The organism is Aporhodopirellula aestuarii (genome assembly GCF_023701485.1).
GTDB classification, from domain to species: Bacteria; Planctomycetota; Planctomycetia; order Pirellulales; family Pirellulaceae; genus Rhodopirellula; species Rhodopirellula aestuarii.
Map to the genome: position 1 here is coordinate 115,344 of NZ_JAMQBK010000016.1, position 57,246 is coordinate 172,589.

General features: G+C 57.3%; 41 protein-coding genes (1 of these 41 cut by a window edge). 16 read left to right on the forward strand and 25 right to left on the reverse strand.

Annotated elements, in window-relative coordinates:
• The 4 genes from holA to pilM form a co-directional block, all read right to left on the reverse strand.
• Positions 1–328, reverse strand: the 5' portion of a protein-coding gene (gene holA, locus NB063_RS05495) for a DNA polymerase III subunit delta (RefSeq protein ID WP_250927750.1). Its footprint begins 722 nt before the window's first position; 328 of the gene's 1,050 nt are visible here — the first part of the coding sequence; its start codon is at positions 326–328; its stop codon lies off the left edge, out of view.
• 5 nt (positions 329–333) lie between these two features.
• Positions 334–2,385, reverse strand: coding sequence for a hypothetical protein (locus NB063_RS05500; protein ID WP_250927751.1), 2,052 nt, complete (start codon positions 2,383–2,385; stop codon positions 334–336).
• Between the two features lie 96 nt (positions 2,386–2,481).
• Positions 2,482–4,194, reverse strand: coding sequence for a hypothetical protein (locus NB063_RS05505; RefSeq protein ID WP_250927752.1), 1,713 nt, complete (start codon positions 4,192–4,194; stop codon positions 2,482–2,484).
• 54 nt (positions 4,195–4,248) lie between these two features.
• Positions 4,249–6,390, reverse strand: a complete 2,142-nt coding sequence (gene pilM / locus NB063_RS05510; RefSeq protein ID WP_250927753.1) for a type IV pilus assembly protein PilM — start codon at positions 6,388–6,390, stop codon at positions 4,249–4,251.
• 155 nt (positions 6,391–6,545) lie between these two features.
• Between pilM and NB063_RS05515 the strand changes: the two genes are divergently transcribed.
• The 3 genes from NB063_RS05515 (at position 6,546) to NB063_RS05525 (ending at position 12,222) form a co-directional block, all read left to right on the forward strand.
• Positions 6,546–9,812: a hypothetical protein gene (locus tag NB063_RS05515; protein WP_250927754.1), complete on the forward strand. Its 3,267-nt coding sequence runs from the start codon at positions 6,546–6,548 to the stop codon at positions 9,810–9,812.
• Positions 9,809–11,311, forward strand: coding sequence for a serine/threonine-protein kinase (locus tag NB063_RS05520; RefSeq protein WP_250927755.1), 1,503 nt, complete (start codon positions 9,809–9,811; stop codon positions 11,309–11,311). The genes NB063_RS05515 and NB063_RS05520 overlap by 4 nt, the downstream gene beginning before the upstream one ends.
• Positions 11,312–11,466: 155 nt before the next feature.
• Positions 11,467–12,222 carry an SGNH/GDSL hydrolase family protein gene (locus tag NB063_RS05525; RefSeq protein ID WP_250927756.1) on the forward strand — a complete coding sequence of 252 codons (756 nt, stop codon included), beginning with the start codon at positions 11,467–11,469 and terminating at the stop codon, positions 12,220–12,222.
• Between the two features lie 266 nt (positions 12,223–12,488).
• Here NB063_RS05525 and NB063_RS05530 read toward each other — a convergent pair whose 3' ends face one another.
• A complete protein-coding gene (locus NB063_RS05530) occupies positions 12,489–12,860 on the reverse strand; it encodes a hypothetical protein (RefSeq protein ID WP_250927757.1) in 372 nt (123 codons plus the stop codon).
• Between the two features lie 787 nt (positions 12,861–13,647).
• On the opposite strand from NB063_RS05530, the gene NB063_RS05535 reads away from it, so the two are divergent.
• A complete protein-coding gene (locus tag NB063_RS05535; protein WP_250927758.1) occupies positions 13,648–15,492 on the forward strand; it encodes a UDP-N-acetylmuramoyl-L-alanyl-D-glutamate--2,6-diaminopimelate ligase in 1,845 nt (614 codons plus the stop codon).
• Between the two features lie 4 nt (positions 15,493–15,496).
• Here the strand turns inward: NB063_RS05535 and lepA are convergent, their stop codons facing one another.
• From lepA to NB063_RS05555, 4 genes are all read right to left on the reverse strand, one after another.
• Positions 15,497–17,302, reverse strand: a complete 1,806-nt coding sequence (lepA, locus tag NB063_RS05540) for a translation elongation factor 4 (protein ID WP_250927759.1) — start codon at positions 17,300–17,302, stop codon at positions 15,497–15,499.
• A 138-nt stretch (positions 17,303–17,440) separates the two neighbouring features.
• Complete coding sequence (locus NB063_RS05545) at positions 17,441–18,493, reverse strand: ROK family protein (protein WP_250927760.1); 1,053 nt, start codon at positions 18,491–18,493, stop codon at positions 17,441–17,443.
• A 276-nt stretch (positions 18,494–18,769) separates the two neighbouring features.
• Positions 18,770–19,234, reverse strand: a complete 465-nt coding sequence (locus NB063_RS05550) for a hypothetical protein (protein ID WP_250927761.1) — start codon at positions 19,232–19,234, stop codon at positions 18,770–18,772.
• A 20-nt stretch (positions 19,235–19,254) separates the two neighbouring features.
• A complete protein-coding gene (locus NB063_RS05555) occupies positions 19,255–21,063 on the reverse strand; it encodes an ExeA family protein (RefSeq protein WP_250927762.1) in 1,809 nt (602 codons plus the stop codon).
• Between the two features lie 259 nt (positions 21,064–21,322).
• On the opposite strand from NB063_RS05555, the gene queG reads away from it, so the two are divergent.
• Positions 21,323–22,504, forward strand: a complete 1,182-nt coding sequence (queG, locus tag NB063_RS05560; protein WP_250927763.1) for a tRNA epoxyqueuosine(34) reductase QueG — start codon at positions 21,323–21,325, stop codon at positions 22,502–22,504.
• A gap of 21 nt (positions 22,505–22,525) precedes the next feature.
• Here the strand turns inward: queG and NB063_RS05565 are convergent, their stop codons facing one another.
• From NB063_RS05565 to NB063_RS05595, 7 genes are all read right to left on the reverse strand, one after another.
• On the reverse strand, positions 22,526–22,789 hold the full coding sequence (locus NB063_RS05565; RefSeq protein WP_250927764.1) for a hypothetical protein: 264 nt from the start codon (positions 22,787–22,789) through the stop codon (positions 22,526–22,528).
• Positions 22,786–24,117 (reverse strand): hypothetical protein, encoded by a 1,332-nt coding sequence (locus NB063_RS05570; protein WP_250927765.1) that lies wholly within the window; start codon positions 24,115–24,117, stop codon positions 22,786–22,788. Before NB063_RS05570 ends, NB063_RS05565 begins: the two co-directional genes overlap by 4 nt.
• Positions 24,114–26,480: an ABC transporter permease gene (locus NB063_RS05575; RefSeq protein WP_250927766.1), complete on the reverse strand. Its 2,367-nt coding sequence runs from the start codon at positions 26,478–26,480 to the stop codon at positions 24,114–24,116. Before NB063_RS05575 ends, NB063_RS05570 begins: the two co-directional genes overlap by 4 nt.
• Positions 26,481–26,548: 68 nt before the next feature.
• The gene (locus NB063_RS05580; protein WP_250927767.1) at positions 26,549–27,484 is read right to left on the reverse strand and encodes an ABC transporter ATP-binding protein; all 936 of its coding nucleotides are present in this window, start codon (positions 27,482–27,484) and stop codon (positions 26,549–26,551) included.
• Positions 27,485–27,593: 109 nt separating this feature from the next.
• The gene (locus NB063_RS05585) at positions 27,594–28,013 is read right to left on the reverse strand and encodes a GntR family transcriptional regulator (RefSeq protein ID WP_250927768.1); all 420 of its coding nucleotides are present in this window, start codon (positions 28,011–28,013) and stop codon (positions 27,594–27,596) included.
• Positions 28,014–28,249: 236 nt separating this feature from the next.
• The gene (locus NB063_RS05590) at positions 28,250–30,046 is read right to left on the reverse strand and encodes a divalent metal cation transporter (RefSeq protein ID WP_250927769.1); all 1,797 of its coding nucleotides are present in this window, start codon (positions 30,044–30,046) and stop codon (positions 28,250–28,252) included.
• A 170-nt stretch (positions 30,047–30,216) separates the two neighbouring features.
• On the reverse strand, positions 30,217–31,326 hold the full coding sequence (locus tag NB063_RS05595; protein WP_250927770.1) for an EF-P lysine aminoacylase GenX: 1,110 nt from the start codon (positions 31,324–31,326) through the stop codon (positions 30,217–30,219).
• Positions 31,327–31,595: 269 nt separating this feature from the next.
• Between NB063_RS05595 and NB063_RS05600 the strand changes: the two genes are divergently transcribed.
• Positions 31,596–32,741 carry an acyl-CoA desaturase gene (locus tag NB063_RS05600; protein ID WP_250927771.1) on the forward strand — a complete coding sequence of 382 codons (1,146 nt, stop codon included), beginning with the start codon at positions 31,596–31,598 and terminating at the stop codon, positions 32,739–32,741.
• A 221-nt stretch (positions 32,742–32,962) separates the two neighbouring features.
• Here the strand turns inward: NB063_RS05600 and NB063_RS05605 are convergent, their stop codons facing one another.
• The 4 genes from NB063_RS05605 to NB063_RS05620 all read right to left on the reverse strand — a co-directional run bounded on the left by NB063_RS05605 (position 32,963) and on the right by NB063_RS05620 (position 37,093).
• Complete coding sequence (locus NB063_RS05605; protein WP_250927772.1) at positions 32,963–34,228, reverse strand: hypothetical protein; 1,266 nt, start codon at positions 34,226–34,228, stop codon at positions 32,963–32,965.
• A 205-nt stretch (positions 34,229–34,433) separates the two neighbouring features.
• Positions 34,434–35,498: an aldose epimerase family protein gene (locus NB063_RS05610; RefSeq protein ID WP_250927788.1), complete on the reverse strand. Its 1,065-nt coding sequence runs from the start codon at positions 35,496–35,498 to the stop codon at positions 34,434–34,436.
• 32 nt (positions 35,499–35,530) lie between these two features.
• Positions 35,531–35,809 (reverse strand): hypothetical protein, encoded by a 279-nt coding sequence (locus NB063_RS05615; protein ID WP_250927773.1) that lies wholly within the window; start codon positions 35,807–35,809, stop codon positions 35,531–35,533.
• A gap of 132 nt (positions 35,810–35,941) precedes the next feature.
• Positions 35,942–37,093, reverse strand: coding sequence for an AraC family transcriptional regulator (locus NB063_RS05620; protein ID WP_250927774.1), 1,152 nt, complete (start codon positions 37,091–37,093; stop codon positions 35,942–35,944).
• Positions 37,094–37,335: 242 nt separating this feature from the next.
• On the opposite strand from NB063_RS05620, the gene NB063_RS05625 reads away from it, so the two are divergent.
• Together NB063_RS05625 and trhA are read left to right on the forward strand one after the other, a co-directional pair.
• Positions 37,336–38,364: an alpha/beta hydrolase gene (locus NB063_RS05625; protein ID WP_250927775.1), complete on the forward strand. Its 1,029-nt coding sequence runs from the start codon at positions 37,336–37,338 to the stop codon at positions 38,362–38,364.
• Positions 38,361–39,086, forward strand: coding sequence for a PAQR family membrane homeostasis protein TrhA (gene trhA, locus NB063_RS05630; RefSeq protein ID WP_250927776.1), 726 nt, complete (start codon positions 38,361–38,363; stop codon positions 39,084–39,086). The genes NB063_RS05625 and trhA overlap by 4 nt, the downstream gene beginning before the upstream one ends.
• A 26-nt stretch (positions 39,087–39,112) precedes the next feature.
• Here trhA and NB063_RS05635 read toward each other — a convergent pair whose 3' ends face one another.
• On the reverse strand, positions 39,113–40,069 hold the full coding sequence (locus NB063_RS05635) for a sigma-70 family RNA polymerase sigma factor (protein WP_407652546.1): 957 nt from the start codon (positions 40,067–40,069) through the stop codon (positions 39,113–39,115).
• Between the two features lie 248 nt (positions 40,070–40,317).
• On the opposite strand from NB063_RS05635, the gene NB063_RS05640 reads away from it, so the two are divergent.
• From NB063_RS05640 to NB063_RS05670, 7 genes are all read left to right on the forward strand, one after another.
• The gene (locus NB063_RS05640) at positions 40,318–41,562 is read left to right on the forward strand and encodes a peptidylprolyl isomerase (RefSeq protein WP_250927777.1); all 1,245 of its coding nucleotides are present in this window, start codon (positions 40,318–40,320) and stop codon (positions 41,560–41,562) included.
• On the forward strand, positions 41,559–42,242 hold the full coding sequence (locus NB063_RS05645; protein WP_407652547.1) for a hypothetical protein: 684 nt from the start codon (positions 41,559–41,561) through the stop codon (positions 42,240–42,242). The genes NB063_RS05640 and NB063_RS05645 overlap by 4 nt, the downstream gene beginning before the upstream one ends.
• A 177-nt stretch (positions 42,243–42,419) precedes the next feature.
• Positions 42,420–43,499 (forward strand): Gfo/Idh/MocA family protein, encoded by a 1,080-nt coding sequence (locus tag NB063_RS05650; protein ID WP_250927778.1) that lies wholly within the window; start codon positions 42,420–42,422, stop codon positions 43,497–43,499.
• 233 nt (positions 43,500–43,732) lie between these two features.
• Positions 43,733–45,514: a hypothetical protein gene (locus tag NB063_RS05655; protein WP_250927779.1), complete on the forward strand. Its 1,782-nt coding sequence runs from the start codon at positions 43,733–43,735 to the stop codon at positions 45,512–45,514.
• 180 nt (positions 45,515–45,694) lie between these two features.
• Positions 45,695–47,206: a TonB-dependent receptor gene (locus NB063_RS05660; protein WP_250927780.1), complete on the forward strand. Its 1,512-nt coding sequence runs from the start codon at positions 45,695–45,697 to the stop codon at positions 47,204–47,206.
• A 372-nt stretch (positions 47,207–47,578) separates the two neighbouring features.
• Complete coding sequence (locus NB063_RS05665) at positions 47,579–48,142, forward strand: flagellar protein FliS (RefSeq protein WP_322975069.1); 564 nt, start codon at positions 47,579–47,581, stop codon at positions 48,140–48,142.
• A 339-nt stretch (positions 48,143–48,481) separates the two neighbouring features.
• Entirely contained in the window at positions 48,482–49,618 is a 1,137-nt protein-coding gene (locus NB063_RS05670) for a hypothetical protein (protein ID WP_250927782.1), read from the forward strand.
• Here NB063_RS05670 and NB063_RS05675 read toward each other — a convergent pair.
• From NB063_RS05675 to NB063_RS05685, 3 genes are all read right to left on the reverse strand, one after another.
• A complete protein-coding gene (locus NB063_RS05675) occupies positions 49,615–51,069 on the reverse strand; it encodes a beta-ketoacyl-[acyl-carrier-protein] synthase family protein (RefSeq protein ID WP_250927783.1) in 1,455 nt (484 codons plus the stop codon). The two genes, NB063_RS05670 and NB063_RS05675, sit on opposite strands and share 4 nt — an antisense overlap.
• A gap of 211 nt (positions 51,070–51,280) precedes the next feature.
• On the reverse strand, positions 51,281–51,697 hold the full coding sequence (locus NB063_RS05680) for an OsmC family protein (RefSeq protein ID WP_250927784.1): 417 nt from the start codon (positions 51,695–51,697) through the stop codon (positions 51,281–51,283).
• Between the two features lie 68 nt (positions 51,698–51,765).
• Positions 51,766–52,947, reverse strand: a complete 1,182-nt coding sequence (locus NB063_RS05685) for a Gfo/Idh/MocA family protein (protein ID WP_250927785.1) — start codon at positions 52,945–52,947, stop codon at positions 51,766–51,768.
• Between the two features lie 332 nt (positions 52,948–53,279).
• Between NB063_RS05685 and NB063_RS05690 the strand changes: the two genes are divergently transcribed.
• A complete protein-coding gene (locus NB063_RS05690) occupies positions 53,280–56,147 on the forward strand; it encodes a DUF11 domain-containing protein (RefSeq protein ID WP_250927786.1) in 2,868 nt (955 codons plus the stop codon).
• A gap of 840 nt (positions 56,148–56,987) precedes the next feature.
• Here NB063_RS05690 and NB063_RS05695 read toward each other — a convergent pair.
• On the reverse strand, positions 56,988–57,246 hold a 259-nt coding region (locus NB063_RS05695; RefSeq protein WP_250927787.1), incomplete at its 5' end, for a hypothetical protein.

The window sequence follows — 57,246 nt, forward strand, 5'->3', positions numbered from 1 at the left end:
GGACAAACCGCGTGCTGTCTCCAGGGGCCGCGACGTACTTCTCCAGTTCGGTACGGTGACCGGTCACGAATTTGTCGGCCGAACGCACCGCCAGGGTCCGTTTATCACCGGCGTCAAAATCGAACAATGATGCCGTTGCCAAATCGTCCCTGAGGTCCGACCAACGCGTCGTCTCGCCGTCGAATTGAGTCCAGTCGCCTTCGCCGATGAGTTTTTCCATCGCCCATCGACGGAGCGTGGCATCATTGCCATAGATGATGGCGAGAGAATCGCCCGCAGTCGTCGGCGTGGTGCCGGCGATGTATTCAAACGCGTGTTGTTTCGGCATCGCGTCTAGAGACCACGCTCTTTCGCGAACGAATAGATCCGGTACTTCTCTTGGTCCCGCACCTCGCTCTGCACCTGCAGACCACCGTACTCATCAAAGAGCAGCACCAACCCGGGTTCGGTCAACTCGTCTTTTTCAACGATCTCCAGTGGCCGTCCGCCCTCAATATCGATCACCGTGGACGAGGACAGCACCTGAGCATCCTCAACCTTTTTGATCTGCAGATTGATCGGATCGATGATGTCGGAGGTTCCCTTGAAACTCAACGACGAGCCTTCGGTGGCGTCGTCCATCCAAATCGGCATCGGGGCCGCGTAGGTCGGATTGTGCGAGAAGTTCAAAACATCCGCTTTTGGAGGCGACTTGTAGTAATCGATTTTCTTGCCGGCGATCTCGAATGTACGCGGACGAGATTGTTCAACGGGTCCAGCGTAGTAGCTGCTCAGAGACGGAAGAACCGCAGGTGGGCTGGGTTCGCTCCACGGGCTCCAACGCTGGAAATCGCGTTTCTTGTTCTCTTCGGCTTCGATCATCAAACCTTGGACCCGGGCGTAAACATCCGCACTGAGGGTCGCCATCTTCGGTTGATGCAGCGGGTTGGCAGGGAAGTTTGGATCTTGGACCGCATACCGGATCCGATAGACATACTTTTGACCGGGCATCGGGCTGAGTTTGTCATCACGGCGGGCAAAGTCGTAGAACCGCATGATTTTGTATTCAACGGGATTTACTTCGAGAGTCTGCATGCCAGCGGCAACCCCCATTCCCATACTCATCCCCATGTCCAAGTCCATATCCATACTCATCATGGAATAATCCATTCCCATGTCGCCATCTATTCCACCGGCACCGGCAGTGGCTCCCGGCCCGGCGAGTTCCAAGTCATCGGGATTGATTTCTTCGATCTGTTGCGACTCTTCAAACAACAACTCCTGTTCGATTTCGACGCGGGTCCGCATGGGGATCAGCGGATGGAGGGCAAACTTGGAATAATCGCTCAGCAGGATCGGCGGGATGTACCCGGTCACGTTAAGGTCGCGATAGTCAACCGGAACCAGCTCGGGAGCGTAACCTGCCCACACAAAGGCGGCTCGCTTGAGGTCGCTCTCGCGGGACGCGATCTTGACCCAGTCTTCCTCAACCAATTGCTCAACGGATTTCCGAGTAACGTTTGCACGCTGGATTTCGTAATTGAAATAAAACGGCTGGTCACGTTGCGGCAGGAAGCCGTCGGCATCAAACAGCGCGGCCTTGTAGGCCTCGGCAATTTCCTTGTGCGGGAGAACCGCAGTGCCAGCGATAAACCACGCACTCTGTGGTACTGGATGCTTGCCGTCGGCAGACTGGATCGATGCGCTCGAGTTGGGCACAAACCCGAAGTTGTATTCGGAAGAAAGCGTTCGAACCGGGCCGGTCATTCCAGAACCCATCATGCTCGGGTCCATCATCCCTGGCCCCATCATGCTCGGATCCATCATTCCGGGGTCCATCATACCGCTATCCATTTCCATCATGTCGTCCATGCCCATCATGTCGTCCATGCCCATCATGCCCCGACGCCCACGCGACCGTTTTGGCTGGGGCTTCTTTTTCTGCTCAACCTTTTCGACAGGTTCCGCCGGCGGGAGGTCTCGGGCGCGATAGTTAGCACTCGATGACAGCACGGCGTACGATTCGATATGCGAACTGGTCATCAGGGCGCGGGGGGCCAACAACGTCGGATCCTGACGACGGGTCGATTCGGTCAACGGAATCGGAATCCATGTTTTGCTGGGGTTGTACGCTTGGTAGGGCACGTACTCGTTCTTCTCAGCCAACTCCGCTTTGATATCGAAGGTGGGCTTCCGTTCGGGAAGGATTGCCTCGGAGTGATCGTCATCGATACTCGCCCGGACCTGCTTGGCTTCGTTGGCGAGCCTCTCGGGGTCCTGCTCCTTCGTCATGTCGGGCAAACTCAGACCGCTATACACCATCCATACCGACGTCAAAATCACGATGCCGACGACCATTTTTTCGGCGTGGTGAATGAAGAAGTCTTTGATTTTGTCGGCGTCCATGAGGTTCTCCGTCGGAGAGACGATAAGTTGAGCGATGAGAGGAGATAGGAATCGGTTCGCCGCGGCACCAGTTCGCTGCGGCGATTGCGGATCTGACTACAAGGCAGCGAGCGGTTCGCTCTCTGCCACCCCTGGTTGTACAGGAACAGGTGCTGGTTGGCCAGGATTTCCAGCCCCGGGCGGCTGGGCTGCGTCAGGAGCCCCGGCCGGCGGCTTCGGCTGGCCATCTCCCGCATCCGGTGTTTCGGGTGCGTCAGGAATTTCGGGTGCCGGCAGTGCCGCATCGGGAGCCGCCACATTGGCTGCTGCCTTTTCGTTTTGCACTTTTTCCGCCATCGTCTCGCCGTCGATGATCGTTTCCGCGGTGATTTGATCGACGCCGAGTTTGTCTTTCTGTGGCGGGTTGTAGATGTGAATCAGGCCATAAACCTCTACAGTTACGTCGAGCGGATACAGCTCATTGCCGGCCTGAGGCGCCATGGCACCACTCATCGGCCCCATGTCCATCCCCATGTCCATATCCATCCCCATGTCCATATCCGAACCGCCGCGAGCAGCACCGCCGGGCCCGCCTAAAATCCGGGTTTGGATGACTTGAACCATCAACGGGGCACTCCCGCACGCGGCGAGCAGTTCCGGAATGGCACGCTGATCGATTTGCACAGACATCATGACCGGAACTCGCTTGGCCACCTTCAACGGGGCGTCAGCCGGCGAATCGCTTTCTAAGGCTGAACGGAGCTGGGAACCGGAGATTGGCTGAAGATCGGGGTCGACGTAGCGATTATCGGCGGGGTCAATGTCACCCATCCCTCCGTCCATACCCATGCCCATGTCCATGCCCATGTCCATGCCCATGTCCATCCCCATATCCATCCCCATGTCGTCCATGCCCATGTCCATCCCCATACCGTCCATCCCCATGCCGCCGGTACCCGGCGTCGCCAAGGATCCGGCGACAAATCGAACCTTTCGGCCCATCGACAATTTGTTGATTTCACGGATTTGCGCTTCGAACGGCTGCTGCGCTTGATCATTGACGTCTGCGATGATCGCCAGCATTTGCCGTAAGATCCACAGGTTTTCTTGACTGTAGTAGACCTCGAGTGTGGACGGACGCCGCGATTGCCAGGGGAAGAGTTCGCTGATCAATTCCGCTTGGGCACCTTGCGACCAACGCACCAACGGTCCTTTCTTGACTCCCGAAATGCTGATGTCACCAATTCCTCCCGGGATACTGCCGCGCATCATCGGTTCGCTGAAATCATCCATCATTCCGCCGCCAGCCCGTGCCGCGGTCGTCGTATCGAACTTGGCCGTCCACTCTGCTTTGGCAATTTTCGCAATATTGGGCAACACTTCGCCGATGTACTGGGCGTACTGCTGGAGAAGGTTCGTCGGAATCTTTTGCTCGTCAGGGATTGGAAACTGAATGTACGATTCGATCGGAATCTTATCGCGGTAGTGGTCGATCAGCGTTTTCGTAAGCTCTTTTTCTGGCCAGACCAAAATATCCTTTTGCTTCTCAAAAACGGTGCTCCAGGCGTCGAGCACTTCGCCTTGCCGATTCTCAATCATCTCTTCCATCTTCTCATGAGAGATCAGGTTGGGATGCGTGGGCACTTCGGCGCGAACACTCGAAACGCGGCTGACGTCGCCCCGAATGGCGCTAGCCCGGGACTCACTTTCGGCAACCAGATCACCGGTCACCTTAAACCAGATGCCGACCGATCCGAGCAGGATGATCCCAACGGCGATCCAAAAGCCATACTGCTTTAGGAATTCAATAGCGGGTTTGAGTTGATCCATAGTGGCACGCGCCAGAGTGTGAAAAGAGATAAGCGGATTGTTGAGCGGGCTGGCTTAGCCGGCGAAGCCAGTTTCATCGAAAGATTCATTGGCTGCTTCGGCAGCGGCCGCCTCAGCAGCTTCGCGTTTCGCCTTGATCCGCTGGTCCAACGGAACCGGTTTCCAAACGAATTGGAATACGAAATCCAACCTCAACACTTCGAGAGTCGGAGGATCATAGACCAATTTTTCGCCATCAGGCCCGATCAGCTCTTGGCCAGGCAACAACCCACTGGCGGGAACCATCCGAGCCGCGAGGCTATTCGGGTCGTAGTCGGGGTTAGGAACCTGTACGAGAACTGCCTGCTTTTCATCGAGTTGCAGCGGGTAACTGATGCCCATTTCTTGCGGGGTAAACGTTTCTTTTTCACCGTTTTCCCCGATCAAGGTGATCGGTTTTTCAAGAAAGTTCGTTGTCAGGTGGCGGCGAACGTGGTTACTTCCTTCGAAGCCCATCCTTTCCGCACTGTTGTAGTAGTGATAGCCGCGGAGTTGGATCACCCAGCCCTCTTCGGTCGGCCCAGTATCAGCGGCGAAGTCCTCAGGAAGGGTGCGGTTCATCTGCGCCGCCCAGTTGATCATCTCTTCCTTGTAGCGTTTGTCGATGATCGGCGAATACCAAAGACTGAGGTCCTCGAACTGCTTCGTTTCGATATCGGTAATGTGGATATCAATCCGATCTTGGTACGGCATCTCTCGAGGAGACGGCAGCTTTCCGTCGGGATAGTCCTCCCGTGGAATCATTTCGTTGATCGTTTTGAACAGCTCAAGCCATAACAATCGATCATCATTGTTCCCCGCGATCTCCTCACCGAGTCGGTTGAGGAACAGCAATCGACTCTCAAGGTCAGCGTCCTTGGTTTTCTCTTCGGCGCTGTGGTTTGACATCTCGGTCACGGCAGTCTTGGCCGTTTTCCAAACATTGTCATGCGTCGTCGCCCACGAACGTTGCGTCAGACCGTATTGGATCGTGGTACCAACCAACATCGCTGCCAAACCGAGCAGCGCCCAAGGCTTCTTCGCCCGGATCATTCGTTGGGTCAGGATCTCACGCGGCACCAACGTCGTGTGCACCTGACTCATGTTGAGCCCTTGCAAACACAATCCATAACAGACCGCGAAAGTCGGAGCGTTGTCCCGGAAGGTCGGGATCGACAACACGTCATCACCGCCGAGGCGGTTGTACCGGTCGAGCATCTGGACTTCGTAGCCGAGGTTCTTGCCCAGATAGGCCGCGAGGCCCGGCATTTTGACCGTATTGCCGGTTACCAACAGCTCCGTGATATTCGCCTTCTTATCGATACTGCGGAAGAACCCGATCGAACGCTGGACCTCAGTAACGAGGTCGTTGAAGACCGGTCGCATCGTTTGGAAGACGAGCTTGGGATCGACCGCTTCGCGCGCGTTGCGTTTGAGATGCTCCGCTTTGGCAAACGTCAGCTTCAAGTCTTTCGTCAATTGACGCGTGAAGTGGTTACCACCGATCGGCATGCTACGTTGCCAGATGCGGAAGCCATTCGTGATGATCAAATCGCTCGAATCGGTCCCGATGGACAAAATCACCGTGGATGATGGCGGGTTATCAGCATCGAACTCTTCGTTGTCGAGCCGCTCATGCATCCGGTCGTAGGCGACCGCGTTGTAAAGCGCGATCGGTGCCAACTGCACCAAATCGACTTGGATGTCGGCTTCATCAAACGGCGCGAGTTGGCGGTAGGCTTGCTCACGTTTCATCGCGAACAACCCGACTTCGCTCTCAAGCGCGTAGCCCTCTTGGACTTGCGCCCCAGGCATCATTTGGTAATCCCAAATGACGTCGGACAACTCAAACGGGATCTGTTGCTTGGCTTCGTAGCGAACAATATCGGCGATCTTTTTCAGATCGACCGGTGGCGGCTTGAAGAATTTCGCCAAACCGCTCTGGCCCGGAACGCTGATGCATACCTTGTCTCGGATCGATTCGTTTCGATCGAGAAGCTGTTGAATCGCCTCGGCAATGAGTTCGTCGGGCTGGGCATCAGGTTGGCTGAGGATTTTCGGATATTCGATGAAATCGAATTGGTCCACGACCACTTCGGCGCCATTTTTGACGCAGTGGAGTGCTTTCAGTGCACTTTGACCGATTTCGATTCCCCAAACGCCGGCGGAGCCTGCCATGGTTGTCTTTCACGCGAATTAAGTAGAAGAAAAGGGAAACGTAGTAGGACTACGTTTCAAAATGAGGTTAGTTTCCGCAGTGCGGGAGGTGCCAGTGGGGCTGTATTCCGATTAGTATCTCGTTTTCCCACCTCTACGTCAAATTTTAGTCGCTCATGCCGCTTTTTGCTGAGTGCTGCGTTATTATTCCTTGCAGCACGATAGAAGATTTCCCCGCCCGATTGGATCCTGCCGGTGCGCGAAGCCTTTTGGGCGGCCTCACCGCCGTCTGGCACCCCCGTCTGATCGCAGGTTCTCGCCGCACGCCGACGTGGCACCGCAGCGACGACACGCCACCGGCGATCTCGGCAAACTCGGATGCGGAGGATGCCGGCACGTCAAACACGTCCCCGGTCCGATTGCTGATCGTACCCGAAGTCTGCGTCTCGACCCTCCCCAGCGAATTGCGTGAATCGGTCGATAATGACGCAATCTCGCATCACACGGCTCTCGAGGATGAAAGCCGCGAAATACGAGTCCGGGTCTCCAGCCGCGAGGACGCGTTGGAAAAAATCGCCGCTGCGGTGGCGATGGTTTCAGACGATTCGGAAAAGGATTGCTGGCCAGATTCCACCGACTCAAATTCTCTCATCTGCGAGAAGGACTTCTTTGCACTGGGTTACACATGGTGGCAAACCCAAGTGTTGACGCGGCGTCTGCGATACACCAGCAATCTCGACCATCTGCATTTCGAAAATAGGCTCGTCGCCGCGGCGACGCACTTCGTCAGCGGCGAACTTCACGAAGCGACCGAGGCCCTGCACGACTGCTTCGATGCCCTCGCGGAAGAACGCGATCACTATTTTTCGTCCGATCCGGCGCTGATCGACCTGACGCTACTGACGCCCGGCACGCTCGACAGTTGGCTGCAAAGCCGGGTGAGTACTCAATACGGGTCATCACCCGCGTCTGGTTCGGTCGAACCGCGAACGATCCTGCCAACGCCGCAAAACATCCTCGTCGACGAATCGGTTGCCCAATCGATCATCAGTGGCGATGCCGACCGACGAAATCGCTTCCGAGCCTGCCTGAGCAGGAGCGAGAACGAACACGACGACCATCAGGCTGCCGAGGGAGCCGACCAGCCCAACGACGCCGCGACCGATGAACAGAAAGACACATCCCTTGATCCGGTCGGATGGATCGGCGGCGGCCCCGCCAGCGATTTTTCTTTTGACGAACATTCGATCGCCGCGTCCGAGCAACGCATCGCGGATGCGGTCCGCACGGTCCGCGAAGCCGGTGTTGTTCCGCTGAGCGTGTACGCACGTCTCGGCGGAGGGATCGCGGCCGAGTGGGTTCCGGCGATCGCGGCAGCCGGTTTTGATGGAATCGTCCCGATCGACTTCCTCAACGGACGCGGCTTCGACGAAGAATCCAAGGTCCTGTTGGGCGAGGGCGAACAAGAAGTCGAAGCCCTCACGGCAAAACCAATCGACGCGGATGATGAAAGTTCATTCCTGACCCTTTCCACGCGTTTGGGCGAAGCGATCGATCGTGGCGAAATCGCAACGGCACTGATGGTCCATTGGCCCGGCGGCGGTTGCGACAGTTTCCATGACGTCCGGCGTGCCGCCTCCTGGTCGCTTTGCCTGGGCCGCTTTTGGCGTTTAGACGAGTACTTTGTCGACGGTGAACGCCCCTATCATCACGGAAGTTCCCCGAAAGCAACTCCTTCGGCTGCGGAGACGATTGCGGACGTTGCACGCCGTCGATCACGTCTTCAGGAAGATTTGCGAACGCAAGCCGAACGGAACCTACGTGGTTTCGCCGCCTTGGTCGATCCGTCCTGCGTTCTCAATCAGAGTGACGCATCGAGCCCTCCAAACGGATTGCAACAACGTATCGTCTCGGCACTCGGGTTCGAATCCGACGCCGCTGCGTCCGGCTCCAGCGCAGCGGCTGAAAACATGCTGTTGCTTCATCCCGCCCACCCCGCCGCCCGGACTTCGGTTCACGTCGCGGGGAACGTGTCTCCAAACGCGGGTTCGGTTTTCCATGCCAACTCATCAGGTAACGGCACTGACTTGATCGTGGACGTTCCCGCTTGGGGATACGCAGTCGTAGGCGCGGCGGTAAAACGCCAGGCATCGGACGATGCCGGCAAGTCAACTTCCACGCTACAAAAGCTCACACGTTGGTTCACTGGCGGGTCACGCCGGATCATTACGGAGAACCGATTGAGCAATGAGTTCATGGAGGTTTCGATCAACCCCGAACACGGCGGCATCGAAGGCGTCTACAGCGGTCCGGGTCGCGGCAACCGCTTCTCAACACGGATACTGCTAGCTCCATCGGCAAAGGTAAATGCCGAAAAAGGAGCCGATGCGGCGGCGTGTCAGTGGGAAACCAATTGCGAAAGCATGCAGACCTTGCATGACTCTCGCGGTTCGGCCGTCATCGAGTTGACCGGCACTTTCTCACCGCATGCCGACTCAACCGGCAGTGCAGAAACCCTTGCCGGAGCGTCGCCACCTCAGCGATGGCAATCACAGTACCGCCTGGATCGAGGCAGTCGTCGACTCTTATATCGCGTGCGATTTACCCCCGTCGCGGATGATTCGATGTCGATCGTGGAGGCCTGGAAGTCCAGCCCGGTACTCCGGGTCGCAACCGCCGACGCGACACCGATCGTTCGTGCGATCTTGCGAGAGAAACTCGTCCGCACAAGCGCCAGATCGTTCCAATCATCACTCGGCTATGTTATCGATGAAGAAGAACGCACAACGCTCGTGGCCAGTGAATCGTCCACCATCCATCGTCGAAGTGGTGAGCGGTTCGTCGACTCGCTGATGAGCTGCGCCAAGACCGAACATCCCGATGAAGCGTGGGGCAATACCACTAGCCGCGCAAGCGATAATACGCAATGGTCCGATTGGCAATCGTTTGCATTTGGTTTTGACGTCCGGCACGCCGTGGCATCGGCCAAGTCGTTTGCGACGGGAGACCGTGTTCCCGCGCTGCCGATCGTCGCGAAAAATGGATCGGTCGGCAATGCACCATCGCGTGGTTGGTTGATTCATCCTTCACCGATCTCGCTCGAGGTTCAAGTTGTCGACGTGGGACGTGTTGTTGGCGAAGCGAACGGCGACTCACCGGGCGGCGAGTTCATGGCGTTGCATTTGCGGGTGATCCAAACGGCGAGCCGTCCAGCCGCAGCCAGCCTGCGTTTTTGCCGAGACGTTGATTCGGTTTACGAAGTCTCGTCGCTCTCGCGTCCTTTCCGAAACGATGCGGGAACGGTCAGCTTGACGCGATCGCGGCTTAGCGAAATTTCCAATCCGGATTCGATTCAACACAACGACGACCGGGTTCGTTGGTCGCAACCCAGCCACGGTGTGGTCCATATGATCGTGTTGTTCCCCAACGGCGGTCAAACATGAGCACACCGCTGCCGACCGATCTGGTGTTCCGCGAAGCAGCACTGTTAAGTGAACTGGTGAGCGAGGAGCAGTGGAAAGCAGCCGTTTCGGAGGTCAAACGACACCGAAAAGAGGCTGGCGTTCCCCCGCCAAACTCTGACTCCGATCGATTGGTGATCTGTGACGAAATCGAAGCGATCTTGGTCCGTGACAATATCATCACCCCGTACCAAGCGACCCAGCTCCGGGCGGGGCGAACAAAATTAACACTGGGCCCCTACGTCGTGACCGAGTTTCTCGGCCAAGGCGGAATGGGCCAAGTCTTCGGCGGCGTGCACGAAATCATGGGCCGACGATGCGCGATCAAAGTGTTGCCGCTAGACAAATCTGACGAGCTCGCCCGCGAAAGCTTTAATCGAGAGATACGACTTCAAGCCTCGCTGGATTGCCCGTACCTTGTCCGCGCATTTGATGCCGGGCGGGAGGGCAGCGTGCACTTCTTAGTCACCGAATACGTTCCCGGAACCGACTTGCGGCAACTCGTCAAAGATGGCGGGCGGCTATCAGTACAACAGGCTTCCTCAATCATCGCGCAGGCCGCCGCAGGGCTCGCCTACGCACATGAGAACGGACTGATTCATCGTGACATCAAACCCGCCAACATTTTAGTGACCCCGGACGGGCACGCGAAAGTCGCTGACGTCGGCTTGGCGGCGTTGATGTTTGTTCCCGACGACGACCCGCGGGCGGGCAAGGTCGTTGGCACGGCCGACTATCTTTCGCCCGAACAGATTCGAACACCAAATCAAGTCGGACCGCAGTGCGATATCTACTCGCTCGGCTGCACGCTGTACTACGCCATCACCGGCAAGGTGCCGTTCCCCGGTGGCGACTCACGCAGCAAGTGCAAACGACATCTGACACAGGCTCCTTGGGACCCACGCAAGTTTGCGCCCGAACTCACCGAAGCGTATGTCGAGATCATCGCCGACATGATGGAAAAGGATGTCAGCAAACGTGTGCAATCGGCAACCGAAGTGGTCAGGCGGTTGAGCCCGTGGGCATCGATCCATCCCGACGAAGGCGAAGCTTGGCTGTCGGAATTGGGGATCAACTTACCCGAGGAAAAACCACGAGCGCAAAAGTACAATCCATCGCGGGCCGTCGGTTTGAAGGAACAGCCTATCAGTGACGACCTGACGTGGAAAACCTCCTCCGGCGCAACGACTGGCAATGCATCCGGCAATTCCGACGTCCTGCTCGAAGAACACCCGACATCTTCGGGAGCACTGTCGAGCATCACGAGCGATCAGCCACCGCCCCCCCTGCCCAATCAGCCGACGAACATTGGCGGGGTGAGACTTGCCGATTCACTTCATGACGGTGTACCGCCCATTCCTCCGCCGTTATCCGGCGAGAAGGTGATGGTATCAAGGTCAACGCTGATTTTGGCCATAATCATTTCGATCGTGCTCAGCGGCGTCGCTGGTTTCACACTCGCGACATTATTGAATGTATGATGTTGCCGACTTGCTGGGCGAACTCGCCGAACGGCAAGTCCGATGCAGTTAACCATTGCAACTCGCTTGCATCCCTCCGGTGTCCATCCGTACCGCATCGTTAAGGTGTACGTTTGCCGACGTCCCATTCCCTCCCTCGATAACCATCCAAGACTATGCCCAGCTCACTCGATCGCCGACAACTATTCCAAGCCTCTGCGACCGCGATTGTCGTCGGCGGTCTCAACACCGCCCTCGCAACGTCCACATCTGCCGCCGAGTCCGCTAAAGGCTCGCTCGTCCAAGACGCCACAGTTCTCTTTCAGGGTGACTCGATCACCGACGCGGGACGAGATCGCAAACGCGGCAACGCGAATGACTCACGATCGCTCGGCCACGGTTACCCGGTCCTGGTCGCGGGCGGACTGCTCAAAGATTATGCGGGAAAGAACATCAAGGTTTTCAACCGTGGCATCAGCGGCCACAAGGTCCCCGATTTGGCCAACCGCTGGCAAGCCGATTGCATCGATATCAAACCTGACGTGCTGAGCATCTTGATCGGTGTCAACGACATTTGGCACAAGCTCAACGGACGCTACGACGGTACCGTGGAAACATATGAGACCGGCTACAAAGCGTTGCTCGAAGACACCTTGGAAAAACTGCCCAACGTTCGGATCGCGATCTGCGAACCATTCGTGCTTCGCTGTGGCGCAGTCGGAGACCACTGGTTCCCGGAATTCACGCAGCGTCTCGAGGCTGCCCGCCGTGTCGCCGACGAGCTATCGCTCGAACGCGTCGCCTTCCAAGACATGTTCGATGAAGCGATCAAGGTGGCACCACCGCAGTATTGGGCTGCCGATGGTGTCCATCCGACTCTCGCAGGCCACACACTGATGGCGGAAACTTGGCGTCAAACGCTCGGGCTGTAATCGCCGGATTGGGTAAAAGACGCAATCGCGCATCACACGGCAACCTCATCGATCCCGGTTCATTGAGGTTGCCGTATCAGCGCATGAAAAAGGGCTCTTCGTGAGAAGAGCCCGTTCATGTGCCCGTGCTGGGAAGTTTGCCACGTCACCTAATTCATACGAAGAGTTCTCGGTCCCGTGATGCTTTTGCATCGGATTCCACAGTCAAACTGAGAAGCCGGTTGCCAACCATGGCATCGATCGCTCATGCATTCGGCACACAGACTTTAGTGATGCCCGTGACCGTGATGCCGACCGTAGTGGAGGTCATAGTGACCGGGCACGTAATGGAAGTGGTTTCCGTGCGGTACAAGTGACGGGGCATGGTAATCGTAGTGCGGTTGGGTGTATCCGCGATAACCGGAGTGATACCGCGACCCGACGCTCGGATAAACGATGCTACTGCCGTGGTACGGGCTGTAGCTTCGATAGCCACCATATCCCGAATATCGTGACGAGTAACCGTACGAGGGATATCCGAAGCCGCCCGAACCGATCGAGAACGAAAACCCGCCCGCGTCTGCTTGCGGTGCGTCACCTGCCAAAACCATTGCCACGGCGAGCACGGGAACGCTGAGGAATTTTGCTATACGAGACATGTTGTTTTTCCTTCTATTAGCGAAACGTGTCCCCGCCGTGCCGCCGACATGGCGACTGCGAGAAGGAGCGTGAAACTCGTTTCTGTGATTACCTAATCGCAATGCCAATGCCAAAGTGGCAAGATCCCCGGATTTCTGTCACTTTACCCCAGAAAACACGGCAAATTTCGTGACATTTGCAATCCAAAATCGCCCCCGCCGAAACCGGCGTGACGTCATTCTGATATCAAATCGATATCACATGTGATTCAGATTGAGACGGTTTCGTTAAACAACGAAATTTGGAGATCGCTTCGGCCAGGCTTGGGACGTCATGGAACAGGCTTGGAACCTCGTGGAACGGTCGATCGTGCTCCCTCTCCGGGCGGTACGGACAGTTTTGAGGGGCCATGTCTCGCATCCGCAATCGACGCTCCCCCGCCTTCAGAACAGCATGAAGTCATTGTCGACCATGGCGTCGTCGTGACCCGGTATACCAACTTCAGGTGCTTGAATGCGTTTTTTGTCATGCCCGACTTACGCAAAGGTCACCGTTTAACAACCGATTGCCGACGTTCTTGGGGAAATGGAATTTCGACCTTGACCGAATGGTGCAGATGGGAACAATTAGCTTCTCAGTCAAACGGCTTCGGTAAGGAATCGTTTGGCAAACACGGGAACGGATTTCTCGTGAAAGCTTTGCCACCGGTGTGGGCGTCGTGACGAATGAGCGTCGTGCGTCCTTAGTAGATCAGCCGGATCGGGTGGGGCGGATTTGATCTTTCAGCGTCAGCACGGAGGCGACGAGATGCACCATTCTATCAATCGTTCGATCGAGTTTTTGACCAACCGAGCACACATCGGCTGGCAAACCCCGGTTCACCGCGAACCGACATGCACGCCTGACAATTCGTCCACCTCGGACACGGCGACCAAGACTCTCGAAAAAATCAGCAGCGCTGTCGCTCGCATTTCGGACGACCAAGAGCAAACGGACGCGACGCTAACCGATTCGGACTCCGATGCTGCCGAAACCGATTCGCCGATTCACTCGCTCGCCTCGCTGCTCCCCCAAGCACGATTCTTCACCGGCACCGACATCGCATTCTATTCGATCGCCGAATCGGCTGAGCAATGCACTCCGGGGCAACTCGTGGTATACCGTCTCGGCATCGATTGCCCGGTTGAGCTGATCGCCCAGGCCATGGCACGGGGCGCCGCCGGAATCCTGACCGAGCAAGTCTTGCCGGTTCCATTGCCACAGTGCATCGTCTGCGACACCGATCGCGCGCTGGCGGAGATCGCTGCCAAACAACTGATTGATGAGAACGGCTCGCGTCCCGATCAACGCTTGCTCACCATCGGCATCGTCGGCGAGAACGGAAAGAGCACAACGGCACTGTGCCTCGCTCAAGTTCTTCGGGACGTTCCTTGCCGCGTCGCCTACCACACCGATCTCGGACACAGCGACGGCATCACATCCGAAGCGTCCGAACAACCTCTGGCCGGTGACGCCGAAATCATCAATCGGGTCAGCGAAGCGGCCGACGCCGGAGCGGCCGTGACGATTCTCGAACTTGACGCACAAGTCCTGCGTTGTGGTGGATACGATCAGATCGGATTGGACATCCTGGTCATCGTCGGTCGTAACTCAGCACGCTGTGACTTCGGTCCTTCACCCGTCGATTGTGCGATCGAGCGAGTCACCGCCGATGGCATCATCGTCGTGTCCGTCGATGACCGCCGCAGCATGCGCACCGTCGAAGCATCTGGGCATTCCTATTTGACCTATGGCGTCGAAGTTGACGCCGACGTGACGCTGAAAACGATTGACATTGAAGACGGCGCACTCAACGCGATGCTTCGAAATGAAAGCCGATCGGCAATGTTCGAGTCGCTCCTCGGCCAAGGTGTGTTCACTGAATCTCTCGTCGCCGCAGCAGCAGTGGGCGTGGCAACCGACAATCCATTGGTGCAAGTTGCTGAATCACTCGGCAAACTTCGCGAACTGCCGGGACGCTGCCAGCGGGTAACGGTCGACGAGTGGAACATCGCACAGGCCGCTCCTTCGATGGTGCTCGACGTAGCAGGATCGCCTCGCCGCGTTTCCTTCGTTCTCGATGCGATGCGACGGCAAATGCAATCAGCGTCGCCGGCATGCTTACCGATGAACGCGAAAGTACATACCGGTTCGTCACAACGCGCCAAGATGTGGTGCGTGCTGGCACTCTCGGCCTCCGATGACCTGGATACCCTCGCCCAGTACGGACGTCTCATGGAGACGATGCCGGACCACTGTGTGCTGACGTGTGCCCCCGACGCAAAGGAACAGTTTCTGTCCCTGAGTCACGGTGTACTCGATGGCGTGGAAAACTGTGCCGCGATGCGTCTGGTCGCCGACCAAGAACGAGCGATCGCATGGGCAACACAGTGTGCCGGCCCCAATGACATGGTGGTTGCACTCGGTGGCATCAACCGGAAGTCCGCTCACGCACAGCGTGAAGACGCACTTCGGCTGCAGCGACTGATGGAAAACCTGATGCGTGATGCGGGCGGCGATTCCAAGACCGCGAATCACGGCCCGGCACAGAGCCAAAGCACGACCGTCGAGCACGCGTCAACGCAGCTCAAAATCTTCAACCCGGAAGGCTGAGCGATCAATCGTCGCCGCTGCTAAGCACCGCCATGAAGGCCTTCTGGCTGATCTCGACGTTACCGATCGCCTTCATGCGTTTCTTACCCTCTTTCTGCTTCTGCAGCAGTTTTTTCTTTCGCGACACGTCACCGCCGTAACACTTCGCGGTGACGTTTTTACGCATCGCGGGAACGGTTTCGCGAGCGATCACGCGACTGCCGATCGCCGCCTGAACGGCAACCTCAAACATGTGCCGTTCGATCTCTGCTTTGAGCCGCTTGGCAACCGCGCGACCGCGCCGGTCCGCATCGGCTCGGTGACAAACGACCGAGAGCGCATCGACGCGACTGCCGTTGACCATGATATCGAGCCGGCACAAATCGGCAGATTCATAACCGACCATTTCATAATCGAGGGTACCGTAGCCCCGCGTGCAGCTCTTGATCTTGTCGTGCAAATCATAGATCACTTCGGCGAGCGGGATGTTGTATGTCAACATCGCACGGCCCGCTCCGATGTACTCTTGATTGCGTTGGATGCCGCGTCGCTCTTGGCACAGCTTGATGACCGAACCGATGTATTCTTCCGGCACGATCACGTTGCACTTGACGATCGGTTGACGGAACTCTTCGATCTCACCCGGCTCGGGGACATCTTGCGGCTTGTGAATCATCTTTGTCTCGCCGCGTTTAAGCTTGATCTCATACGTCACGTTCGGCGCGGTCTGAACGAGGTCAATGTCGGATTCTTGCTCAAGCCGCTGTTGCACGATTTCCATGTGCAACAATCCGAGAAAGCCACACCGAAACCCGAAGCCGAGCGCTTCGCTGGTTTCCGGTTCGAACTCAAAACTCGGATCATTGACGGAGAGTCGCTCAAGCGCATCTCGCAGGTCGGTAAACTCTTGCCCATCGCTCGGGAACAATCCGCAATAAACCATCCGTCGCGGCCGGTCATACCCGGGAAGCGCCGGGGCAGGGTGCTTCCCAACGATCGAGACCGTGTCCCCGATGTGGACCTCACCAAGACTCTTGATGTTGCAGATGAGGTATCCGACCTGGCCCGCGGACAGCTCTTTGCAAGCGACACGGCCCGGTGAGAATTGCCCGAGTTCGATCACCTCGTGCTCCGTTCCGGCGCGAAGGAATTTGATCTTTTGTCCCGCTCGAACGGTGCCTTGCATCACACGGATATAAGTGATCGCGCCGCGAAAGTCGTCATAGTTGGAATCAAAAACCATCGCCTGGAGTGTCGCCTCCGGGTCCCCGGTCGGCGCGGGAATTCGATCGATAATCGCATCGAGCAGCCCCGCGACCCCGACCCCCGTTTTGGCACTCACGCGAACACAATCGTCCGGGTCGGTGCCAAGCGAATTCATCATCTCTTCGGCAACCTCATCGGGCCGCGCGTGAGTCAGGTCGATCTTGTTGATGACCGGAATGATGAGCAAGTCATGCTCCATCGCGGCGAACGCGTTGGCCATCGTTTGAGCTTCGACACCCTGAAATGCGTCGACGAGCAACAACGCCCCTTCGCAGCACGCCAACGACCGAGAGACTTCGTATTGAAAGTCGACGTGACCGGGCGTGTCGATCAAGTTGAGCTGATAGGTGGTGTCGCCATGTCGAAACGGCATCGCAACGGCGCGGGCTTTGATGGTGATCCCCCGCTGCCGTTCGAGCGCCAAATCGTCGAGCAATTGCGACTTCATCTCCCGCGTAGAAACCGTGCCGGTTTCTTCGAGCAAACGGTCGGCCAGCGTGCTTTTGCCGTGGTCGATGTGAGCGATGATGCAGAAGTTGCGGATGTTCTTGGTTTGAGAGGACATATGGAGACGCTGCCGGTGGCAAGCTCGTAATGGATGATGTGGTTGTATTGGATGAATCTGGCCGCAATTCGCGGGTCCCGCGCACGCGTGAGTGAACGCTTGAGGAGTTCACGTGACGCAGGTCGAACAGGAACTGAGCTAGGAGCCGATTTTCCTCGCATAGCCGGCGGCGCCGAGATACCCGGCGTCACTGCCGAGGGTGGCGAAGGAAATCGTTGTCCCTTCGAAAACATTTGAGAATGTTCGCTCTCGGAACTCTTCGCGGATTCGCTCCAGGAATCGTCTTCCGATCGCACAATCGGCTCCGCCAAAGTTCATCGCACCACCGAGCACGACGCTCCCGGGATCAATGGTGTGCACGAGGGTCGTCACGGCGATGCCGAGCCACCGCGCGGTGTCGTCGATCACCGAATTAGCCAATGCGTCACCGGCCAGGGCGGCTTCGTAGACGCGCTTGCTCGTCAGCCCGTCTTCGGCGTCGCCCTCGCCGGGCTCATCAAGGTAACGGTACAACTGGCTTTCCGGGATATCGCGAAGTCGTTTACGCGTAATCGCCACAACGCCGGTCGCCGACGCGTACGCTTCGAGTTGGCCGCGTCCGCCGCCCCACTCGCAGAGCTGCGCATCTGGCGCCGAGTCGACGAGGATGTGCCCGCACTCGCTGCCGAAACTGTTCACTCCATTGACGAGTTCATTTTCGATGATGATCCCGCCTCCGACGCCGGTGCCAAGGGTGAGCAAGATCATCGACGATTGCTGAGCACCGCTGCCCAACCAAAATTCACCGTAGGCGGCTGCATTGGCATCGTTAAGAAACGAAACGCCACGCCCGGTGGCTTTGGAGATTTCATCCACGATCGGGAAATCCCACCACGATGGCAATTGAGGCGGGGCAACGAGCCGACCACGAGGCAGGTCCATCGGTCCGGGAGCCCCCATCCCGATTCCGGGAACGTTCCCAACGACGCCACAACGCCTTTCGGTTTCGTCGACCATCTTCGCTAAACGCTTCACCGCTGCCTCGGGCCCCTCCGACTCCCTGGTCGGAATTTGCTCGAATGCCACCGTGTGCCCCTGATGATCAACAAGCCCACACTTGATACTGGTACCACCAATATCGATCCCCCAAAAGAACGGGGACGAGGCGGATTCGATTGGGAAGGAGTGGTCGCGGACGTTGAGGGAAGCCAAGACAAAATTTCGCTGTGAGAGGGTTTGGAAGGCGAGACGATTGCTCGTTAGCGACCGCTCGATGGCCGTTCGGGGCAGGGGCAATGCACAACTTGGAACGCACCGAGACGAAACCGTCCGCTCGAGCGGAATTGCGTTTTGGGGCGGGATCGTGCAACGCGGCGTTGAGAAAAAATCGGCAGGCCGGTCCCCAACGCCTCCACAGTATAGAAAACCTTGGCGTTTCGGCGAGGTCCGGTCCCGCTCATTGAGCCGCGGGCTCAGCCGCTTGAGATTTCAGCCTTTTCGCGGGAGCGACATCTCGGCGGGCTTGACCCACCCAGGTAGGCTGACGTCTGGATCGCAAATCCCCATCACGAAGGAGGCCCCGTTTGATAGAGGGCGGCTGACGATCAGACAACTCGTCAGCGCGATCACGTTACCGAGATTCCTTTTGGCAAACGCCCGTTGGCACCGCATGAGGTTGATCCGTCGCCAACAACCGCGAAACCAGCTCATCCCGGACTCCGTGCTGCAGTAGTCAACCCGCAAAACCGTGTCAGTACCAAGGCCGAGCTGCTCACGAAGTGATTTCCACGACTCGGCAAGGTCACAAAAAAACGCCGGTTGCAGCGAAACTACTTTTGGCACGACGAGCGTGAGCGTTTTTTGCTCCGCCCGGTTTGCCGCCACCGCGTGACACAGGAACGTCTTCAACGTGTTGCTAGCCGAAATCGGCGCTATCGTCTTGGTCGCTGTCATAAATCACGCGTGGTTGCGGTTTATCGTTTCGGGGAGCGCATCTTTGCCAACATCGACTGGAAGTCGACCGCGATCGGCGTGCCTGGAGTCTCATCGGTCTTGGCTTCACCCACGACGATGGACTCTTCAACTTCGACGTCGTCTTCGATCACCAACAAATCGCGGTCATCGTCGACCAATGGATCGGGCTCGCCGTCTTCCATCCACAACACGGGTGCCGAGGCGTCGTTACGCAGGCTGAGGATTTCGCGATGCAACGACGACTCGAGATCGCTCTCTGGCTCGACTTCTCGAACTTCTACGTCGCGAGCAACCGGCTCACAGGCTTCTGGCTCGTAGGCCACCGGCTCACATGCCTCTGGCTCGTAAACCTCTGCTTCGCACTCGACGCTCGATGCGACGGGCTCAACGACGACAGCGGCGGGGCCGCCAACCTTTGTCGCAATCGGTTCCTCTTCGTCGAACTCGCCGAACAATTCAATAGGAGACGGCGTCTCGATCTTCACAACCGGACTTGCTTCTACTTCCATCGACGCAGCTGACTCTTCATCGGCCGACTCGGCGACCTCGAACTCAGATTCGTCGTCATAATCGAATGTGCCGATCGCTTGGCAATCGTAGCTGACGGCTCCGAATTGCGATTCATCGACACAGCCTAGACTGACTTCAGCTTGGACCATGAAATCTTGCTCGCACGATTCGTCTGATTGGGCAGCTTCAGCGGAAACCGATTCACACCCGGCAGCGTCGCACTCATTGTTGTCGCACTGAGCCGGGTCGCACTGGCCCCGGTCACACTGGCCCGCATCGCAGGCTTTGACAGAGCTCTCTTGTTCACTCGGCTCGAATGCCTCTTCGGCAACGGCCGACTCTTCCGAAACATCTTCGACGAAATCCTCGACTGACGATTCAATCATCTCGAAAGAATCAGTTTCGTCGGTAAGCGGCCCAAACTCGACACTCGAAACCGGCCGACTGAGCTCGGGCTCATCGAGCAACGGACTTGGCAGTTGTTGCAAAACGGCCCAGGCGTGATCGACGGTTTGGTTGGTGATCTGATTTTGACCACGCGACGCAGCAAACTCCATCGTGGCGGTCATCAATTGGTTGACGAGCCGGGGCACACCGCTGCACGCACGGTGAATCGCACGGATTGCCGATTCTTCGATGCCGACCTTGGCAGCGTTTACACAGCTCTTGATTGCATGCTGAACATACTGCACCGTTTCGTCGCTCGAGAGCGGGTGCAAGTAACAGCGTGTTGAAACCCGCTGCACGAGTGCGTCCAATGATGGCAGTGCGAGTGTTTCGTCGAGCTTTGGTCCGCCCAGTAGCACGGCGCTGACTCGCGGCCGGCCACCCGACATCACGTTGGTTAGAATGCGGATCGTCTCGAGCACTTCAGGCTTAAGCGTTTGGGCTTCGTCGACAAGCAATAACAACCCGGCGAAGTCACGTGAACTTCCCGCGATTCGTTCGATAATCGCGAGCTGTGGATCGTCACCGACTGTGGCGGGCGTGGGGGCGATTCCACGAATCCGGTCGAGACGGTTGAGAAGGTGTCGCTGTAACAACTGCGGGCTTTCGAGCGTCGCGTCGCCAAAAACGATGACTTCGCGTTCACGGGCGAAGTGCTGCTGCAACACCTGACAAATCAGTGACTTACCGGTTCCCGGAGGTCCAATGACGAGCGAGATGGCCTCCCACGCCTCAACGGCCCGGCGAACACGCTGCAGAGCGTCGTCCTGAGAACCGACACGCACGTAACGTTCGGCGCTGGGGAATGGTGGAAACGGGGGTACGTGAAACTGTGTTTCAACCGATGACATGGTCGAAGTCCCGAGGCGGCACAAAACGAAGAAAGCGGACATTCCGTCTAATCGTTACAGTCGTCACGAATGGTCGCCGAACTGAAACGAAAATGGTGGCGAAGGTCGAGGCAATCGGTCTCGGTGTGGTGAGATCAGATCGAGCCGAACTTCGCTCCCCCCGTCTTAACCAAAGCGGCCGGATCAGCGAAAGTGAGAATCCGTTCCTTCGTCGCTTCCGCGTTTTTCTACCCCGAATTTGCCTCAACTGCCGTCATTCATGCCCGACCCACCCGTTTGCGATACCACCGAACTCGCCGATGCGATCCGAAAGATTGCTATGGAGGAAGGGTTCATTGCCTGTGGAATCGCTCCGGCGGTCAACAGCGAAGGTTTTGCCGATCTGGTTCGATGGATCGATGCCGGCTATCCCGCCGACATGGACTATTTCGCCAACCGCCTCGACGCCTACCGGCATCCGGAAGGCGTTTTGCCCGGTGCGAAGTCTGTGGTCGTGCTGGCATGGCCCTATTCCGCCCGCGATTCGGAACCGGGGGACTGCAGCGACGCCGCGTTCGCGAAGGTCGCCCGATACACATGGCAGGGCACCGACTACCACGACGTCATTCATCCAAAGCTCAAGCGAATCCGGCAGATGATTCAGACGCGTTGCCCCGACGCGAACGCTCGTGGAATCGTCGACACGGCTCCTTTGATGGAGCGTGAAGTCGCGCAGCTCGCGGGGATGGGCTGGCGAGGCAAGAACACCTTGTTGCTGAACCGCACCCTCGGCAGCTATTTCTTCCTCGCCTGCGTTTTGGTGGACGTCGAGTTGCCAACCGATTCACCGCACGAGTCGGATCACTGCGGGACGTGCACGGCATGCTTGGACGCTTGCCCGACGAATGCGTTTGTCGGACCGCATGTTCTCGACGCGTCGCGATGTATCAGTTATCTGACGATCGAAAGTCGTGAGACGATTCCCGAGCCTCTGCGTGAAGGCATTGGTGATTGGGTGTTTGGGTGCGACGTCTGCCAAGAAGTCTGTCCGTGGAATCGCAAACCCACACGACACGCGATGGCCGACGACGCGAGAGAGGAATCCGACTGGCTGTTGTCGCCGGACACGCCTCGCGGGCTGCTCGAATTGGGCAAGCTATTTGAGCTCGATGAAGACGCTTTCCGGAAACGTTTCCGCAAATCACCCATGTGGCGAACCCGCCGCCGAGGTCTACTGCGAAATGCCGCCATCGTGATTGGTAATACCGGGACCCAAAAACAAGTCCCAGCATTGATACTCGGCATGCGAGACCCCGAACCGATCGTACGAGCCTCCTGCGTCTGGGCGGCTCGCCAGATTGTCGAGAGGGACGCACCAAACGATAGCGTCATCCAAAAGGAACTAGCCCGTCTCCACCAAGAAGAGCACGACGGGCTCGTTCGTGAAGAGCTCGACCGTTGAGCACGAGTTCGTCACGTTGGCCTAATCGTTCGCCTGACAGTCACTCATTGCTTCGATGTCGGCGAAAAGACAATCTCCAATGCGCCATTGTTTCTCAATCGCTTTCCGATCACATCCCGAGACGAGCAGAGGGTCGGACGATGTATCGGCAAGCCAAATTTCAACCCGGTCGGCGAATTCATTGTCGATCCACCGGTGGCTATGCCGCAGACGTTGCACAATGACTCTGGATGTCTCCAGCAATACCGCAAACTGCTGCCGCAATGGGAAAGAAGTTCCGCTCATAGTTCAAACTCAATCCAGAGGAGATCGTTTTTGCCATCCAGCGGACCATAGATTCGCCGCTGACTGTTCGAAAGACGTGGCGGATCGGACGCCCACCATTCGAAAAGGTTACCGGCATACGTAAGGCGTTCGGCAAACGGCATATCGACGTTTTGCAATTCCTCGATTCCTCCCGGCCATCGTGAAAAGCGTTTTTGAAACAATCGGACCGCCACCCCACAACGAACGAACCGACGGTCATTTTCCGCTTGAACCAATCGTTTCGACAACACACTCGGGGACGCCATTTTTTGCGTCCTCAGTGGATCTGCACCCAGAAACGGTCGCTGCAATAAGACATCCATCCCTCGAACCCCGTTCGGCAGGCTCGCTTCGTACTCGACCGCGTCAACGGCGAAAAGGAAATCCGAAGTTCCGTCAAAATCCATCGCGATCATCTGGCTCAGCGAGAGCACTTGCTCCCTGCGCCGACTCGGTGCAACCGTGTACCACCATCGATAAGGAGATCCGCGTCCCCAACGTGAATCGAAACCGGAAGCTTCGATCCTACTGATATCGAAGATTTGATGTCTCAACAGCGTCTTCCAGCGGGAATCCGCTTGCTCGGACGGGGCGAGCAATTGCATTAACCGCTCGAGTTCTTGTTCAGACCAAACATCATGCTGGAGTGACGCAGCGATGTGCTTATGCAAAGTCGTTTCAGCCGCATCTCGCAGTACCTCTCGAGCAACCCGCGGTGGATCCTTATGACTACTCGCCAAACGAGCGAGCACCTCAAGTACCGTGAGCGCACGTTCGGTGTCGCTTCGACGGGACGCATCATCAAACACTCGGGACAGGCATTTCGTGATTGCGATGTGCAGGTGCTGCATTGGATCGCGTGTCCCGATGGAGCCCAATGGGGTCGGCTCCCAGATCGGTTGATCGCCGTGTGACAACTCGATCAACTCGTCAACGATCTCGCGTGCATCTTCGGCGTATAGCGAAAGTAATTCGTCTGCCTTCTGCGGGCGGGGCAGCCGATCGTGTTCCGCAGCCTGCTCTAGCTTTTGCACATAGGAAAACGCATCGCCGTAGATTTCCTCGAGAGCTTCGTTTGCGGACAACACTCGCAACCATCGTGTGGTTTGTTGATCCGATGTCGCGGCGTCTTCCCTGCGAATCAACCACAGAGGGTCGCTATCTGCGGGGACGGCCATGCCCGACCTAAAGGCATCATCAAGCAACGCACTTTGATGACGCCACGAAATCATCGACGACAAAATCAAAACGCATAGCACCGCCCAAGGAACCACGAACACCAGCGTTTGCCTCGAAAGTCGCCTCATCGCTCTTCTCCCGTTGTATTGTCCGTGGTGGAAGAGTTGATAACTGCGACGTCGCCGAGTTCGAAGTTACCCTCACGAAGAGCTTCGATGTCCCGCTCCCATTGCATCGCCCAGAATCTTCCCGGGTACCAATCCGCTCGGTAGCCAGAATCCGCCAGTGAACAAATTGCATCCCGATCGCGAAATCGCGTTCCATACACGCCGATCTCAAACGGAGTCATCGGATGATAAAACGTTTGATGCAAACGCATCAGATCGCTCTCGGTTAATCGCTTTGCCGCAGCGAGCGATTCGGCAACACGTATCAGGGTTTCGGATGTCGGTTCTAAGATGACCAAGCAGTTCCGAGCCGATTCAAGCCGCGCCGCATTCCGCTGTTCGGGAGTGGGCAATCGGCTCGCCAACTCACGCACCTCCTGAGCGTGAATGAATTCGTCCACCACGGCGTTCGCTAACGCATCGGCAATCCAAATTTCAAATCGATCCGCCTCTTCCTGTGAACTGATATCGTAGCTGCGGCGCAGTGCCGCGGCTGTATCGACTGCCGCGGATAGCCACGCTCGATATTCGTCATTGGACGCGGCATCAGACTCGTCGGAAGCGACTCGTATCCGTGCAAGGTTCATCCGGGCCAAGTAAAGATCCGAGTCGTCACGATCGATCATCGCCGCTGACGCATGGCTCTCGCGAATGTCATCGAGGCCAACGATCCAGTCCAATCCGGTTTGTCTCCGATAACGAATCGAAGCGATCGCTTGTTCGATCGTGGTGAAGTCGCCACCCCATTCGTCACGGTACGTCGAACGATGCCACAGCTGCGTTGGTTGGTGAGGCATACCGCCGTCTTCGTCATTGATGATCGCCACCAGCGTCCGCACCCGCAGCGGCCAACCTGTGATTCCCCAGCCAGACAAGCGAGACGTCAGCGCGTACGTCATCGGGATCAGCACAAACACTATCACCAATCCGATGGCCGCGACTGGACTGCGAACACGATCGGTTTGATCCATGAACCGTCGCATCATCCGGTACGAAACATACAAAGGCAGCAACGCCGATAGCATCACGCACCACAACGCGACACCGAATTGGCTCCAACAAATGAATAACCACAACGTGCCCGCGAATGCGATTAACGGCGTGAGCAAATACGCGATCACGGGCGTTTTGATCAGTTGACTCGCCCACTGCGAAATCGAGTAGACAGCCACGCACAGAATCAACATCATCGCCAACGACGGCAGGTTGGCCTCGGCGTTAACGCCTTGGGCGACACGACCCAAAATTTCGGTGAACTTTTGGAGCAGGACGGCGACCATGGTGTAAATCAGCAGTAATACGACAACGCGAGTTGCTGGGCCAGCATGGCGATAAAAGAACACTCGGCGTGGTGCAAACCCTCGATCCGCGAAGAACCGAAGCCCCTGCGAAGAGCCGTCGTGCTGGAACACAGAGACGCCGAGCCAGGAGGTGGCCAGTGCGATCGAGCAAACGAGAAAAAGTGCGAAACCAAAGAGTCCGCCGTTGCCCCGCGAAACCCCACTGATCAGCATCGTTACCACGAGGCCAAGAACGAACGAAGCGATCAGTACCGCAAGACTCCATCTAAAATTGCTGTACTGCCACAATGCCGCGTCGAAACTCGATCCGAAATCGCACGGCCCCTCGCCCAAGTCGAGGTTCTTCTTCTGCGATCGGCGGTTATCAAACGCGGGCGCGTTGACCACCGACAACATGACGCGGGCCTGACGACGCATCATCCACCATGCGACCACGCAGGCGACGGCGCTAACCAGCGTGGTGTACGCGTTGATAACCGATTCTTCGTGGACGCCCGTTGGAACGAACGGTACGTAGAGAAATCCCAATGCGATCGGTAACGTCGCCAAAACACCCGTCGCAAGCACGCTCAACAGCACATTGCGAATCCGCCAGGCCGCGTAGAAACCGATCAACAAGACGTATACGGAATGGACAGTCCATAGCATCCACCGCGGCTGGGAACTCGACGCCGTTTCCAGAATTCCACCTGCGGCCAAGCGTGAGGTGTCCGCTCGAGCGAAAAACACCGTCACGGCAACGACAAAGATCCACAACGCCAACAGACCGATTGCAGACACAAAGAGTTTGGTGTTATTGATTTTTGCGGGAGCGATTGGTAGTGCGGACAGGAACTCCATCGTCCCCGTTTCGCGTTCTTGACCCACCATCACGGCACCGGCGCCGGTCGCGTAGAGCAGCGGAATCGCCATCGCGATCAAATGAAAACTGCCCCAGAACTCTTGTTCCTCCGTTGACGCACGGCTGACGAACATCAGGACCAATCCCGTCGCCGCAATCATGCCGACGAGCGGAATGAGCATCCACGTCTCCTTCCATAACAACCACCAGTTCCATGCCGGTTGCCGCGATGAAGAAACTCCCTCGCGACTCATTGCCGCACCTCATCAGGCTGGAAAACATGGGGCGTTTCAACAAATTCGGACGAAGTGCACGCGACAAAGATCTCTTCGAGCGTTGCGGCGTGCGAACTGACATCGATCACGCCGGGTGATTGCCGAAGGTTAGCAATCATATCTGAATTGCAATCGCGAACGATACATTGGTGACCACTGCCCGCAGATTCTTCACTGATCACCCGCGCGGGTTCGGGCAGTACCGGCAGTGCACGCAGCGGATCGTCAACGTCAATTGTCAGACGCGTGAACGCGGCCCGTAATTCTGATAGCGCACCTACCAGAACGATCTTTCCCTCGTGCAAAATCGCGATCGTGTCGGCAACCCGCTCAACCTCCGAGATCTGATGACTCGACAGGAATACGGTGCGTCCGCTCGCGGCCCGATCGATCATGCTTTCCAAAAAATTGCGACGCACTTTCGGATCGAGACCTGACGTCGGTTCGTCGAGAATCAACAACTCCGGATCATGCGCAATGGCGAGCGACAAGGCAACTTTGGCCCGCTGACCTTTGCTCAAGTTACGGATCTTCTGATTCATTGGGATATCGAACCGCGTCATCATTTCATTGAACGCGGTGCGAAACGAGGGATCGTAGAACGACGCGGTAAAGCCACCGATCTGATCGACCGTCATCCAGTCGTAGAGTGCCGGGGAATCGGAGACGTATCCGATTTGTCGGCGCACACCACCGGGATCTTTGGTCGGGTCGATTCCACCGACGCGACATGCCCCGCTCGTCGGTTGTTGGAAGCCGGTCAGGATGCGGATCAACGTGGTTTTGCCCGCGCCGTTTTCACCGAGCAATGCGAAAACAGTCCCCGGTTCAATCTGCAGGTCCACACCGCGAAGCGCCTCGCAACCACGAAATTTCATCGTCAACGAATCAGTAGTGATGATCGGTTCCATCGCATGCCTTCAACGTATGGGGAGAAAAAGAAGGTGGTGTTCGGTTGGTGAACGACGTGTGACTTCCGTGGTCTGCAGGTTGGACAAAACTCGCCGGTTCAGGATGACGTTACGGCTCATCATCAGCCTCCCGGTGAACCGAGGGAGGCGTGTTGGCGAGCCGTTTGAGATGGCCGTCGACGATCGTTTGGATCTTCTTTGGCGTCAGCCCCGCGTGCCAGGCTTCGGCGAGACTTTCGCCGATTCGTTCCGCCAACGCTTCGTCACGTTGCCGCCGACAGAGTGCCGCGGCGCCTTCACATACCACCATCCCGCGACCACGCAGCGATTCAATCACACCTTCGTTTTGCAGTTGCGTGTAAGCGTGGGCGACCGTGTTCGGATTGATCGCGAGACGTCCGGCGAGCACACGAGCACTGGGCAGCAATTGCCCCGACCGGATCTTGCCCGCCGCGACGGCGAACTTGACCTGGCGGACGATCTGCAAATAGATCGCAACGTCGCTTTGTACATCGATCGAAAAAAACATGCTTCGCCCCGGCGATTGGGTTACCTAGCTAACTAGGTTACCGTGTCACGTCGGAGTGTCAAGCATTTTCGCGGCTTCGTCGCAATTTACTGCGATACCAAGCGGCTGCTGGCGTGCGATTGACCAGCCAAGAGCCCACGAAAAAACCTCCATCGACCCAGCCGATGGAGGTTTGAGGGAATTCGATGACTGCGACCGAAGGGATTTCTCGATTGCCGCAGCGATTTGCGTGACGCTTACGCCGAGACCGCGTGTTTCGCGCGCCACCAGAAACCGCCGATCACGGCAACGGTGTAGACACCGAGCAATGTCATGACGGTCGGGAACGCAGCCGGTTGGCTCGCGTCGTAGGCCTTGTCATAGATCGAGGTGGCTGCCGCCGCGATCGCCCCTAGGACAGCTGCGCCCATGGCAATGTTCCATCCCCATCGACGTCCACCGGTAGGCATTTCGTCTCCAAGAATCCGGCGGCTATTCATCATCAGGAAGAAAGTCACGTAAGCGATCGGCAATAGCATGACCGCAAAGGTACTCGCGAAAATCGCGAGCCAGAACCGAGTCCCCGCATCCGTCCACAACGCCACCCAGCTCGCACCGGACAGACCTGCGACGATGACACCAACAATGAATGGCCCGTTGGCGTCGGGCATCGACAGCATCTCACGGAACACGTAACCATTGATCAGCATCAGGATGATAATCGTTGAGAACCCCATGCCGAACACGCCGAGACCAAACACGAGCTTGGCTTTCTTCTCGCCGAGCAACGGAGCGAGCGTTTGCGACAACTGGAACGCATCGCGTTTGACGAGAGCCGCGGCAACGCGTTTCTCTTCGACGGGCAGGGCAGCAATCATCTGCAGCTTTTCCTCATCGCTCGTGCTGGCAGCTTCCTCACCGAGCTCGAGATTGACGCGAGCCATGAGATCGCCTTCGACTTTTGCGAACGTCGGCGATTCCTGCATGACTGCGAGATCATTGGATGCGAGTTGGTCGTCGATCCGATTGTGGAACGAGGCCGAAGCGGCGATCACGACACACCCGGTCACCAAAACAAACGGGATGGCCATCCCGGTCGACAGGTCAAACCTTGCGAGTCCGCGGAACGGCTTGTCCCAACCTCGAGCGAGCATCGAATAAGGTAACAGGAACGTCATGTTGATCCCGACAGCGGTGGCGGCCGCCGCGATCATCACCGACCGTTGACTCGTGACGAGTTTCGTCGTCCAGAACTCATTCGCTTCGGGAGATAACTGGCTAACCACGGCGCCGAGTTCACCGGCCGGCGAACTCCACTGGCTGAAGTCAGGAATCATCCCCATCAGGATCGCGCCGATGCTGATTTGACCTTGCGAGAACAACAGGATCGCGACGCCGACAAAGCAGATCACGATCATGCCAATCAACGCTTTAAGGAACATGTCAAAAAACTTGGCCGCCTTACCTTGCCGAACATTCAGCAAGACGACAAAGCTCGCCGCGAAAAGGAGCAGGATCGTGGTCGTCCATTTCGCCGTCGTACTGTCGCCGAGCCCGCCGCCGCCACCAATGTTGAACAAGTTTTTGTCCAACGCGTCATAGCACAAACTGAATTGAGGCATGCAGAAAATCATGTTGGCCATTGCCGTCGCGATCAACCATCCCCAACCCAGCGCGGGATTGATTTCGCTATTGATCGCTTCGAACGGGCGGCGTCCGGTCGACAACGTGACATAGCTGATCGCGGACAACATGATCACGCCGAAGACGATCGCAACGAGCTGGAGCCACAGCATGCTGGTCCCGCCGAGCACACCGAGAAACAACGAACCGGCGAGCGAACCGCCACCGAGCGTGATCGCACTTTGCAACCATCCCGGCCCCGACAACTTGACGTACGCCCGGAGCGTCTTGCCTTCGGCCTGAGCTCGCTTGAGCAGTTCGCGATCCGACCGAACCTTGTCACTGATACCATCATCGCCCGAATTGAGTGGGTTCTCGGCGGTCGATGGTGACGGGCTGTCGGAGGGCGTGGAATCGGTATCGGTCGCCATGAGCAATTCAAAGGTGGGTTAAGGGGGGATGAAAAGCCGGTCGACACGGTCGTATTCAGTTGCCTCCGGCGGCATGATGATAACAAGAGCCAACAGTCCGCGCAGGCGGCGAAAAAAAAAAGCCCGCCAACAGCGACGCTATTCCTCAATCCGAATGCAACGACAACCTATCAGGCGATCGTGATCGGAAGCGGGATCACCTCGTCAATGGAACGGGCTCCGGTTTGCAACATCAACAATCGATCGACACCGACGGCCACTCCGCTGCACCGGGGCAACCCACGCCGCATGGCCGAAACAAGCGTGGTTTCGACCGGCAACGCCACGTCACCGCGCTGCCGCCGGATTTCGTTGTTGATTTCATATCGCCGCACCAGCTCACGCCAATCCTGCAGTTCGTCATACCCGTTGGCGAGCTCTACGCCCTGATAAAATAACTCAAAGCGGCGGGCGAAACGCTCGTCCTCTTCACACGGCCGAGCCAACGCGGCTTGGCTCACCGGATATCGGTCCATGACCGTCGGGACACTTTGCCCGAGCGTCGGCTCGACGTAGTGAGACAGGAGAACGTCCAGCAACGCGTCACGATCCTCGCCGATCGAAAGGGCGAGCTCCGCATCGATACCGCTGACCAACCGCGAAAGCTCGCTGATCGGCGACTCAATCGGATCGACACCGAGCACTCCCTCGAATGCGTCCTGGTAGTTCACCGTTTCGAAGTGGTCACAGCCAAAGACCAACCCGGCAAGATCCCCAAGCAGCTTGATTGCCGACTCCGCATCGCCACCGACTTCGTACCATTCGAGCATCGTGAACTCGACGTTATGTCGCTGACCACTCTCGCCCCGCCGGAATACGGGTGAAATCGCAAAGATCGAAGGAGCCCCTTGGGCGAGCAGCCTTTTCATTGCTGACTCCGCTGACGTTTGAAGATAAAAACGACTTGGCGAATCCGAAGACCGCGAGCCCCCCGCCTGAGTGGCCGCCGAGCTGCCTGCCCCGTCGCCATTTCTGCCAAATTCGGGCAAGCCGAGTTCGGACGCCGGAACACCGATCGGATCCAAATAGGCGTCGATGACACAGTCGCGACTGAGGCACGGAGGCTGGACCTCGAGAAAGCCAAACGTCTGAAAATAAGATCTGAGGAGTCTCAAGAGTCGATCGCGATAGGCCAATTGGCCAATAAAATCGACGAAATCGCCCTCTCCCCGGACGGGGACAACACCATCCGGGGGGCCTCCCAGAAACTTCTCAGCATTGAAAGAAACAGCGTTTTTCATTGGGTTTTAGCGTTCGTCGCTTGGTAGCTCGTGTGAGCGTAAGGAGCAGGCGTAAAATTTCACAGAAACAATTACAAAGCCGTTACATTTCGGTGTCCAGGGCGTGACATGCCGAGCGTCCGGCAGCGGTATCCTAACGACTCCTCAGCACAACGAACGTCGAATCCGCTCGCCGAACCGCCGGTCAGCGGAGGAGAACTCAACTCGGCGTCGTTCCATGCTGGCCGGAAATTCCCCTTATCGCACTACGAGACCAGGACAGTTCTCTGATGTCGACCGTAACAGGCCCGAACCGCTCTCGCAGCGGAAAAAACAATAATCACCACTCCGTTTCGGACGCTGTCGTCAATAGCGATGTCGAAACTCTCGATCCACTCGATGCCGAAGTCTGGAACCGACCAGGGCTCGAAGGAACGACCGATCTCGAAGGCCAAGACACACTGCACCAGCCCGCTGCCGAAGATGCAGACGGATTGTCGTCGCTCGTCGCCCAGAAGGCTGCGAAAAAACTCGACATGGCTCGCCCAACCGCGCAAGAACGCAAACGCGTCAACAACCTCAGCTACTGGGCCATCGGTTGGCTCGCGGTCGCTCACCTGGTGTGCCTCGCCGCACCGTTCTACTTCACATGGCAGGCCGTCGTGACCGCCCTGGTGCTCCACTGGGTCGCCGGCAGCCTCGGCATTTGCCTTGGTTACCACCGCATGCTCACCCACACCGGCATGAAAACATACAACTGGGTTCGCTACCTGTTCGCCGGCATCGGATGCTTCGCTGGCGAAGGTTCGCCGCTCGACTGGGTCGCCGACCACCGCAAACACCACGCACACAGCGACCAAGAAGGTGACCCGCACTCGCCACACGATGGCGGCATCTGGAGCCATATTTTCTGGTTGGCTTTCCACACCCACAACGGCGATCGCAAAACCTACCTCGAGCGCTGGGCACCGGACTTGTATCGCGACCCGATGATGCGTGCGTTCGACCTCCTGTTTTTGCCGATCCACATCGCCGTTTCGCTGGCCTTGTTTGGTGCCGGCTACTACTTCGGCGGATTCGACATGGGTATGTCGATGCTGCTCTGGGGTATGTTCGTGCGTCTGGTTCTCGTCTTGCACGCAACTTGGATGGTCAACAGTGCCTCGCACATGTTCGGTTACCAGAACTACGAAACCACCGACGACAGCCGCAACAACTGGCTCGTCGCGATCGTGGCTTACGGCGAAGGCTGGCACAACAACCACCACGCTTACCCACGCATGGCCAAACACGGGCACAAATGGTGGGAATTCGATATCACTTGGCAAGCCATCAAACTACTTCGGGCTGTTGGACTGATCTGGGACGTGGTCGATTACCGCACCGCGGCGGAAAAACGAGCGGCTGCGGCGGAAAAGAAAGCCGTCGCTAAGTAAACCGCTTATCGCGATCACAAATAAAACGATAAAAGCCACCTTCTCACGAAGGTGGCTTTTTTTGTGTCTACGTCACGATTTTCGTTCCATCTCACAACGCCCGCGCCAACTGCGGCAATCATCACGTCGATCGACGGTAGATGCAGGGCTGCTCTGGCAACCTTTGGCTAGAGCACGCCCGACGACACGCATGTCACTGGCTTGACGCCTCGTCGAGTCCCTTAGCGATTGTCATTGAGCAGTTCTTGGTACTGCGGCGACTGGACAAACTCCTCGAAACCCTCCGCCGTGCTGAGATCCGCAAATTCGAGTCCGAACCGGTCTCGCATGACCCGCAATCGCAACAGCGTCTCATCATGGTCGTTTGCGGCCAGCGAGATGGTGGCTCGAAAGTCCTGGGCTTCGAGCAATTCGGAGGCGTCGACGTCAATCCCTTCCACCATCTTCTCGCCCGCTTCGATTTCGCCCAAGTTGGCGAGGTTCGCACCGATCATCAGGTCAAGAAACGGGTCACCACCGGTCCACGATGTCATCGCGTGATGTGCCGTCACTAACATCTCGGGATCTTTACGCATCACGGCCACATCCATCGAGATCAGCCCGACCGACGCATCTTCGGGATACTCCGCCACGTATTCTTCCACCGCCTTGAGGTACGCCGCCTCATCTTCGACGGGAGTTGCTGCGATGCGATAGAGCATGACGGTTTTGAATTTCTTCATGTCTTCGGGCAGCGCGTTGTACAACCGCAACGCTTCATCGTTGTTTCCCAATTGGATCGCTCGACTGATCGCGACCTGATTTTCCAGCCGTTTCATCTCCGCGACGGCTTGTCCGCTGAGTCGTCCCACGAACGAGTTTTGACTTGAGACCGCGGTGCTGACGACGACCCGCAGCGTGTCGGAAAACGCCTCGCCGGTAGCGGCGATAAACAACTCATCCGCCAACACGGCGTCTCGTTCCCGAACCAAACGCAGGTCGTGATAGTTGAGTCGCCCCTGGTCATCGAACAGTCGAAAGACTGCGTGGGCTTGACCGTCACGATAAACAACTCGCACCAACTCATAGCCGCCGGGACGGCCGACATAGGGCGAAGTGGTTCTGACAAAGTTATCAGCGGCCCCATCGGCTCCCTTGAGATAACCGGCACGGAACTCTTCGTCGTCGATCACCCCTTCCAGCGAGCGAATGAAGATCGTTTGAAAATCGAGTAACTGACGAACTTGAGCGGCATCACCGAGACGAATGGCTTCGGCCCACTTGTCTGCAAACGCGATGGCTTCGTCTTGCGTGACCATCCCCGGATCGCCATTCTGCGGCGGTGACGTTTCGGCAGGCGCGAGCGTCAACGGTTGGTGCGGGGTCGCTGGCGTGCTCGACGATTGATTGCAACCGACTAACGCTGCATGAACCAAACAGACTCCGAGCACAGATGCAGGCAGTAGCCTTCCAGACGCAGACCACATCACAAAACATTGACGCAACATCGGGAAACCTTTCCGAGAGCGGATCGAGAGGAATGTTCGAGATACAACACGTGAACCTCGGTTCGTCAACGAGCAAACCGGTCACACGTGCACCGCGAAGGTTAGTTTTCCCTTGCCCTAACGTTCGCCGCGTTGAGTTGAATTGTACGGTAGTCGCCGGCGCGATACCGCACCCCTTTGCGCAATTCTAACAATCGCGGCCAATCTATTTGGCCGAGAACGCGAACACGGTTTGCGATCGATAGACCTCGCCCGGACGAAGAATCGTCGACGGGAATTCCGGCTGATTGGGACTATCAGGAAAGTGTTGCGTCTCGAGGCAAAAGCCGCCTCGGCGCACATAGGCCTTGCCCGATTTGCCGGTCAAATTTCCACTGAGGAAGTTCCCCGTGTAGAACTGAACTCCGGGTTCGGTTGTGCTGACCGTGAGCACCCGACCGGTCGCCGGGTCATAAACGACGGCGGCAAGTGCCAACTCGTCCGGTATCACGCCTTTGTTCAGCACCCAATTGTGATCGTAACCGTTGCCCAACGACAGCTGTTCATTCTCCGCGTTAATATCTCGACCGATGGCTTTCGGTGAAGTGAAATCAAACGGCGTCTCGGTAACCCGACGTAGTTCACCGGTCGGTATCGAGCCCGCATCAACGGGAGTGAAGTAATCCGCATTGAGCATCACCTCGTGATCGAGGATCGTTCCGTTGCCTTCACCGGCGAGATTGAAATACGTGTGCTGGGTAAGATTAACGTGTGTCGCTTTGTCGGTCGTTCCACGGTAATCGATGACGAGTTGGTTTTGGTCGTTCAGCGTGTACGTGACTGAAAGGTTCAGGCGCCCTGGGTAACCCTCTTCCTGATCATGCGAGACGTACGTCAACTCGATCGATTGTTTGGTGGCTGACTTCACCGTCCACACAACTTTATCGAACCCGGTCAGTCCGCCGTGCAAATGGTTTTCGCCATTGTTCGTTGCGAGCGTGTGCGTTTCGCCGTCGAGCGTGAAAGATCCCTTCGCGATCCGATTCCCGTAACGTCCGACGACCGCGCCGAAATAGGGCTTTTCAGCCGCCTCGATGTACTCGCTCGGCGTGCGATGCCCCAGTGTCACATCGGATAAGTTTCCATCGCGATCGCGGGTCAGAATCGACATAATAATGGCTCCGTAGTTGGTGACTTTCACCACCAAGCCGTCCTGATTTTGGAGCGTGTAGACGTCGGTGGATTCAGCGACCTCGTCGGCGCTCACACCGAGCGATGCAGGAACGGTCATGACAAAGACTGCGAAGAAAAGAGGAAAAGTTTTCATCGTGTATCCGGCGGAAGGTCCTCAACGGCCATGCAGTCGATGCGAAGGATTGCCCCGAGCTGGAGATGCACGATTGATTGGAACCGGTCGCCGATGACAACGGCGCGTCCCCGATCCCAACCGGCGGCGCGGAACAAAAACATTGCCCCACCACAACTCGCGACAAAATGCCATTGCGACCGCCGCATTTCCGTCGGATGCATTTTTCGCGTCATACCCTCGCCCTGAGGCAACGACCGCGAATCAAGCTCACGCCCGCCCAAATTGGCTGCCAATCAGATTCATGCGTTGACAAACCAGCTGGTGCGGTGAAACGCATTGTAACCGCAAATTCACGTCAGATTGGCATCCACCGACACCCGACTATCTGAACACGCGACCACTCGATAAGTACACCAGATTCCCGATTACAATTTCGAATTTCGACGAAACTCACCCGGTGTCACGCCCATCACGCGTTTAAAAACGACGTGCATGTATTCGGGATGGGCAAATCCGCAGAGCGCGGCGATTCGGTCGGCGGGCAGATCGGTCGTCTGCAACAGTTCACGGACGCGTTTGATTTGAACGTGGCGGATCTCTTCCTGAGGCGTGCGACCGAGATACTTCCTCACTTGGCGTTCCAGCGTGCTGCGTGAGATTGCGGTGTTCTCGATCACTTCCTCGACCGTGACTCCCCGACACGCGTTCTCGCGCATGAACCGAAGCGCAGCGGCGATATTGCTGTCATCGATCGCGACCACGTCGGTCGACTGCCGGGCCGCAACGCCCAGCGGCGGAATCGGCTCGCCAACCGGCTCAACAGATTCACCTTTCATCAGACGCGCGAGCAGCTCAGCGGCACGAAAGCCGACCTCTTCCGCATTCGGGATCACACTCGATAGGGTCGGCGAGCAAATCCTGCACAGCAATTCGTCATTGTCGACACCAATCACGGCGACTTCCTCGGGCACCGCAAGGTCGACGCGGGAGCAAGCGTCGATCAAGTGCAGCCCGCGGATATCGCTACACGCCATCACCGCAACTGGAGGCTTAATGCCATTGAGCCAATCGACAAGACGCTGTTGTTCGTCCTCCCAATTGAGCGCCGCCGGACCAGTCCAAGGTGAGTTATACACCTCGCACTCATGCGAAGAGTGTGCACGGATCACAGCGGCGAAGGCGTCTTGTCGGCGTTTCGACCAAGCCTCGCCGGCGAAGCCACAGAACGCAAACTTGGTAAACCCTCGTTCAATCAAATGCATCGCACCGGCACGCCCGATCGCGGCATCGTCGGAACGCACGCCTGGGAACTGTGATGCTCCGAAACGGTCGGTGAGCTCCACCATCGGCACGCCCGTTCTTTTAATCGCCTCCACGAACGTCGGCGTGGTCACCCGGCTGATGATACCGTCGCCCTGCCAAGTGCTGAGCCACTGCGGCGGATCAAGTTGAAGATCACGCTGTTCAAGGAATACAGACCATTGATCGTGCATCCGCATGTGCCGAACGATCCCTGACAACAGGTCACGTCCGTACACGCTTGAGGTTTCGACGATCAAGGCGACTTTGGGTTTCATTCGATGCACATGCATGGCAGTGTGGAGCTTCCGACTCGGCGACGGAATCGTTACGAGGGCGGTGTACCGGTGCGACAAAGGGAAGCAGCCCGCTGAAGTAAGATAGCCGATGCCTCGCGTTCAGACATCCGGAAACTTGTTACCCAGAGGCGGGGCAACCAGAAGCGGGGCATCGTGAGAAATGTCGGCAAATCGCCACTTCATTTCATCCTAACGTCCGCTCTCGCACCCGCTGGTGGAGCATGCTACGGTCTGTCCGCCTGAGACGCGGTCGTCATTTCAAAACAACACTTTCAGGAGTCGTCATCATTAATCCTCGCCAATTCTATCGTTTGCTGGCCGTGTTGACGGCGTTTCATTGTGCAAGCTATTGGATCGCTGACGCCACCATTTTCGCCGACGACAACCTGCCCCCAGCCGATGCGGTTGTACGCGTCTGGCCAGGCAACGCTCCTGAATGGATTGAACCGGAAAAGAGCGAGCAGGACACTACCGGGGAGAACGGCCGGTCCGTCGCGGGCCATCCCGTGATCCGATTGGGGTTCGTTCGCGAGGTCCAGCTGCATGTCTTTTCCGCAACGGCTGCCGACGGCACCCCCTCACCGACGACCGTGGTCATTTGCCCCGGCGGCGGATTCAACATTTTGGCGTGGGATTTGGAGGGGACCGAGGTCGCCCGTCTTTTCCAAGCGGGTGGGGTCAACGCCGCTGTTTTGAAATATCGGGTCCCCATTCGAGGCGTGGATCCGAAATGGCGTCCGGCGGTCCAGGACATCCAGCGGGCAGTGTCGCTCGTCCGAGCGGGCAAAGTAACCAACAGCGTTCCGGAGCATGTTGGCGTATTGGGGTTTTCTGCCGGTGGGAATGCTGCCTTTCACGCTGCGACGATAGGAGAACGGCTGTACAAGTCGGTCGATACCGCGGATGCTTCGATCTCCCCACCCGATTTCGCAGCTCTCATTTATCCAGCTTGGATCGTCCAGGACGAACACCCGGACCAATTTCGAGAGGATGTTGAAATCAACGCTCAGACGCCGCCGATGTTTTTTGCCCATGCCGAAAACGACAAGCATCTGGTTCAAAACAGTGTCACGCCGTTTCTAAAACTGCATGCCGCTGGAGTGCCCGCGGCGTTGCATGTCTTCACCGGCAGTGGCCACGGGTTTGGCGCCCGTCTCGATGGCCGTGCCGATGATCTCTGGCCCGAGCTGTGCCTCCGGTGGATACGTGACAACGACTGGCTGTCCCCCACAAATACGAAGACGCAATGAGTAACGAGACGATTGAGAATCCGGTCATGATGGCACCAAGACGGACAGTTTTGCCGGAGGTGGTCGATGCGGTTATGCCGGACCACGATTCCCCACCGATCCAACCCGAACAAGAATGGGCCAACGCGTGGACACACGGTATCGCCGCAGCGGCATGGATCGGTTTGTCGGCATGGATGGTGATACGAGCGTCGGAAACGAACCTCGCGTTGGCGATCGCTTGCGCCGCGTATGGCGCAAGCGTAGTGGGAACGTTTACCTGCTCGACGCTCTCCCACACGTTCCTAGAGCGTCCGCTGCTGGACCGTTTCCGCGCCTGGGACCAAGCGATGATCTATTTGATGATCGTCGGAACCTACACTCCAATTATGGTTCGGTACGCGGTCACGGAATACCGGGATTTCTTGCTCGTCTTAATGTGGGGATATGCTTTCTGGGGGTTTGCGAAAAAAGCGTTTCTGAGCCACCGCATCCATTCGATTAGCACCGTTTCCTACCTGATGCTCGGTTGGCTGCCCGCGATCCCGCTTTACGGACGCATCCCTATGAACCTGTTTCTGTACGTGCTCGCCGGCGGCGTGACCTACAGTCTGGGAGTTCTGTTTTTGATCAATGACCGCCGCGTCAAATACATGCATGCCGTCTGGCATTTGTTTGTGATTTCGGCATCGATCTTCCACTTCGTTGGGGTCGTCCGGTACGTCATCGACGCACCGCTTTAAAGCCGGGCAACAACTTCACACCCCGGCTACATTCCGAGTTCGCGTGGATCCGTCAGACCATCGGCCAACCGTCGCAGTGCCTCTGTTTCGATTTGGCGCACCCTTTCTCGGGTGAGGCCGAGTTCGGCACCGATCTCTTTGAGCGTCATCGGTTCGTTCCCGCCAAGCCCAAATCGCAGTTTAAGCACCATCGAGTCGCGTTCATCGAGGTCGTCGAGCAGCCCCATCGCGTGCTTGAGGATGTCGTGATCGAGCATCGCTTCGTCGGGCGATTTGAGCCTCTCGTCCATGACCATGTCGCCGAGTGACCAGCCCGATTCCGTTTGATCGCTTTGTGGAGTCGAGTTGTTGATCTTGATCGCTTTGCGAATGATCGGCAGTTTCTTTTTGGGTAGCCCCAACACCCGTGCAACTTCTTCGTTCGTCGGAGTCCGACCAAGCTCTTCGCTGAGCCGTGCGGTCGCCCGCCGCCACTTGCTAAGCAGCTCGACCATGTACGCGGGAATCCGAATCGTCTTGGCACTGTTGATCAGCGCCCGCTTGATCGATTGCTTGATCCAATAGCTCGCGTAGGTGCTGAACCGCGTTCCGTGAACCGGGTCGAATCCTTCGACGGCACGCAACAGTCCGAGGTTTCCTTCTTCGATGAGATCCTGCAGGCCGAGGCCCTTGCCGGTGTACCCCCGCGAAATATTGACGACCAGACGCAAGTTTGCACGGACCATTTGATCGCGGGCCATGACGTCGCCTTGGGCGATCCGGGCAGCCAGATCCATTTCTTCCTCAGCCGACAACAAGGGCGTCTCGTTGATCTCGCGAAGATACGTCTCCAAAGGCGACTGAGCCGATTCGCTCCGCTTGGCCGGTTTCTTGCGACTACGCGATTTCAACAAGGCGACTTCGTCTTGCTCCAGTTGTTCTGAATAGGTCATCTGATGCGGTCCGATCAATTGGAAATAGCTCATAGACGTGGGAGGTGTCATCTGAGCGGGAGGGAGGGTCACCCTTGATTTCGGCGGTTTTGGGTCCAGTAATCGACCTTTTGAGAAAGTGTTTCGTTTGTGCGGATTGCTCCGCTTATGAGCACTGGAAAATACACGCAATTTCTATCGCCCGACAATCTCAATCCGAGACGGCAATCTCTGTTGCGAAAGCGGATCGAAATCCCCTACAAGCGAATCCACTGTTTCGAATTTCGTCGTATTACCGAATTACATCCATCGGGCCCGCCATGCCCCCGCTGCCCAACCTCAGCCCAATTCGCCTCGCAACCACGTCCTCCGGGTCGAACCATCGTCGTCGCGGCGTGATGTCGCACGTCTGGCCGGCAGCGTTCCGCACCCTCGGTTTGCTGGCGGTTTTCGGGTGGATGACGCTGGCGTTCGCCCCCAGCGTCTCGGCTCAAATGCCGAGCCAATCGCAGATCGACGAAGCAATGCAGGTCGATTTGCCAACCGATCCGGCCACCTTGATCGCAATGGTCGGACAAAGCCCGATCCTCTTGGGTGAACTCAACCCCAAGATCGAATCACGCATCCAGAGCGTGATCGAAAACGCTGGCCAAGAGATCCCGGAAAACCAAATCAAATTCGCCCGCGTCCGTATGCTCCGCGGGCTATTGGCTCAAACGATCCAGAATCGGATGATGCGGGAATCCTTCCTGCTCGACCAAGTCGCCACCGAAACGGCCGACAAACGTCGCGAAGCCGAGGCGACGATGCAGGCGAAAGCCAGACAGATGTTTTTCGAATCGGAAGTTCCCGAACTGCGAAAACAGTACGAAGCCGACTCGCTCGCGGACCTGGACGACGAACTGCGCAAAAAAGGCACCTCGCTGGCCGCCCGCGAACGTGAGTTCATCGACGCCATGCTCGGTCACCTCTACATTCGCGGCAAAGTCAATCGCGATCCCTCGGTGTCGCTCGCCGAGATCCACGAATACTACACCACGCATCAGGACGAGTTCTACCGAAAGTCGCGTGCCCGCTGGGAACAGATCACGGTGATGTATTCCAATTTCCCCAGCAAACAGGCCGCCTACGACGCGATCTGGGAGATGGGACGCGAAGCCTTCTTCGGCGGTAACATGCAAGCGATCGCACGCGAAAAGAGCCAAGAGCCATTCGCCAGCGATGGCGGCATCCATGACTGGACCAACCAAGGTGCACTCGCATCCGAGATCCTCGACAAAGAGATCTTTACGATCCCCACCGGTGCGATGAGTCAAATCATCGAAGACGTCGACGCCTACCACATCATCCGCGTGACCGAGCGTGAGCAGGAAGGCATCGTCCCGCTCGCAGATGTTCAAGACGACATTCGCAAGATCCTGCGAGACGAAAAGATCGAAAAAGCACAAACCGAGGCACTCGCAGACGTGCAGCGACGCGTTCCCGTCTGGACGATCTTCCCCGAAGACGTTCCGGGGGCGAAACCGTTGCCTCAAGTTGCCGCACGATTCCCGAATCGCCAATGAGTGCGGCTCGTCTGATCCGTCGAGACTTCGCCTGTTCGATGGAACGGGTACGTGCGCCAAAGCTGACGCGCCCGCTAAACATCGTTGCCGCGGCATGCTTGTCACTCGCCTTCGCCGGTGGATGTGGGCAACTCGCCTATCGGCTGACCAGTGACGTGCCGCAACAATACGTCCCCAACCCGCTGGAACTGCCTGCAGTGCCGGATGATTTCCTGTGGCTGCAAGTCGTCGATACTCTCGATGACTATTTTCGTATTGCTCGGCAACAACCCGTCGTCAATCGCCAAGGCCTCGTGCTCGAAGGCAAGATCGAAACGAGTTACAAAGTCGCCGGTTCGATCTTTCAACCTTGGCGAAAAGACAGCACGACGGGGTTCGAACGGTTGCAGAGTACGCTGCAGTCGATCCGCCGTCGAGCGATCGTGACCGTGCGACCAAACATGACGGGATATTCGGTTGAAGTCATCGTGCAGAAAGACCTCGAGGACACGGACCGGACCCAGTACGCGACCGAGTCCACCGCGGGCGTCCGACATGACGGTTCTCGAATCAGTCGTTCGGATGCATTCGATGACAGTCCCCAAACATTGGGCTGGATCCCTCTCGGCCGTGACACCGTTCTCGAACAAGCAATCTTGAACGACTTGTTCGGCCGCGTCACACGTCCTGACGGACGCTGAGAAACGTTCGCACGCGTTTCCATTTTCTGACCGCGACGCGGCGGCTCGCCACACCTGTCGTCAACTCGGCGAAATCGCGGCCCGCCAGACGATCTGGTAAATTGGTCCACCGGCGGGGATGGCTGTTATGGTGCAGCGGCCCGGGATTCACTTCCAACACACTAGCGACCCAATTCCATGCACAGTCCGTTCAAAATCGTTGGCATCAACTTCGACCATTTCCACATGGGAGATCTATTGAGGATGGCCGCTGAACATCCCGAAGTGGAAATCGTGGGAATTTGCGACGAACACCCCACACGCATGAAAGAAGCCCAACAGAACTTCGAGATTCCCGACGAACGTGTGTTCACCGACTACCGACAACTTCTCGAAACCAGCCAACCGGATCTAGCGATTCTATGCCCCGCCGCGTCCATGCATGGCGAATGGGTCGAACGGGTCGCACCGTTCGGATGTGACATTCTCGTGGAAAAACCGTTCGCCGCATCGCTCGACGAAGCCGACCGGATGATCGCAGCCTGTGAGACTTCGGGCAGCCGCCTAGCGATCAACTGGCCGCTGGCCTGGATGGCTTCACACCGCACCGCCAAAAGATTTGTCGACGACGGACGCATCGGCGACGTACTGGAAGTCCACTACTACGACGGCAATCGCGGTCCCCTACACCACGGTGCGGACAAAACAGAACGATCCCCCGAAGAGATCGCAAAAGAAAAATCAGAAAGCTGGTTCTACAAAAAAAGCCACGGCGGGGGCTCGCTGTTGGACTATCTCGGATACGGGACGACACTCGGCACGTGGTACATGAACGGCCGCAGTCCGATCGAGGTGACCACGGTCGTCGACGGCGCCGAGGGGCTCGAAGTGGACGAACACAGCGTTACGGTCGCTCGGTATGAAACGGGACTCAGCAAATTCGAGACTCGCTGGGGAACCTACACCGATCCCTGGACGCACCAACCACAACCGCCATGCGGATTCGTTCTGATCGGAACGCGTGGAACGATATCGAGCTACGACTATGACACGCGAATCAAGTGGCAAAATGAATGGTGCGACTCCGGGGAGTGGATCGACACAAACGAAATTCTGTCTCCGTTTCATAACCCGGTGCAATACATGGTCGACGTGATCCGCAGCGGCGCACCAATCGCAGGGCCCCTCTCCGTCGAGATCAGCCGGATCGGACAGCAGATCGTTGACTCTGCATTATTGAGTGCGGAGCAGAAGCGAACCGTTCCGTTGGTGGGATAGGTTGGTCGGGCTGACGTGGTGGCTAGTGGGGGAGTAAGGAAGCAGGGGAGAGCGGGAGCTTTTTGGGATGGAGGATGGCTTGTAGGCCAGATTCTCTTGTCATCGGTCGGTGGCGTTTGCTAGCGTCGAGAATGAGCCGGATCGGCCTGCGGTGACGATTGCTCGCAGACGCCGATGATCGTCGAACCGGCGACGTCCTTCGCCACGCTGCTTTTCTTCCACTGACCGTCCCCATGATGCATTCCCGTCGTCAAGACGACCGACGTCGCCGCGTCCTGATGACGACGGCATCGGTTTCGGCAGCAAGCCCGACTGCGAGTTCGCGCAGCCGTATGGAACAGTTGCGTGAAGCCCGCCGCCCCGCCGTCGCCTATGGATCGCGGGTGCGGAAGTGTTTGCGTGGTCGATGGTTCTCGCTCGTTCCGGTTCAACGGGCAACTGTAGCCAAACTCTTTACCGTCCTTTCGTTCATCGTACTGACGCTAGTCGCACTCAACGACGCAACCGCTCGGTTTGCCGCTTTTGCCGAACGTCGCGAGTTTGTGCATGTGTTTCGCATCTTGGAATATGGCAGCCTCGGGCGCTACTTCATCGGCGTGATGTACCTCGGCGTCGCCGGAGCCGGATGGATGGTCTACCAACTCCGCCGATTTCGCAACGATGACTTCGGCGGCAATTACCGCGTATGGCAATGGATCGTTGGACTGTCGCTGCTCTCGAGCGTCGCCCAGGTGGTACCCGTTTTGACCATGCTCGGCGGCTCGATCGATTGGATGATGGGCAAACGCATTGCCTTATCAGGTCAAGATTGGATCGGCTTGTTTCTGACTATCGGAGGCGCCATCCTCGCGATGCGGACTGTCGCCGAAATGTGGCGATACCGCAGCAGCATGAGCTTGATGGTGATCGGCTGGCTCCTGACCACGATCCCGATCGCGGTGGACTGGAACATTCTCGTGCCGGAAACCAATTTACGCTGGACCATCGTAACTTCAGCTCCACTGCTGGCGGTTTCGTTCTGGTTTGCCGCTACGGTGACTTATCTGCGAACGCTTTACTACGAAGTCCGGGGTCTGGAACCATCCGCCGGATTTGTCCGACGGTTTACCGAGACGTTCACTCGTCGATCCGAAACGGACGGCGAAGACGATAGCGAAGCAACACCACCCCGTCCGAGAGACAAAGACGCAGACGACAACAGCGCTACGTCCAAGAACAAGTCTGGCAAGCGGCGTTGGTTTGGTCTCCTCGGCCCCGCCAAACCTGTCGACGCATCACGCACCGCAAAACCGTCCAAGAAACAACCCGCCGAGACAAAACCGTCAACCGCCGCGACGACGGCAACCAAGCCGTCCCGCGACGAAGCCCGAACCTCCCAGACCGCCGAAGAAGCGGACGGCTCCGACAAGTCGAAAACAAGTTCTGGCAAACGGCGATGGTTCGGAATGCGAGGCCCGGCGAAACCGGCCGCCGAAAAGAATGCGGATGAAGACGGCGAATCCGACCAAACGCGAACGGCTCGTCAAGATGAAGCGGCGACTCGCGCAGCTTCGACCAAGAAGACGATGGAGAATGATTCCGAGAAAGCCGCCAAGCCCAAGCGGAGCTGGCTCCCGAGCCTGCGGCGAAAACCAAAGCCCGACGCTGATGAAGCGAATGAGGCAAGTTCTTCCGACAAACCCAACGTGGCTGCTAAAACCGCAGCTGCCAACATGGACGCTGACGGCGACTCCACCGAAACTCCAAAGAAACGACGCTTTGGCCTCGGCTCGATGATGCGGCGAAAGTCGAACACTGATGACGAGTCTGTCAGCGAAGCCGACTCAGCGGCACGTCAACCGCCGCGAAACTCGTCGGCTAACGGCCCCACCGACAACGACGACTCGTCAGGAGACGACGGCGACGACGACGATTCGATGTCACTCTCGGATGACGGCATCGATTGGTCGGGTATGAACAAAGCAGAACGCAGGCGGATGCGGAAGCAATTAAAACGTGGTGGCCGCGTCGCTTAGCAAATTCGGCCGTTCTCCATCGTACGACGGGAACGCTCGTACCGGTTCTGACGCTTGGTGCCGTCGCATTTTGACGCATCGGCAATCTTTTTCCCCGCTTCACCGACCTGCACAACCCATACATGTGCGTTGAGGAGAATTTCGAGGGCGGCCAATCGCCCATCATCTCGGGGAAAAAACATGACATCAGAACGACCGACCACCGAACGCAAAGCACTCGCCGTTAACCTCGACGCTCGTCGATATGGATCATTCGCCGAGATCGGTGCGGGCCAAGAAGTCGTTCGATGGTTTTTCCGCGTAGGCGGTGCCGCCGGGACGATCGCAAAAAGCATGTCGGCGTACGACATGTCCGTCAGCGATGCGATCTACGGCCAATGCGATCGCTATGTTTGCCGCCAACGTTTGCAAGACATGCTCGACCGCGAGCACGCGTTGAATCTCGAGCGACTGCGGGAAAGCCGCGGCGACACGACCGCATTCTTCGCGTTCGCGGACACCGTTTCGGCTCGTAATTTCCACGGCACCAACGATTGCCATGGTTGGATGGGCATCCGTTTCCAAGCCCACCCGCGTGACCAGGACAGTCAAATCATTCTGCATGTGCGGATGCTCGACACCGAGAACGCGTTGCAGCAGGAAGCCCTCGGGATTGTCGGTGTGAACCTGCTCTACGGTGCATTCTTCTTGAATCACGAACCCGATCAACTGATCGAATCATTGCTCGACAACCTGTCCACGCGACGCATCGAAATCGACATGATCGAATTTTCCGGGATCGCATTCCGGCATGTCGACAATCGCGTCATGAGTCTGCGTTTGGTGCAACTCGGACTCAGCAACGCGGCGATGTTCTCGGCCAACGGTGAGGTATTGCAACCTTCCGAAGTGCTTTACAAGAAATCGATTCTCGTCGAACGCGGCAGCTTCCGACCCCTGACCAACGTCAACGTCGACATGCTCGAAGCCGCGAAGGCAAAATTCCAATGTGAAGACGATGTCGACTCGAGCGACGTTGTGACGCTCGCCGAAATCACGATGCGAAACCTCAAGGCCAACGGCGACATCGACCTGCGGGATTTCCTCGAACGCGTTGACGTCTTGGCAGCCGCCGGCATGACGGTGCTGATTTCGGACTACTTCGAGTACTACCGACTCGCCGCATATCTGGCACGCCATACGAAGAAGAAGATTGGCATCACGATGGGTGCCGCCAGTTTGATCGAGTTGTTCGACGACAAGTACTACACGACGCTAGACGGCGGAATTCTGGAATCGTTCGGCCGGTTGTTCAAGAACGATTTGAAACTCTACGTCTATCCGTTGCTCAACCGAGAAACCGGTGAAATGACCACGGTGGATAATCTCGAAGTCGCGTCCGAACTTCGCACTCTCTATCGCTACCTCGTTGACAAGGGCTGCATCGAGCAACTCGAAGACTTCGACCCCGACCACCTATCAACATTCTCGCGAGAAGTGTTGCGTCAAATTCAAGCGGGCGATCCGTCGTGGGTTGACCATGTGCCTGTGGAAGTCGCCGAGGTAATCCAAAAGCGAGGATTCTTTGGGTTCCGCCGAGCGTCGCAGTCGGTTGCAAACGCACCGGCAAAACCGCTCAACCCGGTGGTGGCTCCGCTAGCCCCCCTCTATCCCGCGACGGGAATGACCACATCGATGACATCCGTAGTCTAAGCAGGTATGCAGGAATCATCTGGCGAAACTGCCGCGAANNACCGATCACGATCAGCGGAATTTTCGTTATACCGAATCACTTCTATGGACCTGCTTAACCACGAAACCTGGCCGGAACTTGAATCAAAGTGAAAATGATTCGATTAGGCCGAGTTTTCGCGTGCGACGAATTGGGTGCGTGGAAAAAGAGTTCGATTGCGAAGAGTTTACCGACATCGCCTTCAAACGACGTGCATAGTTTGGTTGCCAAACATTCATTGGGTTTAACGATGAGCGATTCCGGCTCAAAGATACCTTCCCTATCCGGACGATACCCTTAACACGGAGTATCCGGCACATCGTCCTAACCCTACGAACCGTTTTCTATCACCCATGTATTCCTCGTCCGATCCGCACATGAATAGCTACCCTGACTCGGAACGTCGTATCGCTCCACCGCGACCGATCGATTCGCTCGGCGGCCCATCTCCGGCCGGTTTCGGTCGACGTAGCGGCGACACGTACTTGGAATCAATGATCGCGACAGCTTCACCGGCCAAACTGCGACTGATGCTGATCGAACGTGGCGTTGAAGTGGCACGGCATCTCGCCGGGTTATGGCGTGACACCCCTGGAAAACGGGGCACAAACGAACATTCGCTCAAACTGTTCGAATTGCTGAGCGAACTTCTATCGGGCGTTACGGATAGCAAAGTCGAAGTGTGTCGGACGGTCGCCGACATGTACGTGTTCTTGTGTCAACATTTGATCCAAGCCGAAGAGAACGGCGACGCGACGATGATCGACGAAATTCGATTGGTGCTCGAGACCGAAGCTGAGACTTGGCGGATGGTTTGTGCACAAGAACTTGGCGCATCGACGCCCAATTCTCGGGCAGCCAACTTGCTGGCGAAAACAGCCGTCCCCGCCACTGGTGGACTCAACCTCCAAGGCTAAACCTCTCGATCCGGTCGCACACTTTGCCGACAGCCCCGAGGGGCCTAGCGTTATCGCGATATTGACGCCCGCACGAATACGCGAAGGCAACGTGCCTGAACATTAGCCGCAGGCCATCGGTGATGCCACTTCGCCGGATCACCGTTGTTCAAGAAGCCGGCCACGCGTTTACGGACAATGAACAATTGCGTGGCTTCGGGCACACTGAATTGGTGGCAGGGATCTGCACGACTACCAACGATTCGGATAACATAGGGGTCATCGACTAGTACACTCTTGCGATGTACTTCTATGCCGTGCGTTATGGTGAGTCGTACTTCTTCAAGGCTTGCGAGTTTTATGGCGGACATCTCCACGCATCTGGTTGCAAACCGTCATGACTTGAGAGAGTTTTTGAAGGTCCCGTGGTCGATCTATGGCGGTGACCCGCAATGGGTGCCGCCGCTGTTGGCGGAAGTCCGCACCCGATTGAACCCTCGCAAAAACCCCTACTTCGAACACGCCAAGGCGGCATTGTTTTTGGCCCGGCGTGATGGACGGGTCGTCGGCCGCATTTCGGCGCAAATCTGCGAGTTAGCGCAGCGTCATCAAGTCGCCGGCACGGGACACTTCGGTTTTTTCGAATGCGATGATTGCCCGGAGACGTCTGCGGCACTGTTCGATGCTGCTGCGAGTTGGCTCGCCGAACGCGGAATGAATCGGATGGTCGGTCCCTTCAACCTTTCCATCAACGAAGAAGCAGGTTTGCTCATCGACGGCTTTCATCGACCGCCGTACATCTTCATGAGCCATAACCCGGCCTACTACCAGTCGTTATTTTGCGCCGCAGGGCTTACCAAAGAGATCGACGTCTACGCCTACCACCTCGATATCACGCAGCCCTACCCGGAACGAATCGAGCGGATCCTGCGCTCGGCAGCCCGTAACACATCGATCAAACTTCGCAACGTCGATAAACGAAAGCTGGAGTCGGAACTGGGGTTGCTGCTTGAGTTATTCAACGAGTCCTGGTCCGAGAACTGGGGCCACGTGCCGATGACTCAGGGGGAAGTCAATGATCTCGCGATGCTGGTTCGTCGCCTTTTTAGTACCGACGCGGTGGTGCTCGCGGAGATTGACGGGAAGATTGTCGGTTTCATTGTCGTGATTCCGAATCTCAATGAACTCACCGCAGATTTGGACGGAAAGTTGTTTCCATGGGGATGGCTGCGGATGCTCTACCGCATCAAACGCACCCCCTGCCGATCCGTACGTGTCCCGTTGATGGGAATCTCTCGCGAGTATCAAAACACCCGGACCGGGGCGGCAATTGCCTTCACGATGATCGATCGATGCCGCACCGCCAGCGTTCGGAATGGTGCCAAGAATTGTGAAATGTCCTGGATTTTGGAGACGAACGAGGCGATGCGATCGATCCTCGACGCGTCCGGCTCAACGCTCGATAAAACCTATCGCCTGTACTCCCGCTCGATCTAGTCTTGCAAGATCACGGCGGTGGCGTTGCCCGGCGAAGTGTATGCGATCGCCATGACTACGCGTTTTTCCAGCGGCCTGATTTGGTCGCTCACGTTGAGAGCCTTACCTGCCGCGGCTTTTTCCACACAGAATTTCGCGTGAGGAACCGGTGCGATTTTTCCCGTTTGCATGACGATGCACGCCGCCAGCAAACCCATCATGCCACTCGCTGCCCCGGTGTGTCCGAGCAGGGTTGCGGGAAGAACCAACGGAACATTGGGGGCAACTTGGTTCAACGCATCCCGCTCGCAAGCATCGAGAACCGGGTCACCAACGGCGTGTCCGACAACGGCGCCAATTTGGTCCGCCGTGATTCCCGCCGACTTCATCGCACCATTCATGGCGGCAACAATTGAATCGACATTGCCACGTCCCGCATCAGGTCGCAGGTCCGCGTTCTGTTGGTCGGTGGCAAACGCAACCGATGGGATGAACCGGGACGCATATCCCGTCACTCGTGCGATCGGTTGAATTCCGCGTGCCGCCGCCATATCAGCTCGTTCGATCATTAACCCGCCCGCTCCCTCGCCACGCACGATGCCGTCGGCGTCACAGGCATGCGGACGGCTGCTATGGGATGCCGGGTTCATCGCTTTGGCCAGCGGCTGGTCTTCGGTGAACAACGCACGGGTCGCGTTCAATCGTGAACCGCTGGCGCTGACCACCATAAAATCAGCGATCTCGCGGCGGAGATATCCACACGCCTCGATCAACGCAGCTTGCCCGGATGTGTCACCCACCGTGATTGAATTGTTGGGGCCGTGAGCACCGAGCACGATGCTGAAGTGACAGGCCGGCATATTGGGCAGATACTTCAACAGCCACAGCGGAGTGATTCGCCTCATCGCCGCGTTGCCAAATTGGCTCGGATCAAACTTCCCATTCTCCGCCATGCAGTCGGCGAATGCGTCTGCCAATTCCTCCGGGGCACCGTAGAGCAGCTCGCTGCCAAACACCGTTCCGATCCGGTCACTTTGGATCTTGCCACCTTTGGTATAGCAGGGGCGTTTGCGTTGATGGATCTTCGCCCGGTGACGATCGGTCTCCATGCCTTCCACGGACTCGGCGGGCAGGTACGGCTGCAAGCCCGCATCTTCCACCGCCAGCTGCGACGCGGCGTAGGCGGTTTGGATCTCGCGGCACATCACCTTGAGTGCCTTGCGAGGTTTCACAAACTGTTTCGGGTCAAATTCATCAAGCCCGGCGACAACCGCGGTTTCCTCATCGAGAGCCGGTTCGCCTTCGACGAAACGGTAGCGACGCGTCACATGCTCGCTTTCGTCGGAAGAGTCGTCACACAATCGTCGCACGCCGCTGATGCCGCCAAGCAACGATTCTGTAAAGGCCTTACGCCCCACTCCGATCGACGAAACCATTCCAACGCCGGTGATCACGAGGTCGGAAGATTTCATTGGGCAAAAGTGGGCAGTTGGGCCGAGAAGATCGATATTCGATAGATGACAAAACGAATACGTCACCGCCAGCGTGCTGCAAGGACGCTCATGGGTGAACGAATGAATGCGAAAGTATGATCGGCAAGTCCGAGGCTAGCCAGCCTACGGGTGGGTCTTTCCTCAATATTCCCCCACCCCGCCCCCTTTTTTCCGTACTTTAGGCGTTTTCTTAGGCATTGCGGAACTCAATCGGAGCATCAATCTCTGGGTGGAGGCTCTGGTGAACCGGGCATTGCCGGGCCGCCGATTCTAACCGAGACCGCATCGCCTCATCGAGATCAACACCTGCGGGATACGTCACGACGGTCGCCAAACGTCCGATCCGCCGCACAGGTGACTGGATCATTTCCTTCGTCACGTGGACTTTTGTGCCGTTCAAATCGACATCGTGACGTGCCGAAACCAATCCGAGGATCGTCAAAATGCACGTCCCCAGCGCGGTCGCAACCAGATCGGTCGGCGAGAATGCTTCTCCACGTCCCCCGTTGTCAGTCGGGGCGTCCGTCGAGATTCGCTGACCACTCGGGCCGTGCGTCGCCTCGCAATGGAGCTCACCCTGATAGACCGCATTGATTTCAACTGCCATCGGAACATCAAAGCCTGTGTTGGAGTCAAGAAAACGTGAGAATACCCCAGAGCCGATCGTTCAAACAACTACCCCAGCGTCACGGGGGCCGAACATCGGATCGACTCGTCCAGTGCATCGAGGAGGGTTTGCGTGTGAAGAGCTTGCTCGTGGAACGCATACCACGGCGCACACTTGGCATCATGATCATCTGGATAGGCCGACGCCCCTTCCTGGATCCATCGGACCAGCGTGCCGATCATTTCTCGCTCCTGTTGGCATCGTTGCAATGCCACCGCCTTCCCCGGAGCAGCGATTGGTTCCGCGTTCGCGTCCACTTCACTCGGCGGAACAAACGAGTGAACTTTTCCGGACGCTTCGTGAACCCAACTCCTCGCTGGCTTGTCCGCCCAAGGACGGGTGAAGTCGTCGCACACGATCGACGCGTCCTCTCCCGCAATTTCAAACCACTTGCGAGTCGATGTATCAAATCCGCAGGAGAGCGTCGCAGTCAGATTGTCTTCGAACATCATTGTCGCCGATACCCGAGCGATGATTCCCTCTCGCATCACCGCTTGGGCGTAAACCTGTTTGGGCAAAACGCCGCTGGCGAACAGGATCAAACCCGCGCTATACCAACCCAGGTCCAGTAACGCGCCCCCGCCGAGGTTGGCATGCAACCGATGATCGCCGTCTTGAAACGGGTTCGGGAACGAAACCGACGCACTGAGGTGACGAAGCGGGCCGAGGCGAAACGGGATTTCATTTTCGTCGCCATCAGAATCGTCACTAAAAAGATTATCTTTCTTCGCCGCCGCGACGACGGAATCTTCTTTTGGGCCCGTCGTCGTCAACCATCGGCGGAACTGTTCCGTCCGTTCGTGGTGTAACCAGGCCGTGGCGTCGAGAAAACGCAAATTCCTCTCGTTGGCCGCCGCGATCATCTCGGCAACTTGGCTGGCATTCAGAGCGACCGGTTTCTCACACAACACATGTTTGCTCGCCGAACAAGCGGCCAGGGTCCATTCATGGTGCATCGACGGGGGCAGGGCGATGTACACCGCGTCGACATCGTCGCGAGCCAATAACGCCGCATACCCCTCCACCGCCGCCGCGATCCCATGGCTATCCGCATGCCATCGAGCACGTTCGACGCAGCGGGAAGCAATCGCGGTCACGCTCGCCCCCGGCGTTGACTGAAGATCCGCAACCAATCGTCGGGTGATGCGTCCCGTTCCAAGAACGCCAAATCGAACGGGAGTTTGCGTCATATCGTTTTGAATTCGCTGAAAAGTGGAAATGCGTCTGCGAAGGGCGAACCGAACCATCGGTCGGCACCCATTCAAACTCCTTCAAGCGACAATCACAACCGGTCGATGAATCCCGCCCCATCCGTCGATGACGCGTTGGGGCACCCGCGGTCCAAAATGGCGTGAGCAGACTCGCTCACCCGCACGATCGTCATCTCCGACATAACCGATCGGACGCGGAATCGGTTTTGAAGAGATTTTGCTTTTCCACCTTGCACTCACCGCCTCCACCGAGTCTGCGTGCTAGCGTTCCTACGGACAAAATCTTTTTTTAACGCTCGACCGATGGAACGATGAGTTTAACAGCGATCACTGACGATCAACGCCACCAGCGATGTGAGTTTTCACAACGCCCCGGCGTCGTCACGCGACCGCGTCGAGCGATGAGAACCGTCCAACTATTTTGGACAACTGCCGCTCTGTTACTCGTTGTCGCCACCGGCGGATGCAGCCAATTGCGTTTGCCCGCGATCGACCCGACCGGCAGCTGTTTGTTCGCCCCATTGCCGACAACCACGGGGCTCGCCCTACCATGCATGAACGGCGACGGCGCCCTGGGCAGTCCTTGCCAGTGCTTGGGATGTCTCGGCGGAATCGGCACCTGCCTTCGCTGCCCCGGATTCAGCTTTCCCGATCCGGCATTCCAAGATCCCGCCGATCCTCCCGCCTGTGTGAACCCCAACGCGGCCACTGGGAGCGGAGTTGCGAGCAACGAACCGTGCGTGCCGGGACCGGGATGCGGCGGCGATTGTCTCGTCGGTCCGCCTGCCGTGCTATATGGTACGGAGATCAATGCCACGAAAGCCTGCAGATTGCCCCCCCGCGGCAAACGGGGCTGCATCCTCCTGACGCCACAGAAAGTCGTCGCACCGGTCGGTGGTGAAGTGATGTTGTTGTCGGGTATCTGCGGTACGGATGGCTATTTGCAAGTCGGTGAGCCACTCGAGTGGATGCTCAGTCGCGACAGCGTCGGAAACATCATCGCCGTCGGCGACAACGCACCTGGCGTGCTGCACCGATTGACAAATATTCCAGCAGCAAAGAAGGAAGACGGTGCTTACGCCCGTGGTGTGACGAGCACCAAAGAGGCGTTGATCACTCGCGGAAATACTAACCCCGCTGACGACGTTAAACTCGAAAAGGGCCAAACATGGTTGACGCTGAGCAGCCCCAGCGAAGGTACCAGCCATGTGACCGTACTCGCTCCCGAAAGCGAATGCTGGGACCAAAGAAAAGCCAACGCGACGATCTACTGGGTCGACGCCCGTTGGCAATTTCCCGCACCCCAACGACTCAATGCCGGCGCGGCTGCGGAACTCGTCACCCGTGTCACACGGGCAGAAGGTTCTTTGCCCGCACGTGGTTGGAAAGTTCGCTATGAACTAATGAATCCTGAACTCGCCAGCTTCGCGGGCACGGATGGTTCGTCCGTTGTCGAAGTCAACGTGGATGATTCGGGCAACGCCCCCGCAACGCTGGTTCCGATCCCCGGCACCGCCGGCAATGCCGTCGTCGACATTCGCGTCATCCGCCCAGGTGGCATGAGCGACAACATGCCCGACTTGACCCTCGGCCGCGGCCAAGCGTTTGTGACATGGTCGGCGCCCCAGCTAACGCTACGCACCGGTGGCCCCGAAGTCGCATCGTACGACATTCCGTTCGACGTGTTTGCCAACATCGCCAACCCCGGCGACCAAGACGCGACCGGCGTGGAAGTCCGTGCGGCGATCCCAGAGGGCGTCAGAGTGATTTCGTCCGACGCGTTTGCCAAAGTTTTCCCCAATAGTGTCGTTTGGGAGATCGGGACCATCCCGGCGCAGCAACAGCTCGACCTCGGCTTGAAACTGAGTGCAACGTCTCCCATTTCGATTGATTTCGAAGCACGCGGGGATGGCGGACTCGCCGCCAATGACAACATCCGCATTGATATCTTCCGCCCGTCGCTGGTGCTTCGGGTGGAACCCGAGCGGCAACGTTACGAGACCGGTGAACAGGTTGTGTATTCGATCGAAGTTGAAAACACGGGCGATCGCCCGCTCCGTGAAGTGCGGCTAACCGCGTTGGGCGATCAATACATGCTTCATACCGACACCAACAGTCGCGAGATCGGCAACGACAAGACCGATGGTCCGCTGCAGCCGGGTGAGACGTGGCGTAGCACGGTGAATTTCACATCGATCGATTCCGGATTACGTTGCGTCAACTTCACCGCCACCGCGGCCGCTGGCCAACAACAAACACAATCCTCCTGCGTCACCGTCATCAACCCAGCACCGCCGACGCCGGCGATGTCGGTCACCGTCTCGGCCGCCCGGGACAGGATCGTCGTGGGTGATCGCGTCTTCATTCGGGGACGCGTTGAAAACACCGGCAGCATCCCGCTCAAGAGCGTTCGCGTCACGATGTCGTACGACCCACAAGTCGTTCCCGAGCAGGCCACAGTCGACTTCCCACGCAACCTCGACACGCCGTACATGATCACGTGGACGATTCCTGAACTGCCCGCCGGTGAAACCGCAGTGCTCGAGGGAGAGTTCGCCGCACAACAAACGAGCACGGCTAGCCAGTTCATCTTCACGGCGGAATCGGCCGAAGGGGCGCGTGGAAACGCGTCAACCCAAATCCAGATCTTCCCCAACAACACACCCGATCGACCTCTGACGGCACCTCCTGTGCTACCACCTGCGTTGACGCCGCCGGCGATCCCAGGAGGCCCGGGCACCCCACCAAAATCCGCTAACGTACCAAGAACACCACCGACCAGTCCCTCGGATCGAAATGTCTCACAAGGAAGACTGCGTTTGGATGTTCTGCAAAAAGAGATTTCGCCGCGAGTCGGCGATCTGATCAGCTACTCGATCCGCCTGACGAACGACACCAATCTCATCGATAACGCCGTGCAGATCGCATTTGATCTACCACCGGGTGTTTCGGTGGAGCGATTGGTGCAGACGCAAAGCCCTGAGTTGGGCCGGATCAATCGCAGTGGCAATACGATCTACTTCGAAGAAATCCGCTCAATCAAACCCGGTGAATCGATCGACTACGAACTGATACTCCGGAGCAATCAACCGCAAACATTCAACTTGCTGCTCGAAGTCGTCAGCCGCAACTTCCCCGCCGGAATCGCGCAATCGCAGACCACAGAAGTGACGCCGTAACGAGGCCATAGGAAACAGCTTCCGCAGGACACATGTTCGATCGGTGTTCAAGGCAGGTAAGCAGGAATCAGTGGGCAGAATCCTAGATGCAGGGCCGGTTCCAACCAGCCAAACCAAGGCCCGACGGTGCGAAGTGAACCTACGTCGTTACCAGAAATGCTCTACCAAGGCAGCGACACTTTTCACGTAGCTCGTTTCACGTAGCTCGGTCTCTCCGAGACCGAGAATCTATTCGCCGGAGGCGAAGCAATGTGGCCGTTCGCTCCGCGAACGAGCGTTCCCGTAAGCTTCGTTTGCAGGGAGCGTTAATCTATTTACTGAAGCATTTCAGATGTAAACGCACGATGGACGTCCTCGTCCGTCGGATTAATGACGATTTCACTTTCGACGGACAAGGGTTTCCATCGTACGGAACGGACGGCTCGCGCCGTTCCGCTAGTTTTGATATTCCGCAGTAATGAAATCGATGTCCGATCTAAGCACCTAGGCTGGAGTTTTTCGGTATATCGGTCATTTGATGCTAACCATGATTCCTACGTTCAACCAAGGCTTTCACCGGACTGCCATCAATTCGTTGTGGACATGACCTGTCGGTATCCCATTTGCGTATAGCTGGATCCAGTATTTCGCGAATGGTTAGTCACGATCGTGACGAGATCCAAAAGCCACGGACGTGAGTCCGTGGTTTGGGAAATCAAAGCGAAGCAAGTCGCAACGCGATGACACAAAACACGGTTGTGCGCACAAATGAACCACCGGGAGCGGCACCTGTGATCGCTTCGCGACTTGGATTAGGAGCAATACTGACGCGGCCTTGTGTTTCCACGTCTTCGCAACCATTTAAGCAGGTACATAGAAGTGGTTCGGTATCACGACAATTCCGCTGATCGTGATCGGTTCGGCGTAGGCCGGATCAAGGAGCCTAAGCGGCGCAGTTCCGGCACGACTGAGCAAGTGAATGCCGGAACTCGCAAAGCCTCGGTCCGGCCTACAGTTCGCGGCACGTTTCGCCTGATGATTCCTGCATACCTGCTTAGTATTTGGATTCGGTTGCTTCGCCAGGGCAGGGGACACGATCGTTGGCGGGAGACATTCAGAC

Excerpts from the sequence above, each read along its gene's own strand:
- NB063_RS05535 (WP_250927758.1), top strand. The coding sequence starts at position 13,648 with ATGCACCATTCTATCAATCGTTCGATCGAGTTTTTGACCAACCGAGCA.
- NB063_RS05680 (WP_250927784.1), bottom strand. The coding sequence starts at position 51,697 with ATGGCAGTTGAAATCAATGCGGTCTATCAGGGTGAGCTCCATTGCGAG.
- lepA (WP_250927759.1), bottom strand. The coding sequence starts at position 17,302 with ATGTCCTCTCAAACCAAGAACATCCGCAACTTCTGCATCATCGCTCAC.
- NB063_RS05650 (WP_250927778.1), top strand. The coding sequence starts at position 42,420 with ATGCACAGTCCGTTCAAAATCGTTGGCATCAACTTCGACCATTTCCAC.
- NB063_RS05675 (WP_250927783.1), bottom strand. The coding sequence starts at position 51,069 with ATGAAATCTTCCGACCTCGTGATCACCGGCGTTGGAATGGTTTCGTCG.
- NB063_RS05690 (WP_250927786.1), top strand. The coding sequence starts at position 53,280 with ATGAGTTTAACAGCGATCACTGACGATCAACGCCACCAGCGATGTGAG.
- queG (WP_250927763.1), top strand. The coding sequence starts at position 21,323 with ATGCCCGACCCACCCGTTTGCGATACCACCGAACTCGCCGATGCGATC.
- NB063_RS05610 (WP_250927788.1), bottom strand. The coding sequence starts at position 35,498 with ATGACCGTTCCTGCATCGCTCGGTGTGAGCGCCGACGAGGTCGCTGAA.
- NB063_RS05645 (WP_407652547.1), top strand. The coding sequence starts at position 41,559 with ATGAGTGCGGCTCGTCTGATCCGTCGAGACTTCGCCTGTTCGATGGAA.
- NB063_RS05635 (WP_407652546.1), bottom strand. The coding sequence starts at position 40,069 with ATGACACCTCCCACGTCTATGAGCTATTTCCAATTGATCGGACCGCAT.
- NB063_RS05565 (WP_250927764.1), bottom strand. The coding sequence starts at position 22,789 with ATGAGCGGAACTTCTTTCCCATTGCGGCAGCAGTTTGCGGTATTGCTG.
- NB063_RS05530 (WP_250927757.1), bottom strand. The coding sequence starts at position 12,860 with ATGTCTCGTATAGCAAAATTCCTCAGCGTTCCCGTGCTCGCCGTGGCA.
- NB063_RS05595 (WP_250927770.1), bottom strand. The coding sequence starts at position 31,326 with ATGAAAAACGCTGTTTCTTTCAATGCTGAGAAGTTTCTGGGAGGCCCC.
- NB063_RS05670 (WP_250927782.1), top strand. The coding sequence starts at position 48,482 with ATGGCGGACATCTCCACGCATCTGGTTGCAAACCGTCATGACTTGAGA.
- NB063_RS05520 (WP_250927755.1), top strand. The coding sequence starts at position 9,809 with ATGAGCACACCGCTGCCGACCGATCTGGTGTTCCGCGAAGCAGCACTG.
- NB063_RS05580 (WP_250927767.1), bottom strand. The coding sequence starts at position 27,484 with ATGGAACCGATCATCACTACTGATTCGTTGACGATGAAATTTCGTGGT.
- NB063_RS05640 (WP_250927777.1), top strand. The coding sequence starts at position 40,318 with ATGCCCCCGCTGCCCAACCTCAGCCCAATTCGCCTCGCAACCACGTCC.
- NB063_RS05550 (WP_250927761.1), bottom strand. The coding sequence starts at position 19,234 with ATGACAGCGACCAAGACGATAGCGCCGATTTCGGCTAGCAACACGTTG.
- NB063_RS05505 (WP_250927752.1), bottom strand. The coding sequence starts at position 4,194 with ATGGATCAACTCAAACCCGCTATTGAATTCCTAAAGCAGTATGGCTTT.
- NB063_RS05500 (WP_250927751.1), bottom strand. The coding sequence starts at position 2,385 with ATGGACGCCGACAAAATCAAAGACTTCTTCATTCACCACGCCGAAAAA.
- NB063_RS05585 (WP_250927768.1), bottom strand. The coding sequence starts at position 28,013 with ATGTTTTTTTCGATCGATGTACAAAGCGACGTTGCGATCTATTTGCAG.
- NB063_RS05570 (WP_250927765.1), bottom strand. The coding sequence starts at position 24,117 with ATGAGGCGACTTTCGAGGCAAACGCTGGTGTTCGTGGTTCCTTGGGCG.
- NB063_RS05525 (WP_250927756.1), top strand. The coding sequence starts at position 11,467 with ATGCCCAGCTCACTCGATCGCCGACAACTATTCCAAGCCTCTGCGACC.
- NB063_RS05590 (WP_250927769.1), bottom strand. The coding sequence starts at position 30,046 with ATGGCGACCGATACCGATTCCACGCCCTCCGACAGCCCGTCACCATCG.
- NB063_RS05660 (WP_250927780.1), top strand. The coding sequence starts at position 45,695 with ATGACATCAGAACGACCGACCACCGAACGCAAAGCACTCGCCGTTAAC.
- trhA (WP_250927776.1), top strand. The coding sequence starts at position 38,361 with ATGAGTAACGAGACGATTGAGAATCCGGTCATGATGGCACCAAGACGG.
- NB063_RS05600 (WP_250927771.1), top strand. The coding sequence starts at position 31,596 with ATGTCGACCGTAACAGGCCCGAACCGCTCTCGCAGCGGAAAAAACAAT.
- NB063_RS05575 (WP_250927766.1), bottom strand. The coding sequence starts at position 26,480 with ATGCTCATTCCGCTCGTCGGCATGATTGCGGCGACGGGATTGGTCCTG.
- NB063_RS05605 (WP_250927772.1), bottom strand. The coding sequence starts at position 34,228 with ATGTTGCGTCAATGTTTTGTGATGTGGTCTGCGTCTGGAAGGCTACTG.
- NB063_RS05555 (WP_250927762.1), bottom strand. The coding sequence starts at position 21,063 with ATGTCATCGGTTGAAACACAGTTTCACGTACCCCCGTTTCCACCATTC.
- NB063_RS05625 (WP_250927775.1), top strand. The coding sequence starts at position 37,336 with ATGCTACGGTCTGTCCGCCTGAGACGCGGTCGTCATTTCAAAACAACA.
- NB063_RS05620 (WP_250927774.1), bottom strand. The coding sequence starts at position 37,093 with ATGAAACCCAAAGTCGCCTTGATCGTCGAAACCTCAAGCGTGTACGGA.
- NB063_RS05655 (WP_250927779.1), top strand. The coding sequence starts at position 43,733 with ATGATGCATTCCCGTCGTCAAGACGACCGACGTCGCCGCGTCCTGATG.
- NB063_RS05665 (WP_322975069.1), top strand. The coding sequence starts at position 47,579 with ATGTATTCCTCGTCCGATCCGCACATGAATAGCTACCCTGACTCGGAA.
- NB063_RS05515 (WP_250927754.1), top strand. The coding sequence starts at position 6,546 with ATGCCGCTTTTTGCTGAGTGCTGCGTTATTATTCCTTGCAGCACGATA.
- pilM (WP_250927753.1), bottom strand. The coding sequence starts at position 6,390 with ATGGCAGGCTCCGCCGGCGTTTGGGGAATCGAAATCGGTCAAAGTGCA.
- NB063_RS05685 (WP_250927785.1), bottom strand. The coding sequence starts at position 52,947 with ATGACGCAAACTCCCGTTCGATTTGGCGTTCTTGGAACGGGACGCATC.